This window comes from Streptomyces sp. 7N604, from assembly GCF_052245475.1.
In the GTDB taxonomy this organism is placed as follows: Bacteria; Actinomycetota; Actinomycetes; order Streptomycetales; family Streptomycetaceae; genus Streptomyces.
The window spans coordinates 173,015-230,294 of sequence record NZ_JBQQBX010000009.1; the positions used below are offsets into that span (position 1 = coordinate 173,015).

The 57,280-nt window shown below is 72.2% G+C and carries 44 protein-coding genes and 4 pseudogenes (2 of these 48 cut by a window edge); 25 read left to right on the plus strand and 23 right to left on the minus strand.

The genetic code is table 11. The annotated features are described in order from the left end of the window. Positions 1-1,822, minus strand: the 5' portion of a protein-coding gene (locus ACTWP8_RS12370; protein WP_443322184.1) for a glycoside hydrolase family 3 protein. It extends 38 nt beyond the left edge of the window; the window shows 1,822 of its 1,860 coding nt (coding positions 1-1,822); the start codon lies at positions 1,820-1,822; its stop codon lies beyond the left edge, outside the window. Between the two features lie 389 nt (positions 1,823-2,211). Between ACTWP8_RS12370 and ACTWP8_RS12375 the strand changes: the two genes are divergently transcribed. From ACTWP8_RS12375 to ACTWP8_RS12390, 4 genes are all read left to right on the plus strand, one after another. Next, a complete protein-coding gene (locus tag ACTWP8_RS12375) occupies positions 2,212-4,932 on the plus strand; it encodes an ATP-binding protein (protein ID WP_443322185.1) in 2,721 nt (906 codons plus the stop codon). A 200-nt stretch (positions 4,933-5,132) separates the two neighbouring features. Next, a complete protein-coding gene (locus ACTWP8_RS12380) occupies positions 5,133-6,242 on the plus strand; it encodes a polyprenyl synthetase family protein (protein WP_443322186.1) in 1,110 nt (369 codons plus the stop codon). Beyond that, complete coding sequence (locus ACTWP8_RS12385) at positions 6,239-7,309, plus strand: terpene synthase family protein (protein ID WP_443322187.1); 1,071 nt, start codon at positions 6,239-6,241, stop codon at positions 7,307-7,309. Before ACTWP8_RS12380 ends, ACTWP8_RS12385 begins: the two co-directional genes overlap by 4 nt. Before the next feature lie 26 nt (positions 7,310-7,335). Then, on the plus strand, positions 7,336-8,778 hold the full coding sequence (locus ACTWP8_RS12390) for a cytochrome P450 (protein ID WP_443322188.1): 1,443 nt from the start codon (positions 7,336-7,338) through the stop codon (positions 8,776-8,778). A gap of 218 nt (positions 8,779-8,996) precedes the next feature. Here the strand turns inward: ACTWP8_RS12390 and ACTWP8_RS12395 are convergent, their stop codons facing one another. Further along, the gene (locus tag ACTWP8_RS12395) at positions 8,997-9,410 is read right to left on the minus strand and encodes an ATP-binding protein (RefSeq protein WP_443314703.1); all 414 of its coding nucleotides are present in this window, start codon (positions 9,408-9,410) and stop codon (positions 8,997-8,999) included. Positions 9,411-9,646: 236 nt separating this feature from the next. On the opposite strand from ACTWP8_RS12395, the gene ACTWP8_RS12400 reads away from it, so the two are divergent. Then, positions 9,647-9,919, plus strand: a complete 273-nt coding sequence (locus ACTWP8_RS12400) for a GlsB/YeaQ/YmgE family stress response membrane protein (protein ID WP_443314702.1) — start codon at positions 9,647-9,649, stop codon at positions 9,917-9,919. Positions 9,920-9,947: 28 nt separating this feature from the next. Here ACTWP8_RS12400 and ACTWP8_RS12405 read toward each other — a convergent pair whose 3' ends face one another. The 3 genes from ACTWP8_RS12405 to ACTWP8_RS12415 all read right to left on the minus strand — a co-directional run bounded on the left by ACTWP8_RS12405 (position 9,948) and on the right by ACTWP8_RS12415 (position 14,158). Then, positions 9,948-11,984, minus strand: coding sequence for an NAD-binding protein (locus ACTWP8_RS12405; RefSeq protein ID WP_443322232.1), 2,037 nt, complete (start codon positions 11,982-11,984; stop codon positions 9,948-9,950). Between the two features lie 97 nt (positions 11,985-12,081). Next, complete coding sequence (locus ACTWP8_RS12410; RefSeq protein WP_443322189.1) at positions 12,082-12,801, minus strand: potassium channel family protein; 720 nt, start codon at positions 12,799-12,801, stop codon at positions 12,082-12,084. Continuing rightward, positions 12,794-14,158, minus strand: a complete 1,365-nt coding sequence (locus tag ACTWP8_RS12415) for a TrkH family potassium uptake protein (RefSeq protein WP_443322190.1) — start codon at positions 14,156-14,158, stop codon at positions 12,794-12,796. The genes ACTWP8_RS12410 and ACTWP8_RS12415 overlap by 8 nt, the downstream gene beginning before the upstream one ends. A gap of 182 nt (positions 14,159-14,340) precedes the next feature. On the opposite strand from ACTWP8_RS12415, the gene ACTWP8_RS12420 reads away from it, so the two are divergent. Then, the gene (locus ACTWP8_RS12420) at positions 14,341-14,802 is read left to right on the plus strand and encodes a CBS domain-containing protein (RefSeq protein ID WP_443322191.1); all 462 of its coding nucleotides are present in this window, start codon (positions 14,341-14,343) and stop codon (positions 14,800-14,802) included. A 19-nt stretch (positions 14,803-14,821) separates the two neighbouring features. Beyond that, positions 14,822-16,120 carry an ArsB/NhaD family transporter gene (locus tag ACTWP8_RS12425; RefSeq protein ID WP_443322192.1) on the plus strand — a complete coding sequence of 433 codons (1,299 nt, stop codon included), beginning with the start codon at positions 14,822-14,824 and terminating at the stop codon, positions 16,118-16,120. 27 nt (positions 16,121-16,147) lie between these two features. Here ACTWP8_RS12425 and ACTWP8_RS12430 read toward each other — a convergent pair whose 3' ends face one another. From ACTWP8_RS12430 to ACTWP8_RS12465, 8 genes and pseudogenes are all read right to left on the minus strand, one after another. Then, a complete protein-coding gene (locus ACTWP8_RS12430; protein ID WP_443322193.1) occupies positions 16,148-16,564 on the minus strand; it encodes a TIGR03668 family PPOX class F420-dependent oxidoreductase in 417 nt (138 codons plus the stop codon). Between the two features lie 46 nt (positions 16,565-16,610). After that, positions 16,611-17,489 carry an ABC transporter permease gene (locus ACTWP8_RS12435; protein WP_443322194.1) on the minus strand — a complete coding sequence of 293 codons (879 nt, stop codon included), beginning with the start codon at positions 17,487-17,489 and terminating at the stop codon, positions 16,611-16,613. Next, positions 17,486-20,359, minus strand: coding sequence for an alpha/beta fold hydrolase (locus tag ACTWP8_RS12440; protein ID WP_443322195.1), 2,874 nt, complete (start codon positions 20,357-20,359; stop codon positions 17,486-17,488). The genes ACTWP8_RS12435 and ACTWP8_RS12440 overlap by 4 nt, the downstream gene beginning before the upstream one ends. A 132-nt stretch (positions 20,360-20,491) precedes the next feature. Further along, positions 20,492-21,232 (minus strand): flavodoxin family protein, encoded by a 741-nt coding sequence (locus ACTWP8_RS12445; protein ID WP_443322196.1) that lies wholly within the window; start codon positions 21,230-21,232, stop codon positions 20,492-20,494. A 135-nt stretch (positions 21,233-21,367) separates the two neighbouring features. Continuing rightward, a complete protein-coding gene (mmsA, locus tag ACTWP8_RS12450; RefSeq protein WP_443322197.1) occupies positions 21,368-22,888 on the minus strand; it encodes a CoA-acylating methylmalonate-semialdehyde dehydrogenase in 1,521 nt (506 codons plus the stop codon). A gap of 50 nt (positions 22,889-22,938) precedes the next feature. Further along, the gene (iolD, locus tag ACTWP8_RS12455; protein ID WP_443322198.1) at positions 22,939-24,825 is read right to left on the minus strand and encodes a 3D-(3,5/4)-trihydroxycyclohexane-1,2-dione acylhydrolase (decyclizing); all 1,887 of its coding nucleotides are present in this window, start codon (positions 24,823-24,825) and stop codon (positions 22,939-22,941) included. Further along, positions 24,822-25,712 carry a 5-deoxy-glucuronate isomerase gene (gene iolB, locus ACTWP8_RS12460; protein ID WP_443322199.1) on the minus strand — a complete coding sequence of 297 codons (891 nt, stop codon included), beginning with the start codon at positions 25,710-25,712 and terminating at the stop codon, positions 24,822-24,824. Before iolB ends, iolD begins: the two co-directional genes overlap by 4 nt. 75 nt (positions 25,713-25,787) lie before the next feature. Next, positions 25,788-26,258 (minus strand): annotated as a pseudogene (locus ACTWP8_RS12465) (PfkB family carbohydrate kinase); the annotation flags it as partial. Positions 26,259-26,478: 220 nt separating this feature from the next. On the opposite strand from ACTWP8_RS12465, the gene ACTWP8_RS12470 reads away from it, so the two are divergent. The 4 genes from ACTWP8_RS12470 (at position 26,479) to ACTWP8_RS12485 (ending at position 30,300) form a co-directional block, all read left to right on the plus strand. Further along, on the plus strand, positions 26,479-27,405 hold the full coding sequence (locus ACTWP8_RS12470; protein WP_443322200.1) for a sugar phosphate isomerase/epimerase family protein: 927 nt from the start codon (positions 26,479-26,481) through the stop codon (positions 27,403-27,405). Between the two features lie 95 nt (positions 27,406-27,500). Further along, positions 27,501-28,520, plus strand: coding sequence for a Gfo/Idh/MocA family protein (locus tag ACTWP8_RS12475; protein ID WP_443322201.1), 1,020 nt, complete (start codon positions 27,501-27,503; stop codon positions 28,518-28,520). Positions 28,521-28,781: 261 nt separating this feature from the next. After that, positions 28,782-29,801 (plus strand): Gfo/Idh/MocA family protein, encoded by a 1,020-nt coding sequence (locus ACTWP8_RS12480; RefSeq protein WP_443322202.1) that lies wholly within the window; start codon positions 28,782-28,784, stop codon positions 29,799-29,801. Positions 29,802-30,096: 295 nt separating this feature from the next. After that, positions 30,097-30,300, plus strand: coding sequence for a helix-turn-helix transcriptional regulator (locus ACTWP8_RS12485; RefSeq protein WP_443314687.1), 204 nt, complete (start codon positions 30,097-30,099; stop codon positions 30,298-30,300). 16 nt (positions 30,301-30,316) lie between these two features. Here the strand turns inward: ACTWP8_RS12485 and ACTWP8_RS12490 are convergent, their stop codons facing one another. Further along, positions 30,317-32,767 carry an MMPL family transporter gene (locus tag ACTWP8_RS12490; RefSeq protein WP_443322203.1) on the minus strand — a complete coding sequence of 817 codons (2,451 nt, stop codon included), beginning with the start codon at positions 32,765-32,767 and terminating at the stop codon, positions 30,317-30,319. Between the two features lie 127 nt (positions 32,768-32,894). On the opposite strand from ACTWP8_RS12490, the gene ACTWP8_RS12495 reads away from it, so the two are divergent. Next, positions 32,895-33,713 (plus strand): TetR/AcrR family transcriptional regulator, encoded by an 819-nt coding sequence (locus ACTWP8_RS12495; protein ID WP_443322204.1) that lies wholly within the window; start codon positions 32,895-32,897, stop codon positions 33,711-33,713. A gap of 188 nt (positions 33,714-33,901) precedes the next feature. On the opposite strand, the pseudogene ACTWP8_RS12500 reads toward ACTWP8_RS12495, so the two are convergent. Beyond that, positions 33,902-34,273, minus strand: a pseudogene (locus tag ACTWP8_RS12500) (DedA family protein); the annotation flags it as partial. A gap of 198 nt (positions 34,274-34,471) precedes the next feature. Between ACTWP8_RS12500 and ACTWP8_RS12505 the strand changes: the two are divergent. Both ACTWP8_RS12505 and ACTWP8_RS12510 read left to right on the plus strand, forming a co-directional pair. Further along, entirely contained in the window at positions 34,472-34,711 is a 240-nt protein-coding gene (locus ACTWP8_RS12505) for a heavy-metal-associated domain-containing protein (RefSeq protein WP_443322205.1), read from the plus strand. Positions 34,712-34,719: 8 nt separating this feature from the next. Further along, entirely contained in the window at positions 34,720-37,101 is a 2,382-nt protein-coding gene (locus tag ACTWP8_RS12510; RefSeq protein WP_443322206.1) for a heavy metal translocating P-type ATPase, read from the plus strand. A 561-nt stretch (positions 37,102-37,662) separates the two neighbouring features. Here the strand turns inward: ACTWP8_RS12510 and ACTWP8_RS12515 are convergent. Further along, positions 37,663-38,952, minus strand: a complete 1,290-nt coding sequence (locus ACTWP8_RS12515; RefSeq protein WP_443322207.1) for a citrate synthase — start codon at positions 38,950-38,952, stop codon at positions 37,663-37,665. A gap of 159 nt (positions 38,953-39,111) precedes the next feature. Beyond that, the gene (recD2, locus tag ACTWP8_RS12520) at positions 39,112-41,352 is read right to left on the minus strand and encodes an SF1B family DNA helicase RecD2 (RefSeq protein WP_443322208.1); all 2,241 of its coding nucleotides are present in this window, start codon (positions 41,350-41,352) and stop codon (positions 39,112-39,114) included. Positions 41,353-41,479: 127 nt separating this feature from the next. Between recD2 and rbsK the strand changes: the two genes are divergently transcribed. Then, complete coding sequence (rbsK, locus tag ACTWP8_RS12525) at positions 41,480-42,394, plus strand: ribokinase (protein WP_443322209.1); 915 nt, start codon at positions 41,480-41,482, stop codon at positions 42,392-42,394. A 222-nt stretch (positions 42,395-42,616) separates the two neighbouring features. Beyond that, a complete protein-coding gene (locus tag ACTWP8_RS12530; protein WP_443322210.1) occupies positions 42,617-42,925 on the plus strand; it encodes a DUF937 domain-containing protein in 309 nt (102 codons plus the stop codon). A gap of 55 nt (positions 42,926-42,980) precedes the next feature. On the opposite strand, the gene ACTWP8_RS12535 is transcribed toward ACTWP8_RS12530, so the two are convergent. The 3 genes from ACTWP8_RS12535 to ACTWP8_RS12545 are packed head-to-tail and all read right to left on the minus strand — an operon-like array spanning position 42,981 to position 46,149. Next, positions 42,981-43,826 carry a sugar phosphate isomerase/epimerase family protein gene (locus tag ACTWP8_RS12535; protein ID WP_443322211.1) on the minus strand — a complete coding sequence of 282 codons (846 nt, stop codon included), beginning with the start codon at positions 43,824-43,826 and terminating at the stop codon, positions 42,981-42,983. Further along, a complete protein-coding gene (locus ACTWP8_RS12540; protein WP_443322212.1) occupies positions 43,823-45,001 on the minus strand; it encodes a dihydrodipicolinate synthase family protein in 1,179 nt (392 codons plus the stop codon). The genes ACTWP8_RS12535 and ACTWP8_RS12540 overlap by 4 nt, the downstream gene beginning before the upstream one ends. Further along, positions 44,998-46,149, minus strand: coding sequence for a Gfo/Idh/MocA family protein (locus ACTWP8_RS12545; protein WP_443322213.1), 1,152 nt, complete (start codon positions 46,147-46,149; stop codon positions 44,998-45,000). The genes ACTWP8_RS12540 and ACTWP8_RS12545 overlap by 4 nt, the downstream gene beginning before the upstream one ends. A 717-nt stretch (positions 46,150-46,866) precedes the next feature. On the opposite strand from ACTWP8_RS12545, the gene ACTWP8_RS12550 reads away from it, so the two are divergent. From ACTWP8_RS12550 to ACTWP8_RS12565, 4 genes are all read left to right on the plus strand, one after another. Then, positions 46,867-47,952: a LacI family DNA-binding transcriptional regulator gene (locus ACTWP8_RS12550; protein WP_443322214.1), complete on the plus strand. Its 1,086-nt coding sequence runs from the start codon at positions 46,867-46,869 to the stop codon at positions 47,950-47,952. Between the two features lie 48 nt (positions 47,953-48,000). Next, positions 48,001-48,429: a protein-tyrosine phosphatase family protein gene (locus ACTWP8_RS12555; RefSeq protein ID WP_443322215.1), complete on the plus strand. Its 429-nt coding sequence runs from the start codon at positions 48,001-48,003 to the stop codon at positions 48,427-48,429. A 59-nt stretch (positions 48,430-48,488) separates the two neighbouring features. Continuing rightward, a complete protein-coding gene (locus ACTWP8_RS12560; RefSeq protein WP_443322216.1) occupies positions 48,489-48,773 on the plus strand; it encodes a ribosomal protein L7/L12 in 285 nt (94 codons plus the stop codon). 106 nt (positions 48,774-48,879) lie between these two features. Then, positions 48,880-49,851 (plus strand): bifunctional helix-turn-helix transcriptional regulator/GNAT family N-acetyltransferase, encoded by a 972-nt coding sequence (locus tag ACTWP8_RS12565; protein WP_443322217.1) that lies wholly within the window; start codon positions 48,880-48,882, stop codon positions 49,849-49,851. 54 nt (positions 49,852-49,905) lie between these two features. Here ACTWP8_RS12565 and ACTWP8_RS12570 read toward each other — a convergent pair whose 3' ends face one another. Further along, on the minus strand, positions 49,906-50,553 hold the full coding sequence (locus ACTWP8_RS12570; protein WP_443322218.1) for an NADPH-dependent F420 reductase: 648 nt from the start codon (positions 50,551-50,553) through the stop codon (positions 49,906-49,908). A gap of 70 nt (positions 50,554-50,623) precedes the next feature. Between ACTWP8_RS12570 and ACTWP8_RS12575 the strand changes: the two genes are divergently transcribed. Both ACTWP8_RS12575 and ACTWP8_RS12580 read left to right on the plus strand, forming a co-directional pair. After that, entirely contained in the window at positions 50,624-51,058 is a 435-nt protein-coding gene (locus ACTWP8_RS12575) for a winged helix-turn-helix transcriptional regulator (protein ID WP_443322219.1), read from the plus strand. A gap of 253 nt (positions 51,059-51,311) precedes the next feature. Further along, positions 51,312-51,995, plus strand: a pseudogene (locus ACTWP8_RS12580) (sugar phosphate isomerase/epimerase family protein); the annotation flags it as partial. Here ACTWP8_RS12580 and ACTWP8_RS12585 read toward each other — a convergent pair. Continuing rightward, positions 51,940-52,962: an EamA family transporter gene (locus tag ACTWP8_RS12585; protein WP_443322220.1), complete on the minus strand. Its 1,023-nt coding sequence runs from the start codon at positions 52,960-52,962 to the stop codon at positions 51,940-51,942. The pseudogene ACTWP8_RS12580 and the gene ACTWP8_RS12585 sit on opposite strands and share 56 nt — an antisense overlap. A 100-nt stretch (positions 52,963-53,062) precedes the next feature. Between ACTWP8_RS12585 and ACTWP8_RS12590 the strand changes: the two genes are divergently transcribed. Beyond that, positions 53,063-53,968 (plus strand): LysR family transcriptional regulator, encoded by a 906-nt coding sequence (locus ACTWP8_RS12590; protein ID WP_443322221.1) that lies wholly within the window; start codon positions 53,063-53,065, stop codon positions 53,966-53,968. Between the two features lie 103 nt (positions 53,969-54,071). Further along, positions 54,072-54,329, plus strand: a pseudogene (locus ACTWP8_RS12595) (DJ-1/PfpI family protein); the annotation flags it as partial. 1,409 nt (positions 54,330-55,738) lie between these two features. Here ACTWP8_RS12595 and ACTWP8_RS12600 read toward each other — a convergent pair. After that, positions 55,739-56,668 carry a hypothetical protein gene (locus ACTWP8_RS12600; protein ID WP_443322222.1) on the minus strand — a complete coding sequence of 310 codons (930 nt, stop codon included), beginning with the start codon at positions 56,666-56,668 and terminating at the stop codon, positions 55,739-55,741. Positions 56,669-56,775: 107 nt separating this feature from the next. On the opposite strand from ACTWP8_RS12600, the gene ACTWP8_RS12605 reads away from it, so the two are divergent. Then, positions 56,776-57,280: the 5' portion of a TetR/AcrR family transcriptional regulator gene (locus ACTWP8_RS12605; protein WP_443322223.1), read on the plus strand. It continues 116 nt past the right edge of the window; only the first 505 of its 621 coding nucleotides appear in the window; the start codon lies at positions 56,776-56,778; its stop codon lies off the right edge, out of view.

Consider the following 57,280-nt stretch of genomic DNA (forward strand, 5'->3'; position numbering starts at 1 on the left):
CCTCCTTGCCGTCGCCGTCGTTGATCGGCTGCTGGCTCGCGGTCCGCATCCAGGTCACCGGCAGCTTGCCCGTCGGCCTGTAGTCGCCGAACAGGACGTCCGCGACGCCGTTGCCCTCGGTGCCCGGCAGCCATGCGGCCACCAGCGCGTCCCACGACGGCAGTTCGGAGGCGATGTCCAGCGGGCGCCCGGAGACGAGGACCACGACCACCGGCACGCCCGATGCCTTCAGCCTGGCCAGCGTGTCGAGGTCCTCGCTGTCCAGCCCGAGCCCCTCGGGACGGTCGCCCTTGCCCTCCGCGTAGGGCGTCTCGCCGACGACGGCGATGGCGGCCTTGTAGCTGCCGTCGATGCCGTTGCCGTTGCGGTCGTATGTGACGGCCGTGGCGGGTGACACGGCCGAGCGTATGCCCTCGAGGATCGTGGTTCCCGGTGTGATCGGGCCGCTCTTGCCTTGCCATTCGATGGTCCAGCCACCGCTCTGGTTGCCGATGTCGTCGGCGTTCTTGCCGGCCACGAAGACCTTGTCGGCGGTCTTGGGCAGCGGCAGTACGTCCTTCTCGTTCTTCAGCAGGACCTGCGACTTGCGCACGGCCTCACGGGCAAGCTGTCGGTGCTCCGCGCTGCCGACCGTGCCGGTGTACGAGCGGTCGGTGTACGGATTCTCGAACAGCCCCAGCTCGAACTTCTTCGTCAGGATGCGGCGGTTGGCGTCGTCGATACGGGACATCGGCACACGGCCCGCCTCCACCTCGGACTTGAGCGTCGTGATGAACGTACGCCACTCCTGCGGCACCATGATCATGTCCAGGCCCGCGTTGATCGCGGTGCGCACCTCCTCGGCCGTGAAGCCGGGCCGCCCGTCGATCTGGTCGATGGCGTTCCAGTCCGAGACGACGAAGCCCTTGAAGCCCAGCTCGTTCTTGAGAACGTCGGTGATCAGGTGGCGGTGAGCGTGCAGCTTCAGCCCGTTCCAGCTGCTGTAGGAGATCATCACCGAACCGACGTTCCTGGCCACCGCCTCGCGGAAGGGCGGCAGGTGGGTGGCGCGCAGCTCGGCCTCGCTCACCTCGGTGTCGCCCTGGTCCTTGCCGCCCGTGGTGCCGCCGTCACCGACGTAGTGCTTGGCGGTGGCGAGCACCGAGCCGGGGTCGTTGAGCTCGGCGCCCTGGAGCCCGGTGATGAGCGTGGTCATCGACGTGGCGATCTCGGGCTTCTCGCCGTAGGACTCGTACGTCCGGCCCCAGCGGTCGTTCTGCGCGACGCACAGGCAGGGGGCGAAGTCCCAGTCGATGCCGGTTCCCGAGACCTCCTCGGCCGTGGCCCTGCCGATCTGCTGCACGAGTGCCGGGTCGCGGGTGGCGCCGAGGCCGACGTTGTGCGGGAAGATCGTCGCCCCGTGGACGTTGTTGTGGCCGTGCACCGCGTCGACGCCGTAGATCATGGGGATGCCGAGCGGGGTGGCCATCGAGGCGCGCTGGAAGTCGTCGTACATGTCGGCCCAGGCGGTCGCCGTGTTGGGCGACGGGGCCGAGCCGCCGCCGGACAGCAGTGAGCCGAGACGGTAGTCGGTGAGATCGGCGGCGGTGACTGCGTTCCGCTCGGCCTGTGTCATCTGGCCGATCTTCTCGTCGAGCGACATTCTGCCGAGCAGGTCTTCGACCCGCTCCTGGATGGGCCGGTCCGGGTCCTTGTAGGGCGGCTCGATCGCGGCCGACGCGGACGCGGACATGGACGCGGGGACGGTGACGGCCACGGCCGTCAGCAGCGCGGCCACGGCCGACAGCAGCAACCGACCGCGCCGGCGTGGGGGGTGGGCCATCGCATGAGTAAGAGACCTCCTGGGCGAACGCTTCCGGGCATGGGCACGTCCGTGGGGGCGCAGGACGGAACGCGCGCGACGGGACGCGCGCGGCACCCTAGTGGACCGGGGAACGCGTGGTCTAGACCAGAATCGGAGTCCCACCACCGCCGCGGCCGCCACGCGCCGGCTCGTCGCGCGAAGCGGGGCAGTATAGGGCCGCGGCCACTCCTCAGGATGTATCTGCGCCATGGTCCTCTGTCTGACGGTTAGTCGGGGGATACGCTGAGTCAAGAGCAAAGAGCGATATCGCCGACGTGCATGCTCACCGCGCCGGGAGGAATCGGGTGGTCACGGACCGGTCCGAAACACAGCCAGCCGTAACCCCAAAGATGGACGAGGAGCCGCGCGTGCGGGCCGCGCGGATCGTCCCGAGGACACTTGAGCGAGATGCCGAACTGGTCGTCGCAGCCGCGGCGTTGGATACCGTCAGCGGCCGTTCGGCGACCGGTGCGGTGCCCCCCTCCCCCTCCGCACGCCGCGGCGGCCTGCTGGCCTTCACGGGACCGGCCGGAGCGGGCAAGACGACCCTCCTGGAGGAGGTGCGCGGCCTCGCGGCCGCCCGCGACTGCACAGGGCTCTTCGCCAAGGGCGGCGAGCAGGAGAAGAGCCTCGCCTTCCATGTGGTGCGGCAGTTGTTCCAGCCGCTGCTGGCCTCGTACTCCGAGAGCGAGCGCCGCGAGATGCTCGGCGACTGGTACGGCATCGTAGGCCCGTGTGTCGGCCTGTGCCCCGCCGCGGGGGGCGCGGTGCCGGACCCGGAGGGCGTGCGGGACGGGCTGGACTGGGTGGTGACCCATGTGGCGGTGCGGCGCGGACCATTGGTCCTCGTCGTCGACGACCTTCACTGGGCGGACGCGGAGTCCCTGGCGTGGCTGACGTCCTTCGCCGGGCGGGTGGAGGAACTGCCGGTGCTGCTGGTCGTCGCCTACCGCAGGGACGAACTCCGCGAGAATGCCCGCGCGTTCGGCGACATGGTCGTGCGCAACCGGGTGCGTCCGCTGGACCTGGCGCCGCTGACGCCGGCCGCCGTGGCCGATCTGATGCGCGAGGCGCTGGGCACCGAGGCCGACGACGACTTCTGTCACGAAGCCTGGCTGGTCACCGGCGGCAACCCCTTCGAGACCGTCGAGCTGGTGGCGAAGGTGCGCGACCGCCGCCTGGCCCCCGCGCGGGAGAACGCCTGCGCCCTGCGGGACCTCGCGGCCGAGACCAAGGACGGCGGCCTGGTGGAGCGGCTGGAGCAGCTCGGCTCGGTCGCGGTGCGGCTGGCCTGGGCCGTGGCCGTCCTCGGCTCGGAGGCGACCTTCGGCCTTGCCTCATCCCTGGCGGCGCTGGGACAGGCCGAGGCCGCGGAAGCGGCGGACGTGCTGCGGACCGAGCGCATTCTGACGTACAGCATGAAGCCGGAGTTCGTACATCCGCTGATCGCGACGGCGGTCTACCGCGCCATCCCGCCCGCAATGCGGGTGGCGCTGCACGGCAAGGCCGCCTGGGAGCTCGTCGAGGCGGGCGAGAGCCCGGCCGCGGTGGCCCGCCACCTGCTGGAGACACAGCCGGAAGGCGATGCCTGGGTGGCGGAGCAACTGCTGGAAGCCGCCCGGGAGTACGTGCGCCGCGGCGCTCCCGGCGCCGCCCGCCGCTGCCTGAGCCGCGCCCTGCGCGAGCCTCCGCCCGCGGGTCTTGCGGCCACGGTGCTGTACGAACTGGGTTCCCCGGGGCTGCTGCAGGACCCGGCGGCGACGGTGAACCTCTTGCGGGCCGCGCTGGAGGAGCCTGATCTGTCGCCGGCGCTGCGGCAGAGCATCGTGATCCGTATCATCCGGACGCTCGCGTACTGCGACCGGCTGACCGAGGCGGCGGATGTGGCGATCCGGGAGGCCCGTTCCGCCACGGACTCGCGCGTGCGCCTGCGCATGCTCATGGAGCACTTCATGGCGGCGAGCTTCACCTCCGAAGACCGCGAAGCCCCGGCCCTCTCGCGCCGGCTCGCCCACCTCACGCGGCGGCTGACCGGCAGGAGCCAGACGGAGCGCTATCTGTTCGGGCTGCGCGGGTGGGATGCGATGGTGCGCGGCGAACCGGCGTCGACCGCGCTGGAGTACGCGGAGCGGGCGCTGGGTCCTGAAGGGATGACCTGGACGGACGAGGAGTGGAGCTTCGAGGTGCCGTCGCTGGTGGCGCTCACCTTTCTCTACTGCGACCGCCCGGACCGGGCCGAGGAGCTGTACGCGGGAGCCATCGCGGAGTACGAACGGCAGGGCTGGCGCGGGATGCACCTCGCGCTCGGCTACAGCCTGCTGGGCTTCATCCGCTTCTGGAAGGGCCGACTGACCGACGCCGAGGACTTCGTACGCGCCGGGCTGCGGCTTGCGGACCGGCTGGGGCCCGCGGGCACCCCGGCGCAGTGGTACGCGGTGGCGGGCCTGATCGAGATCCTGATGGCCCGTGGGGACACCGCGGCTGCCCAGGAGCTGGCGGCGGAGCGCCGGTTCGGCAAGCCCTTCCCTTCGGCCGTGACGCTTCCCGACGCCCAGACCGTCCACGGCGAACTGCTGCTGGCGCGCGGCATGCACAAGGAAGCCGCCGAGGAGCTGTCCGAGGTGGGCCGCCGCCTCGACCTGCGCGGTATGCGCAACCCCGCCTGGGTCCCCTGGCTGCCCAACCTGGCGCTCGCCTCCGGGACGACGGACGCCGCGCGGGCGCTGGAGCTGGCGCAGGAGGCGCTGCGCCGCGCCGAGCGGTTCGGTACGGGGACGGCGGTGGGACAGGCGCTGCGCGTGCTCGCCCGGTTGACCGAGGGACCGGAGGACATCGCCCATCTGCAGCGGGCCGTCCGGGTGTTGGAGCTGGCGCCCTCGGGGTACGAGCTCGCGCGCGCTCTGGTCGAGCTCGGTACCGCGCTGTGCCGCGCGGGACGCCTCGCGGAGGCCGCCGAGCCCTTGCACCGGGGCGTCTGCCTGGCCGGGCAGTGCGGGGCCGGAGGTGTCGCGGCGCAGGCACGCGACGAGCTGGTGGCGGCTGGGCTGAGGCCGCGCCGGTTGGAAACGCCGCGGCACGAGTCGCTCTAGCAAGGCGTGCGTCCAGTCGCACGGCGCACGTTGAGCGATGCGCGCCGTGCCGTGCGCCACCTCGTCGATCCTGTCGCGCCAAGGGGCCGGGTCCCCGGTTTCCCCCAGCGCCGTGCGGTGAAGGTTGAGGGCGTAACCACGAAGAGTGTTAAACACATCACTCTCCGCCCCTGCCTCATCTCGCTCCCTAGGAGGGGGCCATGCGCGCTGCTGCGGCAGATGCCGAGCGCCAGTCCCTGACCACCCCCACCGATGCCGTACCGGACCTGACGGAGATCCGGCTGGCGGTCGACACCGTGCTCGCGGAGTTCCTGGCGGCCAAGCGCCGTTCCGCGAGACCACCGCTCCAGGAACTCATCGACACCTTGGACGGCTTCATCTCCATCGGCGGCAAGCGGATCCGGCCGGTGATGTGCGTGTGCGGCTGGCGCGCGGCGGGTGGTGAGGGAACACCCGAGCAAGTGGTGCGGGCCGCTGCGTCGTTGGAGCTCTTCCACACCTTCGCCCTCATCCATGACGACGTCATGGACGACAGCGGCACCCGGCGAGGGCACCCCACCGTCCACCGGTCGCTGACCCACCGCCACCGCAGCCAGGGCCGCCCCGGAAACGCCGACCGGTTCGGTGTGAACGCGGCCGTCCTGCTGGGCGACCTCACACTGGCCTGGTCGGACGAGCTGCTGCACACCAGCGGACTCACGTTCGGCCAACTGCGCGCAGCCCTCCCGGTGGTGGACGCGATGCGCAACGAGGTCATGTACGGCCAGTACCTCGACCTGCTCGGCACCGGCAGGCCGGCCGGGGACGTCGCCCACGCCCTGGAGGTGAACCGCTTCAAGACCGCGAAGTACACCGTCGAGCGACCGCTGCACCTCGGCAGCGCGCTGGCCGGCTGCGACAGCTCCGTCACGGACGCCTGCACCGCGTACGCCCTCCCGGTCGGAGAGGCCTTCCAGCTGCGGGACGACCTCCTGGGAGCCTTCGGCGATCCCGCGGCGACCGGGAAACCCGCCGCCGACGACTTCCGCGAGGGCAAGTACACGGTCCTGATGGCCCTCGCCGTCGCGCAGGCCACTCCCTCCCAACTCCGGCTTCTGCACGCACTGGTGGGCCGCTCCGATCTCACCGGGGAGGAAGCCGACGCCGTACGGGCCGTCCTGGAGGCCACCGGTGCCCGGCTCGCGGTCGAGGGCATGATCGCCCGTCGCTGCCGCCGGGCTCTGGCCGCCCTCGACCGCGCGCCCTTCCCCGAGGCGGCCACCGTGCCCCTGCGCCAACTCGCTCACGCAGCCTCTGCGAGGACCTCATGACCGAATTCTTCCTGCCCGAGATGCCCCGGCTGCTGCCCGTCGCGTACCACCCCCAGGCCGCGCAGATCGAGTTCCGGTCCAACGGCTGGGTGCGCCGCCGGCTCGGCGGCTGCTTCGCCGGCGAGGAGGACCTGCTGTTCTTCCTGCGCCAGCGGAACGGGCTGTACGGACCGCTGACCGTGCCGGACGCCGGTGAGCAGCGGGCCCTCGACGTCGCCGACTGGTACCAGTACGTCACCGTCATCGACAGCTCCGTCTCGGACCGCTCGGCGCTGGGAGCCGACGAGGCCGCTGCCCGCGCGGTGTTCACCGGCATCATGGCCGACTTTCACGGCGAACGCGGCGGCAGCGAGGACTTCCCGTACGGCCTGGCGGGCAAGGACCTGTGGCGGCGGATCAGCCCGGGACTCTCTCCCGCGCAGATCGGGCGGTTCGCCGACGCTCTCGAGGGGTTTCTGCGCGGGTGCGCGACCGAGATCCGTTTCAAGCTGACGGACACGGTGCCGGATTTCCAGACCTGCATGGCCGTGCGCCTGGACAGCTTCGGCTGCGACTTCATCCGGCTCATGACCGAGTACGCGGCGGAGGTCGACATGAGCCCGTACGAGCCGCTGCTCGCCGAGGTGCACACCCACGCCATGCGGCAGATGATCATCGTCAACGATCTGCTGTCGTGGCGCAAGGAGCACGCGCAGGAGGACAAGATGACGCTGGTCCGCGTGCTCATCGAGCGCGAAGGGCTCTGTCTGCAAGAGGCAGTTGACCGGCTCTGTGAGCAGGCGGAGCACCACGAGAGGGCCTATATCGCGGCCCGGGACCAGGTACGGCACGGGCCGTACGGCACCCGCGTGGAGATCCTCGCCTATCTCGACGGCATGAATCACGTCATCGCCGGCAGCCAGGAATTCGAGTACCTCACCCCGCGCTACTTCGGCGACGGCTACGTCTGGGACGGCTCCGCCTCGGGCTGGATCAGCCTCACCGCCCCCGTCACCCGATTCCGTCCACAGCCCGACATGGCACCGGTGCCGGGAGCAGCCGACCGCGCGTGCTGTCACACGTGCTGACACCACCGATGACGAGGAGCAGAAGAGTGGCAGAGAGGTCACGCGAACGGCCGGGCACCGGCCCTACGACCACCGGGCCGACGACGCACGGCCGCACGGCCACCGGCACCCCTGCGCTGTGGACGAAGGGCACCGCTCCCGGCCGGATCCCGGTACTCGCCCATGCGATCCGTCTGCGGCGCCGCCCACTGGAGTTCCTGGCAGCCCTGCCCGTCCACGGGGACCTGGTCAAGGTGCGTCTCGGCTCGCACCGGGCGTACATGGTCTGCCGGCCCGAACTCGTACGCCAGGTACTGCTGGACCCGCGCACCTACGACAAGGGCGGCCCGCTTTTCGACAAGGTCCGACCGCTCGTGGGCAACGGCCTGTTCACCTCGGGCTGGGCGGAGCACCGTATGCAGCGCCGGCTGGTCCAGCCCGCCTTCCACCCCGGCCGGATGGCCTCGTACGCCGCCGTGATGTGCGAGGAGATCGACGCCACGCTCGGGGCGTGGCAGGAAGGCCGGGCCGTCGAGCTCAACGCGGCACTGCATGCCCTCACGGTCCGCGTCACCACGCGAACGCTGTTCTCCACGACGATCGACAGCCGGGCCGTTGAGGAGGTACAGCACTGTCTGCCCGTCATTCTCAGAGGCATCTACAAGCGCATGGTCGCGCCGATCGGGCTGCTGGAGAAGCTGCCCACCCCGGAGAACAGGCGCTTCGACCAGGCGCGCGCGAGGCTGCGCGCGGTCATCGAGGAAACCGTCCAGGGCCGCCGGAGCGCGCGGGCCGACAACGGGGACCTGCTGTCGATCCTGATCGGGACCGACGAGGAGAGCGGCGAGCGCTTCACCGACGAGGAGATCCACGACCAGGTCATGACCCTGCTGATCGCCGGCACGGAAACTACCGCGAGCGTTCTGGCCTGGGCTTTCCACCTGCTGGGTGAGAACGCCGAAGCCGAGCGGCAGTTGCTGGGCGAAGTCGACCGCGTCCTCGGGGGCCGGCTGCCCGCCTTTCCCGACCTGCCCGCCCTCGACTACGCCCGGCGCGTCGTTCTCGAAACCCTTCGCCTCTACCCGCCTGCCTGGCTGCTCAGCCGGATGGTCACCACCGCGACCGTACTCGCGGGACAGTGGCTGGCTCCCGGCACGACCGTCCTGTTCAGCCCGTACGTCCTCGGCCGCGACCCCCGTGTCTTCGCCGACCCCGAGCGCTTCGACCCCGACCGCTGGCTTCCCGAGCGGGCGTCGTCGGTGCCGCGCGGTGCGATGGTCGCCTTCGGCGCGGGCAGCCGCAAATGCGTCGGCGACGCCTTCGGCCTGGCGGAAGCGACCCTCGCGCTGGCCGCTGTCGGTACGCGCTGGCGGCTACGGCCCGCGCCCGGCAAGGCGGTTCGGCCGAAACCGGAAGCTGCCCTGGGCACCGGCCCCCTCCTGATGATCCCGCAGCCTCGGCGTCCCAGCGGCACCTCAGGGGGCACCTAGGAGTATCCGGTGGATCTCTCCCGCCCTCCCCTGGGGACACCTCCCGGGCCGACGACGCGACAACGGGCCTGCAGCTGGAGGAGGCCCGCGCGCCGCGTCGCGTACGTCGCGCGCGTCAGTGCGACTACACCCGAACAGATTCGGTCGAACATCACGAATACTCTGCGTAGTTGAGTGCGGAGCGCGGCGCGAGGGTCTGCGGGCGCAGGCCGCGCCGCTCAGCGCAGGCCCATGACGAGGGTGACGACGGCGCCCACCGCCCCCGCGGCGATTTCCAGACGGTCCGTCAGCTGCCGGGTCAGCCACAGTCCCCGGCCGCCCTCCCCCGCGAGCATCCCGGGCGGGTCGGGTGGAATGACGTCCTCACTGAAGCCGGGGCCGTGGTCGGTGACGCGGCAGTGCAGCGTGCCGTCGCCGCGGTAGAGGAGCAGGCGGCCGGCCCCGCCGCCGTGCTCGACCGCGTTGCACGCCACCTCGTGCACGGCGAGTACGAAGTCGCTCCGGCGCGGCTCGCCGAGACCCGCCCGTGCCGCGCACTCCGCCAGCCGCCGCCGCAGCATGGGTACGTCCTCGCCAACGAAGAGCAGCTCAAGCAACCGCTCCTGCGGAAAGCCCGCCAGATCGGCGCTCATGGCTTCAGTCACCTCGACCTCCGTCAGGGCCAGCCGCGGCGGTGCACAGCAATATGGAAACCGCGATCCGCATATGACGCTACTCGGCGTCATCATCAGACACCACGCGTCACAACTTTTGCGCCGACGCATACACATCTTGAACGGACGAACCACGAAGGCGATCGAAAGCGTCCTCCCGGTGTCCGGACGTGATCACCGGACTGGAACGGCCAACTTCTGGAGAGGACCCGGACATGGACATCGTCAGCTGGATAATCCTCGGCCTGATCGCCGGAGTCATCGCCAAGGTCCTGCTCCCGGGCCGCGACCCCGGCGGCCTCGTGGGCACCACTCTTATCGGGATCGTGGGGGCTTTTCTCGGCGGCTGGTTGTCGGCGCAATTCCTCGACCGGCCCGTGGAAAAGGACTTCTACGATCCGGCGACGTGGGTCGCCGCCATCGCGGGGGCGCTGGTCCTGCTGATCGGCTACCGGATCCTCTTCGGCCACTCACGCGATCGCCGCTGAGCGCCGAGCCGCCTGCGGCGGCCACGCCCTAACGGGCCTCGGGGTCCCGGTCCGAATCCCGCTCCCGCTCCGTGTCCCGGCCCCGGTCCGTGTCCCGGTCCCGGCCCCGGTCCGTGTCCCGGTCCCGGTTCGTGTCCCGGTCCCGGTTCGTGTCCCGGTCCCGGCCCATGCCCCGGTGCCCGCCCGGATCCGAATCCGGACCCGGGTTCCGGTCCGTCGCCCGGGCCGGAACCCCGTCCGGCCCGTCGCCCCGCCCCCGCCCCCGGCCCGCGTCCGCCGCCGATCCGGCAGCGCGCTGCAGCAGGTGACCGAGACCATGCCGGGTCGCCGCGATGACGACGCGGTCCTCGGGGCGCAGTACGTACCCGGGGTGCAGGTCCCACTCCAGTTCCGCCGGGCGCCCCTCCTCGCCGACCCGGAGCGGCAGGGACAGGTCGGGGCTGCGGTCCTCAGGAGCGGCCACGTCGAGCGCCATAACCCGCCACGCGCCGGGCCGGAAGGCCTCGGCCACCGTACGTCCCGCCAGCTCGGGGTGTCCGCCCACCTCCACCGCCGCGAAGAGCAGCACACGGCGCTGGACCGGGATGGCACCCAGGATCTGACGCCCCATCATCGCGCCCGCGAAGGAGGGCCCGGCCAGCGCCGAGACGCTGCGGCTGCGGGTCAGGGCCCCGGGGTAGGAGTCCCGGAGCGTGCGGTAGACGGTCGTGGAGAACTCGTCGTCGTACAGCCGCAGGACGACCCGCAGATCGGGCCGGATCTCGCGCGCGTACAGCACCGCCTCCAGGTTCGTACTGTCGCTGCTGGTCAGGGCGAGCATGACGCGGCTGCGCCGGATCTTGGCGGCCTCGAGGACCCCCTCCTCCGTCACATCCCCGATGACGACGGGCACCCGGCGGCTGCGGGCGAGCGCGACCCCGCGCGCGCCCTGGTCGCGTTCGACGCATACCACCGGGATGTCGAGCTCGCAGAGCCGGTCGAGGACGCGGGTGCCGACCTTGCCCAGGCCCAGCAGGACGACGTGCCCGGACAGGCCACGCGGCGGCCGGCGTACGGCGGAGGCCGCGCGGAAGGCGCCATAGCTCTCCAGGACGACGGCGAACAGCAGCGGCAGCATCAGCATTCCGGCGAACCCGGCGAGGAGCTGGAGGATCTGACGCCCACTGGACTCGTCCACGGCGGGGTCGCCGATCGCGAAGACGTCGAGGAGGGAGAGGTACGTGGCGTGCAGCAGGTCGTAGCCCGTGACCAGCCAGGTCAGGACCGCCAGCAGGGCGACCAGGGCGGTGAGACCGGCGCTCGCGAGGCGCAGCCTGCGGGAGAAGAAGGAGCCCAGCGGCAGGGATCCGATCAGCCGGGGCACGGCCGGCGAGGCCTGTTCCGTGCCGCTGCTGAGCGCTTCGAGCACGACGGCCGGGTGGGCCGAGTGCGTACGGGCCAGCGTCTCGTCGTCCGGGAGGAGCTGCGGCTCGTCGTCGTCGGTGGCGGCCTGCAGGGCGAGGGTGCACAGCGCGCCGCGGCTGTCGCGCTCGCCCGCTGTGCGGTCGGCGGCGCGCAGCATGAGGCCGTCGGCCTGCACGATCTTGGTGGTACCCGTGACGGCGGCCGCGGCGAGCGAGTGCGCGGCGGTGTCCGCGTCGGAGAGCACGGTCGTCGAGGCGTCGATCGCGCGGGCGTCGAGCCCCGGGGCCCGTACAGCGGAGGCCCGCTGCAGGAGCGCTTCGAGGTGCCGGCCCAGCTTGCGGTTGAAGAGGCGTACGACCAGCCGCAGTTCGGGGTTCAGGCGGCGGGCCCGCAGCGCGGCGTGGATGTTGGCCTGGTCGTCGCCGAGGGTGAGCGCGAGCGCTGCCGCGCCCTCCACTCCGGCCTCCAGCAGCGCCCCGTCGTCCGGCTCCGTGGCCTCGACGACCGAGACGGACACCTCGGAGCGGCGGGCGAGCGCGGCGATCTGGGGGCCGTGGCGGTGGCGTACGGACGGCAGGACGACCGTGACCTCCTCCCCGTAGACGGTGGCCAGTTCGGTGACGAGACGGTGCGCGAGCGCGTTGTCACCGCAGACGACCATGTGGCCGGACCGGGGGGCGCGGCGCGGAAACGGCAGCTGGAACGGCAGGGAAGGCACCCGATAGAGGATGCCTGCTCGTCCGACGAGACGTCATGGATCAAGCCAATTCGGCGAAGTTTTCGACCGCCTGGGTCTTTCCGGTGACAACGATCACGTCGCCGGGCCGGACCACGGTCTCGGCGGTCGCGTACGTGAAGTCGGCGCCCGGGCGCTTGATGCCGACGACCGTGATCCCGTATCTGCTGCGCACCCGGCTCTCGCCGAGCGGCACCCCGCCGACCGCGTTCGGGGCGATCGTCTTGATCAGCGCGTAGTCGCTGTCGAACTCGATGAAGTCCAGCATCCGCCCGGTGACCAGGTGGGCGACACGCTCGCCCATCTCGTGCTCGGGCAGGACGACATGGTGGGCGCCCACGCGTTCCAGGATCTCGGCGTGCTGGCGGCTCGCGGCCCTGGACCAGATGTTCGGTACGCCGACATGGGCGAGGTTGGAGGTGACCAGGATGCTGGACTCCAGGTCGGTACCGATGCCGACGACCACGCGGCTGAACTCGGTGATGCCCAGCTGGGTCAGCGCCTGCGGGTCGGTGCAGTCGGCGACCACGGCGTGGGTCAGGTCGCCGCTGAGCTGCTGGATGATCCGGGGGGCGGAGTCGACGCCGAGGACGTCCCAGCCCCGCCGCGTCAGCTCCAGGGCGAGGGAGCTGCCGAACCGGCCGAGGCCGATCACCGCGACCCGGGCCGCCACTTCCGGCTTGCGCATCCCGCGGCTGGCCCGGCGGCGGGCGCGGAACTTGTTCAGGTGCGTGCTAGCCAATGATCGGTCGCTCCTCGGGGAGTTGGTAGCGGCGGGCGCGCTCGCGCAGGGCCAGGGCCGAGGCCAGGGTGATGGGCCCGAGCCGGCCGATGAACATGAGGCCGATCAGGACGACCAGGGCGGGATCCGGCAGGTCCGGGGTGATGCCGGTGGACAGGCCGACCGTGGCGAAGGCCGAGACGGCCTCGAACAGGACGGCTTCGAAGGTCTCGTCCTCGGAGACGGTCAGCAGGACGAGCGTCGCCCCGATGACGCAGCCCACCCCCACGAGCGCGACGGTCAGCGCCTGCCTGAGGGCGGACGGCGCGATCCTGCGGCCCATCACATCCACCGCGGTGTCGCCGCGGGCCTCGGCCAAGATGGCGGCGGCCAGCACGGCGAAGGTGGTGACCTTGATGCCGCCCGCGGTGCCGGCGCTACCGCCTCCGATGAACATCAGGATGCAGGTGCCGAGGAGGGTGGCGGGTTCCAGCGCGGCGACATCGATGGCGTTGAAGCCCGCGGTGCGGCTCATCGCGGAGTAGAAGAAGCCGCTCAGGAGCTTGTGCGGCCACGAAAACGGTCCGATGGTCCCGGGGTTGGACCACTCCAGACCGAGTGTCAGCGCGGTGCCGGCGACCAGCAGCACGGCCGTGGTGGCCACCGTGAGCCGCGTGTGCAGAGACCAGCGGCGGGCCGCCGCGCCGCGGGTGCGCCGGCTGCCCCGCAGCAGCTCCAGCAGGACCGGGAAGCCGATGCCGCCGAGGATGACGGCCGCGGCGACGGGAAGGGTCACCCAGGGGTCGTCGGTATAACCCACGAGATTGTCCGCGTGCAGGCCGAACCCCGCGTTGTTGAAGGCGGATACGGCGTGGAAGAAGCCGCTGAACGCCGCCTCCCCCACCGTCCGCCCGTACCCGAACCGGAAGCGCAGGGCGAGGACCACGCCGAAGGCCAGCTCCACGGCGAGCGTGGTGGCGGCGACGCCGAGGAGCACCCGGCGTACGTCCCCGATGCCCAAGGTCTTCGTCTCCGCCTGCGCCGTGAGCTGCATCCGCAGCTTCAGCCGCCCGGAGACGAGCAGACCGAGCAGCGAGGCGAAGGTCATGATGCCGAAGCCGCCGACCTGAATCAGGCCGAGGATGACGGACTGGCCGAAGCCGCTCCAGTAGGTGCCGGTGTCGACGACCGCGAGGCCGGTGACGCACACTGCGGAGGTGGACGTGAACACGGTGGTCAGGGGGTTCGTGGCCGTGCCGTCCTGAGCGGCGAGCGGCAGGGTGAGCAGCAGGGCACCCGCGACGATCGCCAGGGCGAAGGCGAAGACACCGGCGCGGGCAGGGTGGGCAATCAGCCGGGACCACCGGGGCCGCCGCATCCACGCCGCACCTGTGGCCACCGCACCAACCCTTCTGCCACTCCGGCCGATCTCTCAGCGGTGCGCGTCACCCTACCGGCGCGCTGGGCGTTCTTCGTGGAGACATTCGCCCCGTTATGTTCCTCGTGGACGACGTCCCGGACGAGACGCTCCCGGACGGTCCGGACGGAAGGGAGCCGGCCATGCGCGCACGCGACCTGGCTGTGGAGTACGAGTCGGTGACCGTGGACAGCGACGCGCTCGACGCGGCCCGGCTGATGGCCGAGCACAGGCTGCCGGGGCTGCTCGTACTCGACGCGGTCGGCACGCCCAAGGCGATCCTGCCGGCCTCGCAGCTGGTGAAGGTGCTCGTGCCGCCGTATGTCATCGAGGACCCGAACCTCGCCGCGGTCGTGGACGAGCAGCACGCCGACCGGCTGGCCTCCGCGCTTCAGGGGCGGCGGGTCGGCGACTGCCTGCCGCGCAGCTTCCCCGAGCCGCCGATCGCCGCGCCCGACGACACCGCGCTCGAGGTCGCCGCCCTGATGGCGCGGGCGCGCAGCCCGCTGGTGGCGGTCTGCGAGAGGGACAAGGCGGGACTGCGTCTGCTCGGTGTGATCACCGCCTCCCATCTGCTCAACAGGCTGCTGGCGGTGGCCTCGTGAGGGGGGAGGCGCGAGCGGGGTGAACGACTGGCAGAGCTGGGCAGCGATCGCGATCTTCGCGGGCACGTACACCGTGATCATCGGCGAGTGGGTGCACCGGGTGGCCGCCGCGCTCGCCGGCGCCGGTCTGATGCTGGCGATCCGGGCGACCGACGACTCCTCCGCCTTCTACTCCGAGCGCAGCGGTGTGGACTGGAACGTCGTCTTCCTGCTGCTCGGGATGATGATGATCGTCGGGGTGCTGAAGAAGACCGGCATGTTCGAGTACCTGGCGATCTGGGCGGTGAAGCGCGCCCGCGCCAGGCCCTTCCGGGTGATGGTCATGCTGATCCTCATCACCGCAGTGGCCTCCGCCGTGCTGGACAACGTCACCACGGTCCTGCTGATCGCCCCCGTCACGCTGCTGGTCTGCGAGCGCCTCGGCCTGCCCGTCGTCCCCTTCCTCATCGCCGAGGTCTTCGCCTCGAATATCGGCGGAACCGCCACCCTCGTCGGCGACCCGCCCAACATCATCATCGCCAGCCGCGCCGGCCTGACCTTCAACGACTTCCTGGTCCATCTCGCCCCGCTCAGCGCCGTCCTGACGGTGGTGCTGATCGGCCTGAGCCGCTTCCTCTTCCGCACGTCCTTCGTCTACGACGAGAAGCGGGCGGAGGAGGTCATGGCCCTGGAGGAGCGCGAGGCGATCCGTGACCCGCGGCTGCTGATCCAGGGCCTGGCCGTGCTCACCGTGGTCGTGGCGGGCTTCGTGCTGCACCCCGTGCTGCACTACGAGCCGAGCGTGGTCGCCCTGCTCGGCGCCGGTCTGCTGGTCGCGGTCTCGGCGGCGGAGACGAGCGATGCGCTGAGCGAGGTCGAGTGGCCGACCCTCGCCTTCTTCGCGGGCCTGTTCATCATGGTCGGCGGCCTCATCGAGACCGGTGTGATCTCCGATGTCTCGCAGGCGCTCGCGGACGCGATCGGCGGTCATGAACTCGGCGGCTCGATGCTGCTGTTGTGGGCTTCCGCCGTGTTCTCCGGCATCGTCGACAACATCCCGTACGTGGCCACGATGGCGCCGATCACCAGCGACCTGGTACGGAATGTGGCGGGCGGCGACGATCACGTGCTGTGGTGGGCGCTCGCCCTCGGCGCCGACCTCGGCGGCAACGCCACACCGATCGGCGCATCCGCGAACGTCGTGGTGCTGGGCATCGCCGAGCGCAACCGCACGCCCATCGGCTTCTGGGAGTTCACCCGGTACGGGCTGGTGGTGACAGCCGTGACGGTGGGGCTGTCGGCGGGCTGGATCTGGCTGCGGTACTTCGTGGTGGCGTGACGGCCGCTCAGGAGCGCTCAGGAGCACTCAGGCGTAGGACCAGCCGGACCAGCGGCTCACGGTGATCGTGACGACCGGCCCCTCCGGGGGTCGGTCGTCGTACTGCGGGTACTTGGCGCGCAGCAGCCCCACGGGATGCGCCCGGCCCGCCTCGTCCTCCACGATCTCCGCGGTCCCGTCGGCGCGGGCCCACCACAGGGCGGACCAGTCGTCCGCGTAGTGATCGGCCAGCAGGGCGACGCGCTCGTTCTCCCGGATGTTGCGCAGCCGCCGGAGGTCCTGGCTGCGCTTGGGCTTGTGGTCGACGGCGAAGTGCAGCGCGTCGCCCTCCAGCGCGAAGGTGACGGGCACCAGGTGCGGCTGCCCGCCGCCGCTCACGGTGGCCAGGCGGGCGACCGGCGAAGCCCCGAAGCGCCGCCGCGCCTCGGCCGGATCGAGATTCATGCCCCGACCGTACGGGCGCAGCGTCCCGCCGCCCGGCGAACACGCGTCACGACACCACGTCCTTGGTGCGGAACCCGCGGAAGGCGAGGGCGAAGAGCACCAGCGCGTACGCCACCGAGACCGCCGTGCCCTTGATCATGCCGCCCCACTCCAGCTGCGGCTGGAGCGCGTCGGCCCAGGCGAACTGCCAGTGCGCGGGCAGGAAGTCGCGCCACGAGCCGAGCGCCGTGACCTGGTCGAGGACGTTGCCGACGATGGTCAGGCCCACCGCGCCGCCGACCGCGCCCAGCGGGGCGTCCGTCACCGTCGACAGCCAGAAGGCGAGGGCGGCGGTGATGAGCTGGCTGACGAAGATGTACGCGACGACGACCGCGAGCCGCGGCAGGGCCGTGCCCGGGTCGAGGGCGCCGCCGGTGGGGATCTGCAGGTCGCCCCAGCCGTAGGCCGCCGTGCCCGCAACGAGCGCGACCACCGGCAGCAGGACCATCGCCGCAGCGCTGAAGGCCAGCGCCACCGTGAGCTTGCTGAGCAGCAGCCGGGCGCGCGGCACGGGCGCCGCCAGCAGGTAGCGCAGCGAGGACCAGCTCGCCTCCGAGGCGACCGTGTCGCCGCAGAACAGCGCGACCGGCACCACCAGCAGGAAGCCCGCCGAGACGAAGAGGCAGGTCGCGGCGAAGTTCGCGCCGGAGGAGGTGGCCGTGTCGATCAGCGTCACCTGGCCGCCGTCGCGGTCCGGGTCGCCGCCGATGGCGAAGGCGGCGATCAGTATGAACGGCAGGGCGGCCAGCACCCCGGCGACCACCAGCGTGCGGCGGCGGCGCAGCTGGCGCATCGCCTCCACGCGCAGGGGCAGGGTGTGGCGCGCGCGGTAGCCGGGGGCCGAGTCCGCCTGTGCCGCCCCCGCCACGATGTCCCGTACGGTCATGAGCTGCCTCCTCCGATCAGGGTGAGGAACGCGTCCTCCAGGCGCCGGTGCGGGCCGACCCGCTCCACCGGGATCTCCAACCGGACCAGCTCGACGAGCAGTTCCGGGGTGGTGAGCCCGTCCAGCCGTACGAGCAGGCCCTCGTCACTGCGCACCGCGGAGCCGACGCCCGGCAGCGCCGCGACCTTGTCCACCGCGCCATCGGACGGCGGGCCGCCGGCCACACCCACCAGCAGCGTGTCCCCGCTGCCGGTGATCTCCGCGACCGGACCGGCGCTGACCAGCTGCCCGCGGTCCATCACGACCAGGTGCGTGCAGCTCTGCTCGACCTCGGCGAGGAGATGGCTGGAGACGATGACGGTCCGCCCCGCGGCCGCGTACCGGATCAGCACCTCGCGCATCTCGCGGATCTGCGGCGGGTCCAGGCCGTTGGTCGGCTCGTCGAGGATCAGCAAGTCCGGCAGTCCGAGCATGGCCTGGGCGATGGCCAGCCGCTGCCGCATGCCCTGCGAGTACGTGCGCACGGCGCGCTGCAGGGCGTCGCCGAGCCCGGCGATCTCCAGGGCCTCCTCGAGGTGCGCGTCCTCCGGCGGGCGGCCGGTGGCCTGCCAGTACAGGTCGAGGTTGGCCCGCCCGGACAGGTGCGGCAGGAAGCCCGCGCCCTCGACGAACGCGCCGACCCGCGACAGCACCGGCGCGCCCGGCCTGACGGCGTGTCCGAAGATGTGGATCTCGCCGCCGTCGGGCCGGATGAGGCCCATGAGCATGCGCAGGGTGGTGGTCTTGCCCGCGCCGTTGGGACCGAGCAGGCCCAGCACCTGGCCGCGCTCTACGCGGAAGGACAGCTCGCGCACGGCGTACCGGTCCGCGGACTTGGCGTACCGCTTGCTCAAGTCCGTGATCTGCAGCGGTACGTCCGCGAGCGCCGGGTCGGGGGCCGGGGTCGCGGTGCGGCGGCGGCCGGTGAGCAGCAGGGCAGCCGCGGCGGCCGCGCCCGCGAGCGGCAGGCCCCAGGTCCACCACGGCAGGGCCTCGTAGCCGGTCTGCACGTCCGGCGCGGTGGGCAGGGTCAGCGCGCCGCCGCCCCCGGGTCCGGCCTTCCCGCCCGCCCCGTCCAGAGCGATGGAGGACGTGGCGGGCTCGGCCGGGGACGCGTACGCGAGGTCGGTGGTGGCCAGCACGAGCCGCATCCGGTGCCCGGCCTGGAAGTTGTGGTCGACGGCGGGCAGCCGCAGCTCGAGCTCCCTGCCGTCCTGCGCGCCGGTGACGCGCACGGGCGCCACGAGCTGCGAGGGCAGCACGCTGCCGCCGTCGGGCCCGATGTCGTAGACCTTGGCGAAGAGCACGAGATCGTCCGTGCGGGCCTTGACCTTCACGCGCACGGACGGGGAGCCGGTGACGCGCAGGCCCGAGGGCAGGGGCCGGGATTCGAAACTCGCGAACTGGCCTGGGAAGTCGACGGACACGCCGACCCCGAAGGTGGTCAGCTGGGAGAGGCCGCCCGCGCCCGGCACGGCGGAGATCGCGGGCGGGTTGGCCCCGGCCGGGTTGTGGATCCGCTGCTCGCGGCCGGTCAGCGCGATCGTACGGGGCTGTGCGCCGTCGAGACCCGGGTAGCGGTCGCCGGTCGCGCCGCGCAGCTGGGCGCGGCCGTTGGTGGAGTCGATGCCGCCGGTGCGCGAGACGCGGAAGGCCGGGCCCGTGTCGGTGGCCTCTTCGCCCTTGAGGTAGCGGTCGAACCACGCCGTGACGCGCTCCCGCACCCGGTCGGTCTCCTGGTCACCGCCGTCGTGCCCGCCCGCGAGCCAGTCGACGGCGACGGGCGCGCCGTTGGCCCGGATCCGCTTGGCCATCGCGTCGGCGTGGTCGAGGGGGAAGAGGGAGTCGGTCTGGCCCTGGAGGATCAGCGCGGGCACCTTGATCCGCTCCCCGACGGCGGACGGACTGCGGTCCGCGAGCATCTCGCGCGCCTCGGCGTCCGGCTTCCCCGCGACGGCGACCCGCTCGTACATCTCGCACAGGGCGGTCTCGAACCGCCCGCATCCGGGGGCCGTTGAGCCGGGTCCTTCCGGCCCTTCGGTGCCGGCCTCGGCGGACGCGGCGCCGCCCTGCTGCCCGCCGCCGCCCGCGCCCGCGGGTCCCGCGCCGCCCGGGGCCTGGGCGCCGTCGTCGGAGCCGGGTGGGGTCGGGGCCGAGCCCGTGGTGAAGAAGATGCCGGCCCACAGGCGTTTGAACACCCCGTGTGGGAACAGCGCGTCGGCCAGGTTCCAGTACGTGTTCTGCGGGGCGATGGCGTCGACGCGCTCGTCGTACCCGGCGGCGAGCAGCGAGATCGCGCCGCCGTACGAGGCGCCTGCGACACCCACGCGCGGGTCGCCGCCGCCGTCGAGCCGCACCTCGGGCCGCTTCGCCAGCCAGTCGATCAGCATGCTGACGTCGGCCACCTCGTGGTCCGGGTCGTTGATGCCGATCCGCCCCGTGGACTTCCCGAAGCCGCGCGCCGACCAGGTCAGCACCGCGTATCCCTCGCGGGCCAGCTTCTCGGCCTCGCCGCGCATCCGGTCCTTGCTGCCGCCGAAGCCGTGCCCGAGGAGGACGGCGGGGCGGGGACCTGCGCCGGAGTCCGACGTGAAGAAGGAGGTGTCGATCCGCACCTCCTTCTCGCTGCCCGGCGATTCGGGCGCGGCGAGGATACGGTCCTCGCGTCGCACCGCCGCCTCACCGCCGGAGGCGACGGTCCAGGTGGCGGCCCCGGCGAGGACGGCGAGGACGGCGGCGCCGGCGAGCAGCCGCCGGCGCCGCGGGGGCTTGCCCGGCGCCCGGGGGCGGAGCCGGGGCCTGAGGCGGGGCCGGGGCATGCGGAGTTCCATGCTTCGGATCCTACGGACGCCACGTGACATACCGGCCGCCCCCGGGTCGGAATCCGGCATCTCCCTGAGGAGTAGACACGCCCAGCCGCATACCGCGGACGCGGTAGACGGACGGGTCAACGGGGCAGCGGTTCAGCGGTGCTCGGGGTTCTCGAAGTCGTAGCGGCAGCCCGCGTCCCACTCCGAGCGCTGGTTGCCGTACGCGGGGAAGCCGCCTGCGTCCTTCAGGAGCCCGGCCAGGTGGAGCAGGTTCCAGGTCATGAAGGTGGTGTTGCGGTTGGTGAAGTCGTTCTGCGGACCGCCGGAGTCGGTGTCGAGGTAGGACGGTCCCGGCCCCACCTCGCCGATCCAGCCCGCGTCGGACTGCGGCGGGATGGCGTAGCCCAGGTGCTGCAGGCTGTAGAGCAGGTTCATCGCGCAGTGCTTGACGCCGTCCTCGTTGCCGGTGATCAGGCAGCCGCCGGCGCGGCCGTAGTACGCGTACTGGCCGGCGTCGTTGAGGAGCGACGAGCAGCTGTAGAGGCGCTCGACGACGCGCTTGGTCACCGAGCCGTTGTCGCCCAGCCAGATGGGCCCCGCCAGGACCAGGATGTCGGCGGCCAGCACCCGCTCGTAGAGCTGGGGCCACTCGTCGCTCGCGGCGCCGTGCTCGGTCATGTCCGGCCAGACGCCGGTGGCGATGTCGTGGTCGGCGGCGCGGATCTGGTCCACCCGCACGCCTTCCCGCTCCATGATGCCGCGGCTGATGTCGACCAGGCCCTGGGTGTTGCTGGTCTCGGGCGACGCCTTCAACGTGCAGTTGATGAACAGCGCGCGCAGGTCGTCGTAGCGCCGCGGGGGCCTGGTCCGGCCTGCGTCGGCGGATGCGGTCACGGTCTCCTCCTCGGGTCGGCGCCCCCGCGCTCAGCTCACCACGCGGGGGTTGTGCCCGGGACGCGACACGGCCCGGCTTGCCGCCGGGCCGTGTGACGCGCTGCGACCGTTCGGCCGTCCGTGTCGTCGGTTGCGTCAGTGGTTCTTCGGGAAGCCGAGGTCCACGCCGCCGGCTGAGCCCCGGCCGGAGGCCGAATATTCAGCGGGGTCGGCCCAGCGTGTGGTGACGACCTTGCCGCGGGTGTAGAAGCGCACGCCGTCGTTGCCGTAGATGTGGTGGTCGCCGAAGAGGGAGTCCTTCCAGCCGCCGAAGGAGTGGTAGCCAACGGGGACCGGGATCGGCACGTTCACGCCGACCATGCCCGCCTGGACCTCCAGCTGGAACCGGCGGGCGGCGCCGCCGTCGCGGGTGAAGACGGCGGTGCCGTTGCCGTACGGCGAGGCGTTGATGAGGGCGACGCCCTCCTCGTACGTCTCGGCGCGCAGCACGCACAGCACCGGGCCGAAGATCTCGTCCTTGTAGGCGTCCGCGTCCGCCGAGACCCGGTCGAGCAGCGACAGTCCGATCCAGTGGCCGTCCTCGTAGCCCTCGACGGTGAAGCCGGTGCCGTCGAGCACGACCTCGGCGCCCTGCTCCGCCGCGCCGTGCACGTACGAGGCGACCTTGTCGCGGTGGGCCTTGGTGATCAGCGGGCCCATCTCGGAGGTCGGGTCGTCGCCTGGGCCGATCTTGACCTTCTCGGCGCGGTCGCGGATCTTCCGCACCAGCTCGTCGCCGGTCGCACCGACCGCGACCACGGCCGAGATGGCCATGCAGCGCTCGCCCGCCGAGCCGTACGCGGCGGAGACTGCGGCGTCGGCGGCCGCGTCCAGGTCGGCGTCGGGGAGGACCAGCATGTGGTTCTTCGCGCCGCCGAGCGCCTGGACGCGCTTGCCGTTGGCGGAGGCGGTGGTGTGGATGTAGCGGGCGATCGGGGTGGAGCCGACGAAGGAGACGGCCGCGACGTCCGGGTGCTCGAGCAGCCGGTCGACGGCGACCCTGTCACCGTTGACGACATTCAGCACACCGTCCGGAAGGCCGGCCTCCGCCGCCAGCTCGGCGAGCCGGATCGCGGGCGACGGGTCCTTCTCGCTCGGCTTGAGGACGAAGGTGTTTCCGCAGGCGATGGCGAGCGGGAACATCCACATCGGCACCATGGCGGGGAAGTTGAACGGCGTGATGCCCGCGACGACGCCGAGCGGCTGCCGGATCGCGGCCACGTCCACGCGGCTGGAGACCTGGGTGGACAGCTCGCCCTTGAGCTGGGTCGTGATCCCGCAGGCCAGCTCGACGATCTCCAGGCCGCGGGCGACCTCGCCGAGCGCGTCGGAGTGGACCTTGCCGTGCTCGGCGGTGATCAGCTCGGCGATCTCGTCGCGGTGGGCGTCGAGCAGCGCCCGGTAGCGGAAGAGGACCGCGGTGCGCGCGGCGAGCGAGGAGGTCCCCCAGGTCTCGTACGCGGCCTTGGCGGCGGCCACGGCGGCGTCGACCTCGTCGGCGGAGGCGAGCGCGACCCGGGTGGTCTGCGCGCCCGTCGCCGGGTCGGTCACCGGGCCGTAGGTGCCGGACGCGCCCTCGACGGACTTCCCGCCGATCCAGTGGTCGATGGTCTTCATGAGTGCGAAGCCTTTCTCGAGGGTCTGGGCGCGAAGGGTGGGGGCGCCGGTCAGAGGTGGCGGCGGCGGCCGGCTGCACGACGGTCGTACTCCTCCCGGGCCTTCACGGCTGCCGGGCGGGTGGCGGTCTCGGCTACAGGAACATCCCACCACGCCTGCGCGGCGGGCGCGCCGGACACTGTGTCGGCTGTTTCGGTCTCCACATAGACACATGTGGGGCGATCCGAGGCGCGGGCGGCGGCCAGCGCTTCGCGCAGCTCACGGACGGTCTTCGCGCGGAGCACGGCCATGCCGAGGCTGGCGGCGTTGGCGGCCAGGTCGACGGGCAGCGGGTCGCCGGTGTACGTGCCGTCGTCCGCCCGGAAGCGGTAGGCGGTGCCGAAGCGCTCGCCGCCCGTCGCTTCGGAGAGCCCGCCGATCGATGCGTAGCCGTGGTTCTGGACGAGGACGAGGTTGATGTTGATGCCCTCCTGGACCGCGGTGACGATCTCGGTCGGCATCATCAGATACGTGCCGTCGCCGACCAGGGCCCACACCGGGCGGTCGGGGGCGGCCAGCCGTACGCCGATGGCGGCCGGGATCTCGTAGCCCATGCAGGAGTAGCCGTACTCGAGGTGGTACTGGCGCGGGGACCGGGCCCGCCACAGTTTGTGCAGGTCACCGGGGAGGGAGCCGGCCGCGTTGATGACCACGTCCGCGTCGCCGACCACCGCGTCGAGCGCGCCGAGCAGCTGCGTCTGGCTCGGCCGTACGGTCTCGTCCGCGGCCCCGTACGCGCGGTCGACCTCCTGCTCCCAGCGCTCCTTGCCCGCGCGGTACTCGATCTCGTACAGCTGGTCGACGCGGTGGCCGCTCAGGGCTCCGGCGAGCGCTTCGAGCCCGGCGCGCGCGTCGGCGACCAGCGCGAGCCCGGCCATCTTGTGGGCGTCGAAGGGCGTGACGTTCAGGTTGAGGAACCGCACCGCCGGGTTCGCGAAGAGGGTGCCGGAGGCGGTGGTGAAGTCGGTGTAGCGGGTGCCGACGCCGATGACCAGGTCGGCCGCGCGGGCGAGGTCGTCGGCGACTGCCGTGCCGGTGTGGCCGATGCCGCCGACGTCGGCGGTGTGGTCGTGGCGCAGCGAGCCCTTGCCCGCCTGGGTGGAGGCGACCGGGATGCCGGTCGCGTCGGCCAGCGCCTTCAGGGCGTCCTCGGCCTCGCTGTGGTGGATGCCGCCACCCGCGATGATCAGCGGCCGGGCGGCGGCCCGTACGGCTCCGGCTGCTTCGGCGAGGGCGTCGGGGTCGGGCGCGGGGCGGCGGACGTGCCAGATCCGCTCCGCGAAGAAGTCCTCGGGCCAGTCGAAGGCTTCGGCTTGGACGTCCTGCGGGAGGGCGAGGGTGACGGCGCCGGTGTCGGCCGGGTCGGTGAGGACCCGCATGGCCTGGAGGGCGGCCGGGATCAGTGACTCCGGCCTGACGATCCGGTCGAAGTACGTCGACACCGGGCGCAGACAGTCGTTGACCGAGATGTCCCCCGCGTACGGGGCCTCGAGCTGCTGGAGGACCGGGTCCGCGGGCCGGGTGGCGAAGACGTCGCCGGGCAGCAGCAGGACCGGGAGCCGGTTGACCGTGGCCAGGGCCGCTCCGGTGACGAGGTTGGTGGCGCCGGGGCCGATGGAGGTCGTGACGGCGTGCGCGGACAGCCGGTTGGACTGCCGGGCGTAGCCGACAGCCGCGTGGACCATGGCCTGTTCGTTGCGTCCCTGGAGGTACGGCATGCGCTCACCGCCGGTTTCCAGCAGCGCCTGGCCGAGGCCCGCGACATTGCCGTGGCCGAAGATGCCCCAGCAGGCGCCGATCAGCCGGTGCCGCCGGCCGTCCCGCTCGGCGTACTGCCGGGACAGAAACTCCACCAGCGCCTGGGCGACGGTGAGCCGGCGGGTCGGGCGGGTGGTCATTGGGGGCCTCCAGCTGGGGCTTCGTAGAGCGGCAGGCGCGGGTCGACGGGCTGTTCGGGCCAGGTGGAGCGGATCCAGGTGTGGTCGGGGTGGTCGCAGATCAGCCACGCCCGCTCAGCGCCGGGGCCCGCCATGACGTTGAGGTAGTACATGCCGTGTCCCGGCGCGGCGATGGACGGGCCGTGCCAGCCGTCGGGGATGAGCACGGCGTCGCCGGTGCGGACCTCGGCGAGGACGTCGGTGCCGCCGGTCCTGGACGGCGAGACCCGGTGGTAGCCGAGCCCTTCGGTGTCGTGCGCCGGGGCGATCTCGAAGTAGTAGATCTCCTCCAGCTCCGACTCCTCGCCCGGGCGGTCCTCGTCGTGCTTGTGCGGCGGATACGAGGACCAGTTGCCGCCGGGGGTCAAAACCTCCACCGCGATCAGCCTGTCCGCCTCGAAAGCCCCTGCCGCGCCGAAGTTGTTGACCTGGCGGGAGCAGTTCCCTGCGCCGCGCAGCTCGACCGGCACATGTGATGCGGGGCCGTAGCGCGCGGGCAGGCGGCGCTCGCAGCGGGCCCCGGCGAGCGCGAAGCGGCCGCCGCCGCGCGAGGCAATGGACACCTGGGTGTCGCGCGGCACGTACGCGAAGTCCGTCACGCCCGCGAAGACGCTCTCGCGGCCGTGAAGCCGGAAGGCCTCGCCCTCGGTGGCCACCGTGCAGGCGCCGGACAGCGGCAGCACGATCCACTCGCTGTCCTCGGTGCCGAAGGTGTGCCAGCCGCCGGGCGGCAGCTCCAGGACGCGCAGGCCGGAGTAGCCCCAGCCCGCCTTCTTCGGATCGATGTCCACGGCGTACGGGCCGTCGGCCGCGCTCCCGGCCGGGAGGTGGAAGCTGGTGGAAGTCATGGGTTCAAGTCTCCTGCGGTGTGCGGTGTCGGGCACGGCCCCTGTGCGGTGTCAGGCACGGGCCAGGAGGTCCCCGACCTCGGCCGCGGTGCCGTCGCGGTGCACGGCGAGGACGCCCTTGGGGCCCTGCTTGACGACGGCGAGCTGCACGCCCGCGTCGAGCAGCGCCTCGGCCGCGAGGCGGGGTTCGCGCTCGCCGGTGGCGACCTCGCACTCGTCGAGGTTGCCGACGGCGACGGTGGCGTGCGCGAGGGCTTCGGCGTAGTACGGGCGGGCGGCGCCTTGGCATCCTGCCTGCCCTCGGACATACGGCGCTCGGTGGCCGAACGGGTCGTCACCCGTGCGGCTGATGACGGCGGCGCGGCGGCCGAGCCGGGCGGCGGCGACGGCGACATTGGTGGGAGAGCCGCCGAGGAACTTCCCGAACGTCTCGACCTGGGCCAGTGGCACGCCGGTCCGGAGCGGGTCGACATCGACCCCGATCCGGCCCATCGTGAGCAGGTCATACGGGCTGTTGGGGTCGTCCGGCTCGTACGGCTCAGGCATGTGCGCCCCTTTGTTCGCTTCGTTCGCTCGGCTTTGGTCCGCTCGGCCGGGCCGGCCCGGTGACAGGTGTAGCCCTGACCGTCGTGCACCGTCAATACTTTGTCCTTACATCCGGACCTGGCGGAGGCACCAGGGTCCACCCAAAGACAGAATTGACGTTACGTCCTTATGTCAGGACGAAGTCTTGACACTCGCCGGAGCGGGGTGAAGGCTACGCGGCATGACAGCCAGCCAGCCCCTGTCCCCCGCTCCTGCACTCGACCGGATCCGGGTCGGCTCCGCACCCGACTCCTGGGGAGTGTGGTTCCCCGACGACCCGCAGCAAGTCCCCTGGCAGCGCTTCCTCGACGAGGTCGCGCAGGCCGGCTACTCCTGGATCGAGCTCGGCCCGTACGGCTACCTCCCCACCGACCCCGCCAGGCTCGCCGACGAGACCGGCCGCCGCGGTCTCACGGTCTCGGCGGGCACGGTCTTCACCGCGCTGCACCGCGGTCCCGCCGTCTGGGAGTCCACCTGGGAGCACGTCGCCCAGGTGGCCGAACTGACCCGCGCCATGGGCGCCCGGCACCTCGTCGTCATCCCGGCCTTCTGGCGCGACGACAGGACCGCCGAGCAGCTGGAGAGCCCCGTGCTCACCGCCGAGCAGTGGCGCGACCTGGCCACCGGCATGGAGCGCCTCGGCCGCGAGGTGCGCGAGCGGTACGGGCTCGGCATCGTCGTCCACCCGCACGCCGACACCCACATCGACGGCGAGGAGAACGTCGCCCGCTTCCTGGACGCGACCGACCCCGACGTCGTCAACCTCTGCCTGGACACCGGTCACTACGCCTACTGCGGCGGCGACAGCGTCAAGCTCATCGAGACCTACGGCGAGCGGATCGGCTATCTGCACCTCAAGCAGGTCGACCCGGAGATCCTCGCCGATGTCGTCGAGAACGGGGTGCCCTTCGGCCCCGCGGTCCGGCGGGGGGTGATGTGCGAGCCGCCGAACGGCGTACCGGAGCTGGAGCCCGTACTGGCCGCGGCGCAGGGTCTGGGTGTCGACCTGTTCGCGATCGTCGAGCAGGACATGTACCCCTGCCCGCCGGACCAGCCGTACCCGATCGCCGAGCGCACCCGCCGCTTCCTCCGCAGCTGCGGCGCGTAGGCCCCGTTCCCTTCCCCGCCCCTGCCCCGCTCGCCCGCTGGGCCCCGGCCCACAGCCCGAACACGAACGCCAGCAACGACTCCTCGAGGGACACCATGACGAAGCACGGAACACTCGGCGTAGCCGTGATCGGCACCGGGAGGATGGGCGCCGACCACGTCCGCCGGATCAACGCCGTCACCAGCGGCGCCCGGGTCGCCGCGGTCGTCGACATCGACGCCGAGCGGGCGAAGCAGCTCGCCGACGGGATCGACGGATGTACGGCCTACACCGACCCGGCCGGCGCCATGGCCTCCCCCGACGTCGATGCGGTCCTCATCGCCTCGCCGGGCCCCGTCCACGAGGCCGCCCTGCTCCAGGCCTTCGAGCGCGATCTGCCGGTGCTGTGCGAGAAGCCGCTCACCCCCGACGCCGCCTCCGCCCTGCGCGTGCTGGAGGCGGAGCAGAAGCTGGGGCACCGGCGCGTGCAGGTCGGTTTCATGCGGCGCTACGACGCCGAGTACCTGAAGCTCAAAGCGCTGCTGGACAGCGGGCAGTTCGGCCGGCCCCTGCTGCTGCACTGCCGGCACCGCAACGCCTCGACCCCGCCCGGCTTCACCAGCCAGATGATGATCAACGACTCGGTGGTGCATGAGATCGACACCACCCGCTGGCTGCTGGAGCAGGAGATCACGGCGGTGACCGTGCTGCGTCCGCGTCCGTCGAGCGCTGCCCCGGACGGCCTGGCCGACCCCCAGTTCGTCCTCTTCGAGACGGCCGGCGGCGCGGTCGTGGACGTGGAGATCTTCGTCAACTGCGGCTGGGGCTACCAGGTGCAGTGCGAGGCGGTGTGCGAATCCGGCAGCGCGCGGGTCGGCGACGGGCACGCCATGGTCACCAACGCGGCGGGCCGCTGGGGCGGCGAGATCGACGCGGACTTCGTCTCCCGCTTCGAGGACGCCTACGACCGCGAGGTTCAGCAGTGGGTGGACGCGACGCGACGCGGCGAGGTGGAGGGTCCCACCGCCTGGGACGGCTATGCGGCCGCCGCGGTCTGCGAGGCGGGCGTACGGGCCCAGGCCACCGGCGAGCGTACGTCCACGAACCTGATCGAGCGCCCCGCGCTCTACCGCTGAGTCGGCGGGTCCGGCTGGAGCGGCAGGGCCGACAGGGCCGACTGGGCAGACAGGGCCGGCTGGGCAGACAGGCCGCCGTCACCCGGGCTGATCCCCCGCCACCCCGCGTAAGGTCCCGCTGCTCGAACTGCCACGACTGGTGACCGAGCTGGGCTGCGAGTGGACGGAGCTCTCGCCGCGCCGCGAGGACTCCACCCGGCCATCCCGACACCCGCCACCCCGTTGACCGACGAATATCTCAACCGCCACTGGAGCTGACCTATGCGTATCGGATTCCTCGGCGCGGGCCGCATCGGCGCCTTCCACGCCGAAGCCCTGCAGGCCACGCCCGGTGTCGACAGCGTGCTGATCGGGGACGTGGACAGCGGCCGGGCCACCGAGCTCGCCGACCGGATCGGCGCGCGGGCGGCGGAGTCGGTGGACGCCGTCTTCGCCGCGGGCGTCGACGCCGTGGCGATCGCCACCGCCACGGCCTCCCACGCCGAACTGATCATCCGCGCCGCCCGCGCAGGTCTGCCCGCCTACTGCGAGAAGCCGGTCGCCCTCGACCTGGCCGGGACGGTCCGCGCCCTCCGGGAGGTCGAATCGGCCGGGACCATGCTGCACATGGGCTTCCAGCGGCGGTTCGACGCCGGGTACCGGGCGGCCAAGGAGACCGTACGGGCCGGGCGGCTCGGCAGGCTGCACACCATCCGGGCCATCACCTCCGACCCCGTCCCGCCGCCACCCTCGTTCCTCCCCCTCTCCGGCGGGCTCATCCGGGACTGCCTGGTGCACGACTTCGACGTCGTACGGTGGCTGACGGGCCGTGAGGTCGTCGAGGTGTTCGCCACCGGCGCCAACGGCGGGGCCGCGTTCTTCCGCGAGGCCGGAGACGTGGACACCGCGGCGGCGCTGCTCACCCTGGACGACAGCACCCTCGTCACCGCCACCGCCACCCGCTACAACGGCGCAGGCTACGACGTACGCATGGAACTCTCCGGCGAGCGCGACCAGCTCGTCGTCGGGCTCGACGCCCGTACGCCCTTCACCTCCGCGGAACCCGGGGGCCCCGAGCCCCCCGCCCGCCCCTGGACCGGTTTCCTGGAGCGCTTCGCTCCGGCCTACCGGGCTGAACTCGCGGCCTTCGTACAGGCAGCGAGCGGTGAGGCCCCGAACCCCTGCTCCGGCCAGGACGCCCTGCACGCGCTGCTGGTCGCCGAGGCCTGCGAGCTGTCACGGGCCGAGCGCCGGCCGGTCCGGCTGACGGAGATGAGCGAGCTGATCGCCGATCTTCACTGATCTTCGGTCTTCGCTGATCCCCGACCCTCGCTGGCCTTCGGTATTCGCCGGCGGTCGGTCTTTCGTCGGTTTCGGCCCGCCGATGACCTGTTGACTCCTCCCCCCTTTGGTCCGGCCTTTGCCACAGTTGTCACGATTGCGCGTGTTTCGCGTCACAGCCGGTCAACAGCCCCTCCCCTGTGCTCGAACCGTGTCGTTGACGGGACACAGGCTGACTGGCCACGAGCGGTTATGTCGCAGCTCCCCCGCCGGCTCCCTCCGGGCCGCGCTGCGACTGCCGCGAGGAGGTGCTCAGATGACCGATCGCCGGCTGTGGTCGTACAAGGAGATCGCCGCACACATCCGCGTACAGACCAACACCGTCCGCTCCTACCGGAAGCACGGGCTGCTGCCGCCCCCCGACCACGTGGAGGGCGGCAAGCCCTACTGGTTCGCCGACACGATCCGCGCCTGGGTCGCCAGACGGCCGGGAAACCGGGGGCGGTACAGCCGCGAGTAGCGGCCGCCAGCCCGCACTACGGACGTCCCGCGCCCACCGGATTCCGCTCCGGCGAGTCCTCGGGCGGGGACCCGGAGCCTGACCCGGTCCCGGAGCCTGACCCGGTCCCGGAGCCGGAGCCGGCCCCAGAGCCGGAGCCGGGCCCGGAGTCGGAGCCGGGCCCGGAGTCGGAGCCGGAGTCGGAGCCGGGCCCGGACCCGGACCCGGAGCCGGCGCGAGGGCCTTCGCCATCTCCCGCCGGGCTCTCGCCCTCGCTGAGGCCTATTCGGGCGTGCAGCCGGCGCAGCGGTCCCGGCGCCCACCAGGTGGCCCGCCCGGTGAGCCGCATGACCGCCGGGACCAGCAGACTCCGCACCACCATGGCGTCCATGACCACGGCCAGGGCGATCCCCAGGCCGAGCATCTTGGTGTTGGTCACCCGCGAGGTGCCGATGGCCACCATGACGACGGCGAGGATGACGGCGGCTGCGGTGATGAGCCCACCGGTCCGCTGGAGGCCGAAGACCACCGCGCCTTGGTGGTCGCCGGTCCTGTCGTACTCCTCCTTGATCCGGGACAGCAGGAACACGCCGTAGTCCATGGACAGTCCGAAGGCGACGCAGAACATCAGCACCGGCAGGGTGGTCTCGATGTCCCCGGTGGAGGTGAAGCTCAGCAGCCCCGACAGATGGCCGTCCTGGAAGACCCAGACCACGGCGCCGAACATCGCGGTGAGGCTGAGAGCGTTGAGCACCACGGCCTGAAGGGGTATCAGCACGCTCCCGGTGAGCAGGAACACCAGCAGCAGGGTGACCACGGTGATGATGGCAACGGCCCACGGAAGCCGGTCGGCTATGGCGTCCTTGGAGTCGACCAGGACGGCGGCGGTGCCGGTGACCGAGGTCTCGAGCGGCGAGTCCACCGCCCGGATGTCCCGCACGAGCTGCTGGCTCGCGGCGTCCACGGCCTCGCCCTTGGGCAGCACGCTGATCTGGGCCGCGCCGCCCGCGCGCCGGGCCGCCTCGGCAGGCCCCGGCTCCTGGGCGCGCTCCCCGCGGACGTACTGGCCGGTCGGCCCGTCCACTCGCAGTACGCCCGGCAGTCCGGAGACCCGGCTGCTGTAGCGGCCCAGTTCCGCGGCGGACGGGCCGGACGGGCCGCCCTCGGCGAGGACCTCCACCGCGCCGCCCGGACTGCCCGGGAAGCCGTCCCGGATGTGCTGCTGCACGACATGGGACTCGGCTGTCGCGGGCAGCTGCCGATCGTCGGCGGTGCCGAACTTCACCCCCAGGAAGGGCAGTCCGAGCAGCACGAGACCGGCCGCGGTGGCGACCGCGAAGAACGGCGCCCGCCGCATCACCAGCCGGGCGGTGCGCGCCCACCCCGCCCCGCTCTCCCGGCCCCGGCCGCCCGCCTCCTGCGCAGGCCGTCCCCGCCGCAGCAGCCTGCGCAGGTCCAGCGCGTTCACCCGATGACCGAGCAGCACCAGCGCCGCGGGCAGCACGACGAGTGCGGCGGCCGCGGCCAGCAGCACGACGGCGATCCCGGCGTACGCGAAGGAGCGCAGGAAGTACTGCGGGAAGACCAGCATCGCGGCGAGCGAGACGGCGACGGTGAGCGCGGAGAACAGCACCGTGCGCCCCGCGGTCCGCAGCGTCGCGGCCACGGCCGGCAGCGGCCCGGCCCCGCCCGCGAGCTCCTCGCGGAACCTGCGGACGATGAACAGGGCGTAGTCGATGGCGAGTCCGAGGCCGAGCGCCGTGGTGAGGTTCTGCGCGAAGACCGAGACGTCGGTGAACTCGGTGATGCCGCGCAGTACCGCGTTGGTGCCCAGGATCGCCACGATGCCGACGGCCAGCGGCAGCAGGGCGGCGATGGCGCTGCCGAAGACCATGACGAGCAGGACGAGGGTGACGGGCAGGGCTATCGCCTCGGCCCGCAGCAGGTCCTCCTGGATGGTGGTCTGCAGCTCGTGACGCACCGCGACCGGTCCGCCGAGCGAGACCTCCACCGGGCCGTGCTGCCCCCGGTACTCGGATCCTATGCGGTCGAGCACGTCCGCCGCCGCGTTCTCGTCTCCCCCGATCCGGGCCGTGATCATCGCCTCGCGGCCGTCCTCGGCCCGCAGCGCCGACGAGCGCGTCTGCCAGTACGAGGTGACGCCGGTGACGGACTTCTCCTTGCCGAGCCGCCCCGCGAGCCGGGCCGCCTCGGCCGCCACCGCCGGGTCGTCCACCCGCGCCCGGCCGCTGTCGACGAGGAGTATGAGATTGGGCTGGGAGGCCGGGAACTCCCGCTCCAGCGCCTTGGTCGCATACGAGGACTGGGAGTCCGGCGCCTCCCAGCCGCCGCTTCCCATCCGGTCGGCGACCCCACTTCCCCCGACCACGGCCAGGGCCGTGAACAGCAGGGCGAGCAGCAGCGAGAGCCTTGGCCGGGCGGTGACCGCCCGGGTCCACCCCCCGGCCTCTCGGTTGACATCACGCATGGCGCAGGTGTCCCCTTCCCCCTGATAGCCAATAGACTGGCAAACACGAGCGCCCGCTCGCGTTCACACAAGAATGCGAGCGACCACTCGCGTTTGTCAACCAAACACTGAGAGCTGGGGATTGCGCGTGAGGAAGGCCGGCGCGGCCGAGAACGGGACGAGCAGCACCTCCGCCGCCGACGGAACAGCGAAGCCACGCCGCAGGCAGGCCCGCGGCGAGCGCCGCATGGCGCAGCTGCTCGAGGCCGCGGCCAGCGTGTTCTGCAAGGTCGGCTACACCGCCGCCAGCACCAACGCCATCGCCCGCGAGGCCGGCGTCTCGCCCGGCACGCTCTACCAGTTCTTCCCCAACAAGGAGGCCATCGCCGTAGAGCTCGGTGAGCGCTTCACCCACGAGATGCGCGAAGCGCACAGCCAGGTCTTCACCGAGGCCAACGCCGCACTGCCGCTGCCCGAGATGCTGGACGCGATCCTCGACCCGCTCATCGAGTTCAACTGCCAGAACCCCGCGTTCCTCGCCCTCATCAGGAGCTCCGACATCCCCGGCAGGATCGTCGAGGATCACGACGCGCTGCACGAGTCACTGCTCGCCCGCGTCGACGACATGATCTCCCTCTACGTCCCCGAACTGCCGGCCGACCAGCGGGCCCGTACCGCCGCGATGGCGTTCGCGCTGTTCAAGGCGGGCCTGGAACTCGTCCTCGCCCACGAGGGCGCCGAGCGGGACGCGTACGTCGCGGAGCTCAAGGCATCCCTCTACCGCTACCTCGCACCCGTCCTCGGCACCGAGGGCTCGGAGGCAGGCGAGGAATACGGGCCCGCCGAGGGCTCATCAGCCGCCGGGTCTGCCGGGGGACCCGAGGCCGCCGGGTCTGCCGGGAGCGCCGAGGCCGCCTGGTCTGCCGGGGCCCCCGGCGCCACCGGTGCCGCCTCCCCGAAGCCCTGACCCGCGGCCGGACTCCGCCGCCCGCGCGCGGCCGCCTGAATCATCCCGCCGGCCCCGGCCACCACCGCCGAGACCCCGATGCCGATGGCCGCGGCGTACAGCGGCTCGCCCGCCGCCGCGCTGCCGAGATAGCCGAGCCCCACCGAGTACGTCGCCCAGATCGCCTCGGCGATGCCCGCGCCGATCAGATAGCGCCGCGCCGGGTAGCGCACCACGCCTGCCGCGAGACCACCGACCAGACGCCCGCTGGGCAGGAAGCGTACGGCGGCCACGAAGGGCACGCCGTGCCGCTCGATCCGCAGAGCCAGCCACTCCAGCAGGGCCCGGCGCCTGCGATTGCGTCCCATCCAGCCCTGCACGGGGCTGCTGAACCGCCGCCCCGTGGCGTGCATGAGCAGATCGCCGAGGAGCGCGCTGCCCGCGACCACGAGCAGCACGAGCGCGAGGTCCAGACTGCCGCGCGAGGCGAGGACGCCCGCGGCCACCAGGAGTCCGGAGTTGGGCAGGAGCGGCGGGGCAGTCGTGAGCGCCAACAGACCGTAGATCCACAGCACTTCCATGAGGGGCCGCCCCTCGCCGAGGAGCCGCACCACCTGCGCCACGCCCGTTGGACGAAGCCGACAGATGCGGGCTGGATACGACAAAGCCTACCCGCGGTCGCCGTGCGGCCCGCCCGAAACACATACCCCCTAGGGGTACAGTGGGACGCCGAAGCGCGATACACCCTCTACAACCTGCAAGCGCAAGGAGAGCTTCCCATGAGCACCGAGAGCACGACCGGGCCCGTCACCGCCACCTATCGGGTCAAGGGCATGACATGCGGCCACTGCGAGGGAGCCGTGACCGAAGAGATCTCCGCCGTCGAGGGGGTGGCGTCCGTCAGGGCCGTCGCCACCACCGGGCTGGTCACCGTGGTCTCCGCGGCCCCGCTGGCCGATGAGGCCGTACGCGCCGCCGTCGACGAGGCCGGTTACGAGTTCGCCGGTCCGGCCTCCTAGGAACCGCCATGACCAGTACGGTTCCGGCTCCTTCGCCATCCCCCTCGCCCGCGGCGACTGCGGGCGACTCAGGCCCGGACGCCTCGCGGATCGAGCTCACCATCGGCGGCATGACCTGCGCGTCCTGCGCCGCGCGCGTCGAGAAGAAGCTCAACCGCATGGAGGGCGTCACCGCCACGGTCAACTTCGCCACCGAGAAGGCCGTGGTGTCGTACGGGGCCGGGCTCGAAGTCGCCGACCTCATCGCCACCGTGGAGAGGACCGGCTACACGGCCGTCCCGCCCCCGCCGCCCGAGCCGGAACCGTCCACTCCGCCCGCCGCCGGTGCGCACGCGGACGGCGCGCGCCCCCCAGCCGACGACGAGGGTGAGGCCGGAGCCCTGAGGCAGCGGCTCCTGGTCACGCTGCTGCTGGCCGCGCCCGTGGTCCTCATGGCCATGGTGCCCACCCTGCAGTTCGACAACTGGCAGTGGCTGTCCCTGACCCTGGCCGCGCCGGTCGTGGTGTGGGGCGGGCTGCCCTTCCACCGGGCCGCCTGGACGGGCGCGCGGCACGGCGCGGCCATCATGGACACCCTCGTCTCCCTCGGCACGCTGACCGCCTTCGGATGGTCCCTGTGGGCGCTGTTCTTCGGCCACGCCGGGATGCCCGGCATGCGGCACGGCTTCGACCTCACCGTCTCCCGTACGGACGGGTCGTCGACGATCTACCTCGAGGTCGCGGCCGGAGTGACCGCCTTCATCCTGCTCGGCCGCTACCTGGAGGCGAAGTCCAAGCGCAGGGCGGGCGCAGCGCTGCGCGCCCTGCTGGAACTCGGCGCCAAGGACGTGTCGGTGCTCCGCCCCGGCGGCCACGAGGAGCGGATCCCCGTCGCACGGCTGGCGGTCGGCGACCGGTTCGTCGTACGCCCCGGCGAGAAGATCGCCACGGACGGTCGCGTGATCGAGGGCGAATCGGCCGTGGACGCCTCGATGCTGACCGGCGAGTCGGTGCCGCTGGACGTGTCCGCGGGCGACGGCGTGACCGGCGGCACGGTCGGCGTCTCGGGGCGCCTGGTCGTCGAGGCCACCCGGGTCGGGGCGGACACGCAACTGGCGCGCATGGCCGCGCTCGTCGAGGACGCCCAGAGCGGCAAGGCGCAGGTGCAGCGGCTCGCCGACCGGATCTCGGGGATCTTCGTGCCCACCGTGCTGCTCGTCGCGCTGGCCACGCTGGCGTTCTGGCTGCTGGCCACCGATGACATGACCGCGGCCTTCACCGCCGCCGTGGCGGTGCTGATCATCGCCTGCCCGTGCGCCCTCGGCCTGGCCACGCCGACCGCGCTCATGGTCGGTACGGGCCGGGGCGCGCAACTCGGGATCCTCATCAAGGGCCCGGAGGTCCTGGAGTCCACGCGCCGCGCGGACACCGTCGTGCTGGACAAGACCGGCACCGTGACCACCGGGAGGATGACCCTGCAGGGCGTCCTCACGGCCGGTGGAGACGACGGGACTGACGGGGCCGCGGGACAGGACGAGGCCGCGGTACGGGACGAGGCCGGGGTACGCGAACTGCTGCGGCTCGCGGGCTCCCTCGAGCACGCCTCCGAGCACCCGGTCGCCCGCGCGATCGCCGCGGCCGCCCTCGAGCGCGTGGGACCGCTGCCCACGCCGCAGAGCTTCGAGAACGTCGCCGGTCTCGGCGTCCAGGGCGTCGTCGACGGCCGGAAGGTGCTCGTCGGCCGCCGGAGACTCCTCGAGGAGAGGTCGGTCGAGCTGCCGGAGCGGCTGGCCGCCGCCATGACCGAGGCCGAGGCGGAGGGGCGTACGGCCGTGGCCGTCGCCTGGGACGGCAGCGCCCGGGGCGTGCTCACCGTCGCCGACGCCGTCAAGGAGTCGAGCGCCGAGGCGGTGGCCGAGCTGCGCCGGCTCGGCCTGACTCCCGTGCTGCTGACCGGCGACAACCGGCCCGTCGCCGAGTCGGTGGCCCGCGCGGTGGGCATCGGCGAGGTCATGGCCGAGGTGCTGCCTGAGGAGAAGGTCGACGCCGTGCGGCGGCTGCAGAGCGAGGGCCGGGTCGTCGCCATGGTCGGCGACGGCGTCAACGACGCGGCGGCGCTGGCGGCCGCGGACCTGGGCCTGGCCATGGGCACGGGCACGGACGCGGCGATCGAGGCCGGCGACCTGACGCTCGTACGGGGTGATCTTCGGGTGGCGGCGGACGCGATCCGGCTCTCCCGCAGGACGCTGACGACGATCAAGGGCAATCTCTTCTGGGCATTCGGCTACAACGTCGCCGCACTGCCGCTGGCCGCCGCCGGGCTTCTCAACCCCATGATCGCCGGGGCCGCGATGGCCTTCTCGTCGGTCTTCGTCGTGACCAACAGCCTCAGGCTCCGAAATTTCAGATGAGTCGGGCACCTTCACAGGGCCCCGAGACTTTTACATAATCCCCACATGGGTCACAGCACTCTTACGCAGGGGCCTCGATCTTCAGATCGGGGCTCTTGCCCGTATTGGTGCACTTATGGCAAGAGACCCAGATCACAGAGTTGGCAACGTAACCATCTTGGGGGGTCGCGAGTCTAACCATTGCGATGCCACACTCCCGGCGGGGTGAGGCATCAGCAAGACCGGGTTCGTCTTGGGGGACGGACTGGGTTTGTGCGTGGCCGGGGCACGTGCGCGGGGAGCTTTGAGCGGCCCTCCCGACCGTACGGGTCCCGGCAGTCGCACGGGCGTACCCGTGAACTGTATGGCCAGCAGACGCCCGGCCGGATCCCGTGGGGGGAATCCGAACCGGGAAAGGGAAGCGCCCCGCTGATCGACCCGTGGGGGGATCGATCGGGCGGGGCGCTTTCCGCCGTTCCGCGTCAGTCTTCCGCGAGTTGCGCGAGTTCCGCGTCTTCCGCGAGGGGTCCGCTCAGCGGGCGGTCCGGATCCAGCGAGTGGTCCGGATCCGGAGCGGTGACCTCAGCGCTTCTCGACCGGGATGAAGTCGCGCTCGACGATGCCGGTGTAGATCTGGCGCGGGCGGCCGATGCGGGAGCCCGGCTCCTTGATCATCTCGTGCCACTGGGCGATCCAGCCGGGGAGCCGGCCGAGCGCGAAGAGCACGGTGAACATCTCGGTCGGGAAGCCCATGGCCCGGTAGATCAGACCGGTGTAGAAGTCCACGTTCGGGTAGAGCTTGCGGGAGACGAAGTAGTCGTCGGCGAGCGCGTGCTCCTCGAGCTTGAGGGCGATGTCGAGCAGCTCGTCGGACTTGCCGAGCGCCGAGAGGACGTCGTGCGCCGCCGCCTTGATGATCTTCGCCCGGGGGTCGAAGTTCTTGTAGACGCGGTGTCCGAAGCCCATCAGCTTCACGCCGTCTTCCTTGTCCTTCACCTTGCGGATGAAGGTGTCGACGTCGCCGCCGGAGTTGCGGATGCCCTCGAGCATCTCGAGCACCGACTGGTTGGCGCCGCCGTGCAGCGGCCCCCACAGGGCGCTGATGCCCGCGGAGATCGAGGCGAACATGTTCGCCTGCGAGGAGCCCACCAGGCGCACCGTCGAGGTCGAGCAGTTCTGCTCGTGATCGGCGTGCAGGATGAGCAGCTTGTCCAGGGCGCTGACCACGACCGGGTCGAGGTCGTACTCGGCGGCCGGCACGGAGAACGTCATGCGCAGGAAGTTCTCGACGTAGCCGAGGTCGTTGCGCGGATAGACGAACGGGTGGCCGACCGACTTCTTGTACGCGTATGCCGCGATGGTCGGCAGCTTGGCGAGCAGCCGGACGGTCGACAGGTCGCGCTGCTGCTCGTCGAACGGATTGTGGCTGTCCTGGTAGAACGTCGACAGGGCGCTGACCACGGAGGACAGCATGGCCATCGGGTGCGCGTCGCGTGGGAAGCCGTCGTAGAACCGCTTGACGTCCTCGTGCAGCAGCGTGTGGATGGTGATCTGCTCGCGGAAGCTCGCCAGCTCGTCGACGGTGGGCAGCTCGCCGTTGATCAGCAGGTACGCGACCTCGAGGAAGGTGCTGCGCTCGGCCAGCTGCTCGATCGGGTAACCGCGGTAGCGCAGGATGCCCTGCTCCCCGTCGAGGTACGTGATGGCCGATTTGTACGCGGCGGTGTTGCCGTAACCGCTGTCCAGGGTCACCAGACCGGTCTGACCTCGGAGCTTTCCGATGTCGAAGCCCTTGTCACCGACGGTGCTCTCGACCACCGGGTAGGTGTACTCGTCGTCCCCGTACCGCAGTACTACAGAGTTGTCGCTCACGTCTTCCCTCACCGACGTTGTGCCTCTTTTTCGAGGTGCCCTGACTATCTCCAGCTTCCCCCATTTGGCACGGGGCCGTGCACTCGGGGTCGGCCGCAAGGCCCACGGATGGCACGCAGTGCCGCGCGTGCGGCCCCATCCTGCTCCTCTTCGCCTCTTTTAGGAAACGCGTGTGACCCGGGTACCCATCCCGGCGGCCCCGCTGAGCCGGTGATCCAGGGCCGTGCAGCGCCTGCCCGCCGAGACCGTGCGCACCGCCTGCCCCAGCGCCCTGCGCGATCCAACCAGCACGACCAGGCGTTTCGCCCGCGTCACCGCCGTATAGAGCAAGTTGCGCTGAAGCATCATCCAGGCACCGGTGGTGACGGGGATCACCACGGCCGGATATTCGCTGCCCTGCGACCGGTGAATCGTCACGGCGTACGCATGGGCGAGCTCGTCCAGTTCGTCGAAGTCGTACGGCACCTCCTCGTCCTCGTCGGTCAGGACGGTCAGCCGCTGGTCCACGGTGTTCAGGGAGGTCACGACGCCGACGGTGCCGTTGAAGACGCCGTTGGCCCCCTTCTCGTAGTTGTTCCGGATCTGGGTGACCTTGTCGCCGACGCGGAAGACGCGGCCGCCGAAGCGGCGCTCCGGCAGGTCGGGGCGGGCGGGTGTGACGGCCTCCTGGAGCAGCCCGTTGAGCGTCCCGGCCCCGGCGGGCCCGCGGTGCATGGGGGTGAGGACCTGCACGTCCCGGCGCGGGTCGAGACCGAACTTCGCCGGGATGCGGCGGGCCACCACATCGACCGTCAGCCGCCCCGCCTCCTCCGTGTCGTCCTCGGCGAACAGGAAGAAGTCCGGCAGTCCGTGAGTGATGGGCGGCGCCCCGGAGTTGATGCGGTGAGCGTTCGTCACCACGCCCGACTGCTGGGCCTGGCGGAAGATCCGGGTCAGCCGGACGGCGGGCACCGGGCTGTCCGGCGCCAGCAGGTCCCGCAGCACCTCCCCCGCGCCCACGGACGGGAGTTGGTCCACATCCCCCACCATCAGCAGATGCGCCCCCGGCGGCACGGCCTTCACCAGTTTGTTCGCCAGCAGCAGGTCCAGCATCGAGGCCTCGTCGACCACCACCAGGTCGGCGTCCAGCGGCCGGTCCTTGTCGTAGGCCGCGTCGCCGCCGGGCCTGAGCTCCAGCAGCCGGTGGACGGTGGAGGCCTCGGCTCCGGTCAGCTCGGACAGCCGCTTGGCCGCCCGGCCGGTCGGGGCCGCCAGGACCACCCTGGCCTTCTTGGCCCGCGCGAGCTCGACCACGGACCGTACGGTGAACGACTTGCCGCAGCCCGGGCCGCCCGTCAGCACCGCGACCTTCCTGCTCAGGGCCAGCTTGACGGCCTCCTGCTGCTCCGGCGCCAGGTCCGCGCCCGTACGGTCCGCCAGCCACGCCAGGGCCTTGTCCCAGTCCACTCCCCGGAAGGCGGGCAGCCGGTCCTCCTCGGTGCGCAGCAACCGCAGCAGCTGCCCCGCGAGGGAGATCTCGGCGCGATGGAACGGGACCAGATAGACCGCGGTGACCGGCTCTCCGTGCTCCCCTCCGGGGACGGTCTCGCGGACCACGCCCTCATCCTCCGCGGCCAGTTCACCCAGGCAGTCGATGACGAGCCCGGTGTCGACCTGGAGCAGCTTCACCGCGTCCGCGATGAGCTGCTCCTCGGGCAGATAGCAGTGGCCCTGGTCGGCCGACTGCGAAAGGGCGTACTGCAGGCCCGCCTTGACCCGGTCGGGGCTGTCGTGCGGGATGCCGACGGCCTGCGCGATGCGGTCGGCGGTCAGGAAGCCGATCCCCCAGACGTCGGCCGCCAGCCGGTACGGCTCGTTCTTCACCACTGAGATCGAGGCGTCGCCGTAACTCTTGTAGATCCGGACGGCGATGGAGGTGGAGACGCCGACGCCCTGGAGGAAGACCATCACCTCCTTGATGGCCCGCTGCTCCTCCCAGGCCGCGCCGATCAGCTTCGTACGCTTCGGGCCCAGGCCCGGGACCTCGATGAGCCGCTTGGGCTCCTCCTCGATGACGTCGAGCGTGTCGATGCCGAAGTGTTCGACGATCCGCTCGGCGATCCGCGGCCCGATGCCCTTGATCAGTCCGGAGCCGAGATAGCGCCGGATTCCCTGGACCGTGGCGGGCAGCACCGTCGTGTAGTTCTCGACCGTGAACTGGCGGCCGTACTGCGGGTGGGAGCCCCAGCGGCCCTCCATGCGCAGCGACTCGCCCGGCTGCGCGCCGAGCAGCGAGCCGACCACGGTCAGCAGGTCGCCGCCGCCCCGGCCCGTGTCGACCCGGGCGACCGTGTAGCCGTTCTCCTCATTGGCATAGGTGATCCGCTCCAGGACCCCTTCGACCACGGCAAGCTGCACCATGCCCCGACGTTATCGCCGCAGACCGACAGCGCGGTCGGCCTGTGGATAACCTGCCCCGCGGATCAGACGAATCCGGCGGGCAGGCGGCGGATCAAGCGGGCAGGCGATCAGAGAGAGGGCTCAGCGCATGGACACATACGACCTGCTGGTCGTGGGCTCGGCCAACGCCGACCTGGTGATCGGTGTCGACCGCCGCCCCGCGGCCGGCGAAACCGTCCTCGGCTCGGACCTGGCCGTCCACCCGGGCGGCAAGGGCGCCAACCAGGCCGTCGCCGCCGCCCGCCTCGGCGCCCGTACGGCGCTCCTCGCGCGCGTGGGCGACGACGCCCACGGCCGTCTGCTGCTGGAGTCGCTGCGCGCGGCGGGCGTCGGCACGGCGGCCGTGCTGACCGGCGGGGCCCCCACCGGCGTCGCCCTCATCACGGTGGATCCCGCCGGTGACAACAGCATCGTGGTCTCCCCCGGCGCCAACGCCCGCCTCACGCCCGGCGACGTGACGGACGCGGGTGCGCTGCTCGCCGCCGCCCGCGTGGTCTCCCTCCAGCTGGAGATCCCGCCGGCGACGGTGGCGGCGGCCGTACGGGCGGCCGTGGCGGCGGGCACCCGGGTGGTCCTCAACCCCTCGCCGCCCGCACCGCTGCCCGCCGCAGTCCTGGCCGCCTGCGACCCCCTGGTGGCCAACGAACACGAGGCCCGCTTCCTGTTGCGCGGCCACCCGGCCGCCGCCGCGTCCGAGCCCGAGGCCTGGGCGTCCGCGCTGCTGGAGCGCGGGCCCCGCTCCGTGGTCGTGACCCTGGGCGCCGGGGGAGCACTCGTGGCCGGCCGCGACGGGGAGGCCCTGCGGGTGCCGAGCCCGCCGGTGGAGGCCGTGGACACCACGGGCGCGGGCGACGCCTTCACCGGGGCGCTGGCCTGGCGGCTCGCGGCCGGTGACGACCTGGAGGAAGCCGTACGGTTCGCCGTACGGGTCGGGGCCGCGGCGGTGACGCGGGCCGGGGCGCAGGAGTCCTTCCCCGCGGCGGAGGAGGTCCCCGCACCGTGAGCGGACGCCGGGCGGGCACAACCGAGGGGGCCCGGCCCCCTGGCCGGGCCCCCTCGCGGGTCCCCCCACCCCAAGCCTCCCGGAATCCCCCCTCGGGCCCTCCACAGGAAGCTTGACGCCCTGTACGACCCGCGAAGGTCCGGAAGGGTTGCACGGATTCCGGCAGTTACTGTTCCGTTACTCGACGTGCCGACGTCACACCCGCGCCGTAGCGTTTGACCCATGAGGGACGAATCTCTGCTGAGGGATGTGCTGGCCGAGCTCGGCGACGACCGCATCCAGGAGCTCGCGGGGGAGCTCGGCACCGACGCCGACGGTGCCCGCGGGGTCGTCGAGGCCACCGTCTCCGTCGTCCCCGGCACGATCGGCGAGGGCACGCTGGCCGGTGTCCTCGACCGGATCACCGCCCCCACCGCCGAGGCCGTGGCAGCGCGGACCGGGCTGCCGCTCGACTCCGTCACCCGGGCGCTCGAGCTCCTGCTCCCGGTCGTGCTGTCGGTCGTCGCCGAGCGCCGCCGGGCCCGTAACTGATCGACAGAAACCCGGCGCCCTTGGCCGCCTCGCCCCCGGCCGCCGCGCCCTCCGGCTAGAGCACGTGCGTCACGTAGCGCTCCGCGATCTCCGCCAGCACCTCGGCCCCGTCGCGCGCCCAGAGCCCCGGGCTGAAGATCTCGACCTCGGCCGGCCCGCCGTAGCCCGCCGCCTCGACCCGCTCCCGGAACCAGCGCAGATCCACGCAGCCGTCCCCCAGCTGCCCGCGCCCCAGCAGCACGCCCTCCGGCAGCGGCGTCACCCAGTCGGCGAGCTGGAAAGCCGCGATACGGCCGCCGCGTCCCGCGCGTTCGATCTGCGCGGCCACCGTGTCGTCCCACCACAGGTGATAGGTATCCACGACCACGCCCACCTGACCCGCGGGAAAGCGCTCGGCCAGGTCGAGCGCCTGCGCGAGGGTCGAGACCACGCAGCGGTCCGCGGCGTACATCGGGTGCAGCGGCTCGATCGCCAGCCGTACGCCCCGCTCGGCGGCGTAGGGCGCCAACTCCACCAGCGCGTCCGCGATCCGCTCCCGGGCCCCCGCCAGGTCGCGGCTCCCCTCCGGGAGCCCGCCCGAGACCAGGACCAGCGTCTCCGTGCCGAGCACCGCGGCCTCGTCGACGGCCGCCCGGTTGTCCTCGAGCGCGGCCGCCCGCCCGGCCGGGTCGGCCGCGGTGAAGAAGCCGCCGCGGCACAGGCTCGTGACCGCCAGGCCCGCGTCCCGTACGAGCCGGGCCGCGCGCCCCGGCCCGTACTCCTGGACCGGCGCGCGCCACAGCCCGACGCCCGGCACGCCCGCGTGGGCGCATCCTTCGACGAGTTCGGGCAGGGACCACTGCCTGATGGTCTCCTGATTGAGGCTCAGCCTCGCCAGACCACCCGCCTTCACCGGAGTCACTGAAGCACCCCCTGGAGGCCGAGCAGGGACTTCATCCGGGCCTCGGCCAGCGCCGGGTCGGGGAACAGGCCGAGCCCGTCGGCCAGTTCGTACGCCCGCGCCAGGTGGGGCAGCGACCGGGCGGACTGGAGGCCGCCCACCATCGTGAAGTGCGACTGGTGCCCCGACAGCCAGGCCAGCAGGACGACACCTGTCTTATAGAAGCGGGTCGGGGCCTGGAAGAGGTGCCGGGACAGCTCGACCGTGGGGTCGAGGAGCTCGCGGAAGCCCTGGGTGTCGCCGGTGTCGAGGACGCGTACGGCCTCGGCGGCCAGCGGGCCGATCGGGTCGAAGATGCCGAGCAGGGCGTGGCTGAAACCGTGCTCGTCGCCCTCGATCAGCTCGGGGTAGTGGAAGTCGTCGCCGGTGTAGCAGCGCACGCCGTCCGGGAGGCGGCGGCGAAGGCGGGTCTCCCGCCGGGCGTCGAGCAGGGAGACCTTGACGCCGTCCACCTTGTCGGGGTGCGCGGCGATGACCTCCAGGAGGGCAGCGGCCGCGGCGTCGAGGTCCTCGCTGCCCCAGTAGCCGGTGAGGGCCGGGTCGAACGTCGGGCCGAGCCAGTGGAGGATCACGGGCGCGGCGGCCTGGCGCAGCAGATGGCCGTAGACCTCGAGGTAGTCCTCGGGGCCCCGGGCGGTGGCGGCGAGCGCGCGGGAAGCCATCAGGATGGCCTGCGCACCGGCGTCCTCGATGAGCGCGAGCTGCTCCTCGTACGCCGCCCGTACCTCGGCCAGGCCCGCGGCGGGTGCGGCGAGTTGGTCGGTCCCGGCCCCGCAGGCGATACGGCCGCCGACGGCCCTCGCCTCGGCCGCCGAGCGGCGGATCAACTCGGCGGCGGCGGCCCAGTCCAGGCCCATGCCGCGCTGGGCGGTGTCCATCGCCTCGGCGACACCGAGCCCGTGGGACCACAGGTGGTGGCGGAAGGCGAACGTGGCGTCCCAGTCGAGGGCGGCGGGCCCGTCGGGTGTGGTGTCGGCGAGGGGGTCGGCGACGACGTGCGCGGCGGAGAAGACCGTACGGGAGGCCGGTGCGCTCTGCGGGCGGGCGGCCGGGACGGCACGGGCGTACGGTGCGGGCTCGCGCCGCGGTTCGTAGATGCGCAACGCGCCGCGGGCGCCGGGGAGTCGGATCGTCACGGCTTCAGCTCCGGTACGTCCAGGCGGCGCCCCTCCGCCGCGGATCTGAGGCCGAGCTCCGCGAGTTGCACCCCGCGGGCGCCCGCGAGCAGGTCCTGGCTCCACGGCTCGTCGAGCGCCACGTGCCGCAGGAACAGCTCCCACTGCGCTTTGAAGGCGTTGTCGAAGTCGGCGTTGTCGGGGACCTCCTGCCACTGCTCGCGGAAGCGCTCGGCGGCCGGGAGGTCGGGGTTCCAGACGGGCTTGGGGGTCGTGCAGCGGTGCTGTACGCGGCAGTTGCGGAGACCGGCGACCGCGGAGCCCTCCGTGCCGTCGACCTGGAACTCCACCAGCTCGTCGCGGTTGACCCGGACCGTCCAGGAGGAGTTGATCTGGGCGACCGCCCCGCCGTCGAGCTGGAATATCGCGTACGCCGCGTCGTCGGCCGTCGCGTCGTAGAGCCTGCCCTCCTCGTCCCGGCGGGCCGGGATGTGGGTGGTGACGTGCGCCTGCACGGTCCTTATGGCGCCGACCAGGCCGTGCAGGACGTACTCCCAGTGCGGGAACATGTCCCTGACGATGCCGCCGCCGTCCTCGGCCCGGTAATTCCAGGAGGGCCGCTGGGCCTCCTGCCAGCCGCCTTCGAAGACCCAGTAGCCGAACTCGCCGCGCACCGACAGGATCCGGCCGAAGAAGCCGCCGTCGATCAGCCGCTTCAGCTTGAGCGGGCCGGGGAGGAAGAGCTTGTCCTGGACGACGCCGTGCTTGATCCCGGCGCGTTCGGCGAGCCGGGCGAGCTCGAGCGCGCCGTCGAGGCCGGTGGCCGTCGGCTTCTCGCAGTAGACGTGCTTGCCCGCGGCGATCGCTCTCTTCACTGCCGTCTCGCGGGCGGAGGTGACCTGGGCGTCGAAGTAGATGTCGATGGCCGGGTCGGCGAGCACGGCGTCGAGGTCGGTGGTCCAGTGCTCCAGGCAGTGGCGCTCTGCGAGGTCTTTGAGGACGTGCGCGCGGCGCCCGATGAGAACCGGCTCGGGCCACAGCACGACGCCGCCGCCCAGATCCAGGCCGCCCTGCTCGCGGATGGCGAGGATCGAGCGTACGAGGTGCTGCCGGTGGCCCATCCGACCGGTCACGCCGTTCATGGCGATCCGCACGGTCTTACGTCTCACGTGGGTGCTCCCCCTCTGGTGTGGCGGGCGTGCGCGGAGGTCGGGCGTCGGGCAGCGCACGGCACAGCAAGCGCTTTCCATCGGAAAGCTAGCCTGCGGAGCTGTTGCGCTTCAAGAGGAGGGGGTGCGCGGGCAGTTGTCCCAAGGGGTGGCCGACTGAGCCTCACCGAGCCCTCCGGCGGAACCCGACCCGCTCCGGCCGTGGGCCCCGGCAGGGACCCGGCGGCCGCGGCCCGGGCGGGTCCTATCAACGACACGAACTCCCCATCGTCACGGCCGTTGTGAGCGCAACAAATGTGGAGGTGTCCCTTTCGATTTCGTCGCTGCCCGCCCGCAGCACCGAGACCCCCATGTACCGCGGTACCTCCGGTCTCGTCGCCGGCCAGCACCTGGAAAGCGCTGACAGCCGGGCGACAGCGGCGCGCGGGCTCATGGGGATCGAGAGGCGGGTGGGCCCAGCGGTCCGGGTGCGGGTATGGGTGGGCCAGGGGCATGGGATACGTTGCTTCGACGGCGATGGAAAGCGCTTGTTCAGGAGAAGCTCCAGAGACGACTCACATGTCTGGACAAGGGGGCGTGCAGTAGGAAGCGCAACCCCTCCACCACTTGTCACACGAAGTGAGAGCATGTGTCCGGGCAGTCGAAGCGCTTGAAAACAGGGGGCCTTCGCGCACGACCGTCCGCACCACTCACGGCACTCACCAGGCGGAGGAAGAGATGGCAGTGACCCTGGCGGATGTGGCGGCCCGCGCCCAGGTCTCGTCGGCCACGGTCTCCCGCGTGCTCAGTGGCAACTACCCCGTCTCGGAGGCGACCAGGGCCCGCGTGCTGCGGGCGGTCGACGAGCTGGACTACGTGCTGAACGGCCCCGCGAGCGCGCTCGCCGCCGCCACATCCGACCTGGTCGGCATCCTCGTCAACGACATCGCCGACCCCTTCTTCGGCATCATCGCCGGCGCCGTCCAGTCCGAGATCGGCGGCGGGCGGCCCAACGGCAGGGGCGGCGAGAAGCTGGCCGTGGTGTGCAACACCGGCGGCTCGCCCAAGCGCGAACTCACCTATCTCACCCTGCTCCAGCGGCAGCGCGCCGCCGCGGTCGTGCTGACCGGCGGCGCGGTCGAGGACCCGGAGCACGCCGCGGCCGTGACGGCGAAGCTCGGCCGGCTCTCGGCGGCGGGGACGCGGGTCGTCCTCTGCGGCCGCCCGCCGCTGACGACTGCCCCCGGCGCCGACGGCGAGGCGCCGCCCGCCGCCGTCACGCTCGCCTTCGACAACCAGGGCGGCGCCCAGCGCCTGACCGAGCACCTGCTCGCGCTGGGCCACCGCCGGATCGGCTACATCGCGGGCCCCGCCAACCGCACCACGACGCGGTACCGCCTCGAGGGCCACCTCGCCGCCCTCGCCGCGGCCGGGCTCGCCGAGGGCGCGGACCGGCTGACCGTTCACGGCTTGTACGACCGCGCCTCCGGCTACGACGCGGCCCTCGAACTCCTGCGCCGCAGCCCGGACCTGACCGCGATCGCGGCCGCCAACGACTCGATCGCGCTGGGCGTCTGCGCGGCCCTGCGCGACCGCGGCCTGCGCATACCGGAGGACGTCTCGGTCACCGGCTTCGACGACCTGCCCTTCAGCGTGGACGCGGTACCCGCGCTCACGACCGTACGGCTGCCGCTGCACGAGGCGGGGGCCAGGGCGGGACGGCTGGCGATGGGCCGCGAGACCCCGCCGCCGGGGGGCGTGGCGACGATCCGCGCCGACCTGATGGCCCGCGCGTCCACGGCTCCGCCGCCGTCGGCCGCATAGTGCTGTGACCGCGTAGCACCCCCTTTGAGCAGAGGCTACGCTCGCGCCGTGACCGCGACATGGGAGCCCACGACGCCGGGTGTGCTGCGTCTGCCGTCGGGCCGGCTCATCCGCGGCCGGGGACTGCGACACCCGCTCCCGCAGGGCCCGCAGCCCGCCTTCGCGCTCTATCTGCTGGGCCGTCGGCCACCGCCCGTAACCTGGGAAAACCGATGGCTTCGTTGGCCCGACTTCTGGCTCCCCTCCGACCGCCCCGCAGCCGCCGACGCGCTGCGCGAGGCATGGGTACGTGCTGAAGCCGAGCGCGTAGAGATCGCCTGCTCCGGGGGACACGGACGCACCGGCACTGCGCTGGCCTGCCTCGCTGTGCTCGACGGGGTGCCCAGCCACCAGGCGGTCGCCTACGTCCGGGAGCACTACGCTCCACGCGCCGTTGAGACACCCTGGCAGCGCCGTTTCGTCTCCCGCTTCCCGTAGCGGCTGTCCAACGCGCCCCGCGGGAGCGGCTGTTCCGCGGTGACTAGGATCTGCGGACCATGGACATAGCGGTGTACCTCCTCATCCCCCTCGTCGGACTGCTGGGCGCTGCCCTGGAGCGCAAGCTCGACCGGATCGACCGCAGAATCGCCCGCGTGGAGCGCGACGTTGATCTGGTCCTCGGCCACCTGGGCATCCGCGAGGCCGACCCCGCACTGGACCGGGTCGGTGCGCTGGTCCAGGAGGGGAAGAAGATCGAAGCCATCAAGGTCTACCGCGAGGTCACGGGTGCCGGCCTGAAGGAGGCCAAGGACGCGGTCGACCGCATGCCGGGCCCACGCTGATCCTGCGGCCGGGCTGCCCCGGAACCCCGGGGTCACCACCCCCTTCCCCAAATGCTTGACCGAGAGCAACTATTGGGTCGACCAGTCCGTGAAGGGGGGTGCCCGTATGAGCCCGATCAACGATCTCGACTCCGCCGTGGCAGAAGTCCGCGAGTTCAACCGCGTCTACACCCGGCTCATCGGCGCTCTCGACTATCCGGAGAAGCTGCGCACCCCTTACTCCCTGAGCGAGGCCCGGGTCCTCTACGAGCTCGCCCGGAGCGGCCTCACGCGCGTCCAGCGCCTGCGCGAGGAACTGGGTCTCGCACCCTCGCATCTGAGCCGGATGCTCGGCCGCTTCGAGGAGCAGGGGCTGATCGCCCGGGAACGGTACGCGGAGGACGCGCGCCACCAGCAGGTCCGGCTCACGGAGTCCGGGCGGGCTGCGGCTGCTGAGCTGGACGAACGGTCCAGGGAGGCCGTCGCCGAGCTGTTGCTCGGCTGCAACGGCACGCAGGTCCGGGAGCTGACCCGGGCCCTGCGCACCGTGCGCTCCACGCTCACCGAGCCGGCGGCCGGCAGGGGGGAGGTGCGGCTGCGGGAGCCGGGGCCCGGGGATCTCGGGTGGATCGTGCAGGCGCATGGCGCGCTGTACGCCGCCGAGTACGGGTGGGACGTACGGTTCGAGGCGCTCGTGGCCCGCATCGTCGCCGACTTCGCCGAGGACCACGACCCGCTGCTGGAGCGGGTGTGGATCGCCGAGCTGGGCGGAAGGGCGGTCGGCTCCGTCATGTGCGTACGGGACGCGGCGCCCGGCGCCGCCCGGCTGCGGCTGCTGCTCGTGGACCCCGCCGCGCGCGGATACGGGATCGGGGACCGGCTCGTCCGGGCCTGCATCCGCTTCGCCCGCGAGGCGGGGTACCGCGAGCTGGTCCTGTGGACCAACGACGTCCTCACCGCGGCCCGGAAGATCTACGTCCGGGCGGGCTTCCAGCTCATCGCCGAGAAGCCGCACCACAGCTACGGCGCCGATCTCGTGGGCCAGGACTGGCGCCTGGACCTCCACGAACCGGACCCCAAGGGCCCCGCTCACTCGTAGCCGTGGTCACTCGTCGCCCCGATGACGTGCCGCCCTGATCACTTACCGCCGTGATCACATGTCCCGGTAGCGCTTGGCCTCCGCGAGCTGCTGCCGGAGTTCCGGTGCGGTGAGGCGCTTGACGTAGCCCGGGGTGTCGCGCTGGATGCGCCAGCCCTCCGCGAGCGGACCGATGTCGACCGGGTCGAAGCCGAACGAGTCGATCAGGTCGGCGACCACCTTGCGCGCCTCCGGATCGTCGCCAGCGACGATCAGAGCGCGCCGCTTGTCCGCGCCGGCCGGCTGGGCGTCGGCCGTCAGGTCGGCGGCCATGATGTGGTTGAACCCCTTGACGACGCGGGACTCCGGCAGGTGTGCCTGGAGCAGCTCCGCCGTCGTGGTGGACTCGTCGTCGAGCTCGGGGATCTGCCCGTCGCGCTGCGGGTAGTAGTTGTTGGCGTCGATCACGACCTTGCCGGCGAGCGGCTCGACCGGGACCTGGGCGTAGTTCTTGAGCGGGATGGCAACGAGGACGATCTCGCCCGCCTCCGCGGCCTCCCGCGCCGTCGCTCCGGTGAGCTTGTCGCCGAGTTCGGCGAACAGCTGCCGCGGCAGCGTCTCCGGGCCCCGGGAGTTGCTGATGACGACGTCGTGGCCTTGTGCGACGGCGAGCCGCGCGATCTGGCTGCCGATGTTGCCCGCGCCGATGATGCCAATCTTCATCTTCTGCCTCCTTGGTCCCAAGCCAAGCACTTTCCGACAGAAAGCACAACGCGAGAGTTAGCGCTAACTAATGGATAGCACTGTGGAAGCGTATGCTCAGCGCATGAATGACCCCGAGTTCGACGTCTTCGAGCGCGCATGTCCCTCGCGCTCCACGCTCGAGCACGTCACCGGCCGCTGGGGGAGCCTCACCCTCGGCGCCCTCAGCGAGTCCCCGTGCCGCTTCAACGAGCTGCGCCGCCGCGTCGACGGCGTCAGCGAGAAGATGCTGTCCCAGACCCTCCATGCGCTCGAGCGCGACGGACTCGTGCACCGCGACGCGCAGCCGACCAATCCGCCGCGCGTCGACTACAGCCTCACCCCGCTCGGGCGCAGGACCGCCGAGCGGCTGCTCGGACTGATCGAGCTCGTCGAGTCGCACATGCCGGAAGTACTGGCGGCCCAGCGGCGTTACGACGCCGAGCGGGCCCGGAGCACCGAGCGGGCCGAGAGCGGCAAGCGCTGACCTCGGGCGGCGCGGGCGACGGGCCTCGAGCTGCCGGTGAGCTCCCGGTGAGCTCCCGGACCCCGCCCCGCCCCGGCCCGCCGTGGCCTGTTCAAGCCGCCCGGATGCGCGGGGGGCGGCCGCCCGGCAGGGTTGACCGTAGGGTGGGCGCTGCATACGTCCGCTGGCATCCGTCCGCCCGTAGCAACTGCTTGCCGGAGCCCACCCAGGAGCAGCCGTGAAACTCGCCTTCTCGACCCTCGGAGTGCCCGGTATGCCGGTCGCGGACGTCGTGCGGCTGGCCTCCGGCAGCGGCTTCCACGGGGTGGAGTTGCGGGCCCACCCCGAGGAGCCCGTGCACCCGGGCATCGGGCTCTCGGAACGCGTCGATGTCGTCGAGCAGTTCAAGGCGGCCGGGGTGGAGATCCTCACCGTCGCGGGCTACGCGCGCGTGGCCGCGCCCGGCGACGACGAGCCCGTGATCGACGAGCTCTCCGAACTGGTCGCGCTCGCCCGCGACCTGGGCGCCCCGTACGTCCGGGTCTTCCCCGGCGGCGGTGACCAGCCCGTGGAGGAGGCGGACGCGATCGCCGCCCGCCGCCTCGCGGCGGCGGCCCCGCACGCCGCCGACCTCGGCGTCCGGCTCCTGCTCGAGACCCATGACTCGCACTGCCGCGGCGTGGACGCGGCCCGCATCCTGGGCCTGGTGGGCCACCGCAGCGTCGGCGCGATCTGGGACGTGATGCACCCCTGGCGCGGCGGCGAGGAACCGGCCGCCACCTTCGCCGTACTGGCCCCGCACCTCGGCTATGTGCAGGTCAAGGACATCGCCACCGCGGACGACACGGCCCCGCTGCCGCTCGGCGCGGGCGTGCTGCCGCTGGCCGAGACCATCGAGCTGCTCAGCCGCGCGGGCTGGGACGGCTGGCTGTGCTGGGAGTACGAGAAGCGCTGGTACCCGCAGGCGGCGGAGCTTCCGCCGCTGCTGGAACCGGCCCGCGACCATCTGTCGTGGCTGCTCGCCCAGTCCGCCTGAGCCCAGAGCGCGTGAGCCCGCTCCGCCCGAAGGTCCCCGTCCCCGCGAAAGACGTGACGGCGACCCCGCCGACCAGCAGCGCCGCCGCACACCACCGCAGTGGGCTGATCCCCTCCCCGAGCAGCAGCGCCGCCGAGGACATCCCGAAGACCGGCACCAGCAGCGAGTAGGGCGCGACCGACGACGCGGGATACGTACGGAGCAGAAACCCCCACGCCCCGAAGCCGAAGACGGTGGTGACCCAGGCGACGTACACGATGGTCCCCGCGCCGCTCCAGTCGAGCGAGCGCAGCGCCTCCAGGTCGGCGTCCGGGCCTTCCAGGAGCAGGGAGAGGCCGAGCAGCGGGAGTACGGGGACGAGGCTGACCCAGACCATGAAGGCGAGGGCGTCGGGCGGGGCGGCCATGCGGGTGAGGACGTTGGACACGCCCCAGAAGAACGCGGCCGCGACGAGCAGCACGAAGCCGAGCATCGGGCCCGACGTGCCCTCGTCGACAGCGGCGACCGCGATGCCCGCGAGCGCCACCCCCATGCCCAGCACGCGCGTACGGCCCGGCCGTTCGCCCAGCACCACGGCCGCGACGACCGCCGTGAACACCGCCTGGATCTGCAGCACGAGCGAGGAGAGCCCGGCGGGCATGCCCAGGTGCATGCCGGTGAAGAGCAGCCCGAACTTGACGACGCCGAGCACCACACCGACCGCGACGAGCCAGCGCCACGCGACCGGCGGCCGCCGTACGAAGAGGACGGCGGGCAGCGCGGCCACCAGGAAGCGCAGCGCGGAGAACAGCAGGGGCGGGAAGTGGTCGAGCCCGATCTCGATGACGACGAAGTTCACTCCCCAGACGGCGGCGACGAGGACGGCCAGGGCGATGTGTGCAGGACGCATGGACCGAGGATGGCCGCCGGTGACTGTGAAGCACCAGCGCGGAACTCTTCATGATTGGATGCAGTAATGCTGAAGTGAGCGGGGAGAAGGAGGGGGACCGATGCTGGATCTGTCCCGGCTGCGGGCGCTGCACGCGGTGTCCGTGCACGGCTCGGTGGGCGCCGCGGCGGTCGCCCTCGGCTACACGCCCTCGGCCGTGTCCCAGCAGATCGCGAAACTGGAGCGGGAGACCCGTACGACGCTGCTCGAGCGGCAGGGCCGCGGGGTCGTCCTGACCGACGCGGCCCAGCAGTTGGCCGCCACCGCCGAGCAGTTGCTGGCCATCGTGGAGCGGGCCGAGACGACGCTGGAGGAGCGCCGGGGGCAGCCCTCGGGACGGCTGCTGGTGGCGGCGTTCGCCACGGCGGCGCGCGGTCTGCTGCCCGGTGTGCTGGCCGAACTCGCCGAGTGCCACCCATCGTTGGACACCCGACTCACGGAGATTGACCCGCACATGACACCGGGGCTCGTGGCCCAGGGCGTGATCGACCTGGCCGTGACGCACGACTGGGACATCTCGCCGCTGCCCGCGCCCGAGGGGGTCGAGCGGGCGGTGATCGGTGACGACCCGTCGGACGTGGTCGTACCGGCAGGGCACCCGCTGGCGCGGCGCGCGAAGCTCACGCGTGAGGACCTGGCGGGGCAGCGGTGGATCTGCCAGCCGCCGGGCTCGGTGTGCCACGACTGGCTCGTACGGACGCTGCGCGCCTCCGGGCACGAGCCGGATCTCGCGTACCAGGTGGCCGAGTACTCGACGCAGCTCGCGCTGGTGGCCGCCGGTCTCGGCATCGCGCTGGTGCCGCGCCTCGGCCGCGACCGCCTGCCGGACGGCGCGGTCGCGCTGCCCCTGGACCCTACGCCGGTCCGCCGCCTCTACGCGATGTGGCGTCCGGGCGCGGCCCGCCGCCCGGCCATCAGGGAAGCGGTCCGCGTCCTTCGCGACCACTATCCGCGGCTCGCGGCCTGAGCGGGTACGCCGATCCATCGCGATCCACGCAGCTCACAGCGGTGCGGAGCGGCTGGCGGGAATCCGTTGAACACTGGCAGCAGCGCCACTGCCGCCGTCGCGCGAAGGCCGCTGCGCCACGACGCACCACCACGGCCTGGACCTGCTGGAGCCACCGGGGTGACCGCCGTGGACGCGCGCGTTGTCGACGACGGGGACCTGGTGACCGGGGGCGGGCGTCACATCCGGCCTGGATCTCGGCCTGTACCTGCTGGAGCGGGAACTCGGCCCTCGTTTCGCGCACGCCGTCGAGCAGCTCTTCGCTCACGAACGCCGTGGCACCACCTGGCGCAGCGCCGGACTCGAGCCGGCCGGATTCTGACCCGCCGACTTCTGACCGGCCGGCTTCTGACCTGCGTCGCACCGCGCCGGAGGCGTGGTCGCCAACTCCCCGCCCGGTGCGGGATGTCACGGGGGCCGGCCCCCAGCGCGTCCGCGCAGAGCTGTGCGAACCAGCGCAGCCCGGGTACGGCCGGCAGCCAGCCCAGCACGGCCCACCCGAGGTGCAGATGGCCGAGCATGCGCCCGAGCGCGGCGACGCCCTCGGCCGTGACGGCCCCGTCATCCGTCTCGTACGTCATGCGGCGCAGCGGCCGCGGATGGTGTTCGGCCGGGACGAGTTCCAGCGCGACCGGGCGCCGCCGGGCGACCCAGCGGCCGAACTGGCTGCACGGACCGCAGCTTTCCGCCACGTACAGGCGGGCCGGTGCGGTGCCCGGCCAGGGCCGCAGGCGGGGCAGCCAGGGCCGCACCCCGGCGCGGTAGGCGGTCCACCGCTCCCCGTACGCGGCGCGCAGCCCGGCGCTCTCGTGCCAGTCGGCGAGCCCGGCGCCATAGGCGAAGGCGGCGGCCGCGGCGGCGAGAAGCCGCCAGTCGAGGGCGATCAGGCCGAGCAGCGCGTGGCTGAGCACGATCGACAGTTGCATCGGGTTGCGCACGTACGCGTACGGGCCGCTGGTGACCAGCCGGGCCGGCGGGTCGTACGGGACGGGTGTGCCGCCGCCGCGCTGCACGAACTCCCGCACAGCGACAGCGCCCAGCAGCAGCGGCACCGCCAGGAGCTGGACCGTGACCGCCGCTCCGGCGCGGCCGCCGGGCAGCTCCGGGCGGACGAGGGCGAGCGGCAGCGCGAACATCAGGGCGCCACTGAGCAGCATCTGCATCCCCGCCCGTACGGCGAGCCGCTGCGCCCGCAGCGTCCAGCGGGCGAGCAGCAGCCCCGGCACGAGGACGGCGGCGACGGCGACCGCCTCGCCCGCGAGCCAGCCGCCGCCGAGCCGTACGACGGGCTCGGCGAGCGGCATCGCGGCCAGGTCGAACCACGCGAGGCCCGCGGCGACGAGTGGCAGCGGAAGCCGGTCGGCGCCCGCGAGCACGGGCAGGGCACCCCACAGCAGCGCCCAACCGATCAGCAGGTCGACCGGCAGCCCGGCGGCCGTCCCGCCCTCGGCGGCGAAGGACCACCAACCCACGTGTACCGCAAGGAGGTTGACGGCGGGCAGCCAGACCGCGTTCCAGGCAGTGGCCAGAATCGCGGCGGCCACCGCACGGCGGCCGGGCGGCCGGAGGCCGACGGCCACAGCGGTCGCGACGAGCGGCCCGAACAGGCACGCGCCGCGGACGAGCGCGACCCCCGCTTCGGCCCCGGCCCCGCTCATGACCGGCCCTTCCCCGCTGCCAGGCGCCCCGGCTCTCCGGAGCTGACAGGGTGGGCATGGCCGGTTGACGGGATCACCGCGCGGCTCCCGCGGAGAAGGTGTCCGCCAGATACGCCGCGGCCTGCTCCATGCCGTACCTCTGCAGCGGACCGAAGTACCAGCCCGGGTCATACGTGCGGCGGTAGCGCAGCGTCCAGGTGACCTCCGTGCGCCCCCCGGCCGCGGGCCGCCAGGTCACCTCCGCCGAGCCGAGGTCGAGCCAGCGTGCCAGCGTGGTGTCCCGCTCGATGTCGAAGACGACGCGGCCCGGCGCCCGTTCGGCCACGACCAGCCGCATCATGCGCGGCGTCGGACGCGCCGCGATCCCGAGGGACTTGCGCGGGGTGAAGGTGATGCTGCGGTGGTCGCCGACGTCGAGCCCGGAGCCCTCGGCCTTCCGCGGCCGCGGGAACGGGACCCCGCGCAGGAAGACCGGCTCCGGCGGGGCGAAGCGGGGCGGCGCGGCGAGCGCCACCTCGTACGACGCGGGGCTCGCGGCGACCGAACGGGTCACGGACGCGGCCCCGTCCCGCGGGAGTTCGTACGCTCCCGTCCCCTCCAGTACGAGCACGGCGAGCAGCGGCAGCGCCGCGAAGGCGTGCGCGCGGTTGTCCCTGCGCCCGGCGTAGTCGACGATCAGGCCGATGCCCACGGCCACCAGGTAGAACAGCGGGGCCGCCATGACGAGGCAGACGACCCCTTCGTCGAGCAGCGGCCCGGCGAGCGCGAGCCCGACCGTGACCCCGGCGAGGGCAGTGCCGGTCGCGCTCTTGGGCCGGGCCGTGACGACGACGGCCAGGGCGATGAAGGCCGGCAGGCCGACGTAGAAGAGGGCCGTCTGCTCCAGGCGCCCCGCGTGCAGAACCTTGTAGAGCAGCATCGCCGCGAACAGCACCAGCAGCACACTGCCCAGCAGCCACCGCTCCCGCGATATCCCCGGCCGCCCGCTGTCGTCCTCGTCCATGGATCCCCCCTGCCTTCCCGTTGGTTGATCGGTCTTCATCAGTTTTCATCGATCGGTTTAATCACTCGATTAAACCGTATGATGAAGGCTCGACGGGAGGATGGTCAATGACGGCGGACACCAAGGACCGGCTGATCGAGGCGGCGACAGCGGTCCTGAAGACCCACGGCTACGGCGGCACCAGCGCCCGTACGATCGCCAAGGAGGCGGGGGTCAACTCGGCGCTGGTCTTCTACCACTTCGGCGGGGTCGACCCCTTGCTGCTCGCCGCCCTGGACCAGTCGTCGGCCCAGCGGATGGCCCGGCACAGCGCCACGGTCGCCGGGGTGAAGAGCCTGGAGGAGCTGGCCGAGGCCGCCACCCGCATCTACCGCGACGACCTCGAAGGCGGCCACATCACGCTCTTCTCCGAGCTCGTCGCGGCCGCTGTCGCCAAGCCCGAGCTGCGCGAGCCGGTGTCGCAGCGGGCCGAGCCCTGGCTGGCGTTCATCGAGGAGACGCTGGAGCGGGTGATCGGCGGCACCGCGCTCGCCCGGCTGACCCCGCCCCGCGACCTGGCCAACGCGGCGATCACCTTCTACCTCGGGGTGAACCTCTTCACGGTGCTGGACG

Coding starts and splice junctions, on each gene's coding strand:
- ACTWP8_RS12380 (WP_443322186.1), top strand. CDS start 5,133: ATGCGCGCTGCTGCGGCAGATGCCGAGCGCCAGTCCCTGACCACCCCC.
- ACTWP8_RS12385 (WP_443322187.1), top strand. CDS start 6,239: ATGACCGAATTCTTCCTGCCCGAGATGCCCCGGCTGCTGCCCGTCGCG.
- ACTWP8_RS12395 (WP_443314703.1), bottom strand. CDS start 9,410: ATGAGCGCCGATCTGGCGGGCTTTCCGCAGGAGCGGTTGCTTGAGCTG.
- ACTWP8_RS12400 (WP_443314702.1), top strand. CDS start 9,647: ATGGACATCGTCAGCTGGATAATCCTCGGCCTGATCGCCGGAGTCATC.
- ACTWP8_RS12405 (WP_443322232.1), bottom strand. CDS start 11,984: ATGGTCGTCTGCGGTGACAACGCGCTCGCGCACCGTCTCGTCACCGAA.
- ACTWP8_RS12415 (WP_443322190.1), bottom strand. CDS start 14,158: ATGCGGCGGCCCCGGTGGTCCCGGCTGATTGCCCACCCTGCCCGCGCC.
- ACTWP8_RS12420 (WP_443322191.1), top strand. CDS start 14,341: ATGCGCGCACGCGACCTGGCTGTGGAGTACGAGTCGGTGACCGTGGAC.
- ACTWP8_RS12430 (WP_443322193.1), bottom strand. CDS start 16,564: ATGAATCTCGATCCGGCCGAGGCGCGGCGGCGCTTCGGGGCTTCGCCG.
- ACTWP8_RS12435 (WP_443322194.1), bottom strand. CDS start 17,489: ATGACCGTACGGGACATCGTGGCGGGGGCGGCACAGGCGGACTCGGCC.
- ACTWP8_RS12440 (WP_443322195.1), bottom strand. CDS start 20,359: ATGGAACTCCGCATGCCCCGGCCCCGCCTCAGGCCCCGGCTCCGCCCC.
- mmsA (WP_443322197.1), bottom strand. CDS start 22,888: ATGAAGACCATCGACCACTGGATCGGCGGGAAGTCCGTCGAGGGCGCG.
- iolD (WP_443322198.1), bottom strand. CDS start 24,825: ATGACCACCCGCCCGACCCGCCGGCTCACCGTCGCCCAGGCGCTGGTG.
- iolB (WP_443322199.1), bottom strand. CDS start 25,712: ATGACTTCCACCAGCTTCCACCTCCCGGCCGGGAGCGCGGCCGACGGC.
- ACTWP8_RS12470 (WP_443322200.1), top strand. CDS start 26,479: ATGACAGCCAGCCAGCCCCTGTCCCCCGCTCCTGCACTCGACCGGATC.
- ACTWP8_RS12475 (WP_443322201.1), top strand. CDS start 27,501: ATGACGAAGCACGGAACACTCGGCGTAGCCGTGATCGGCACCGGGAGG.
- ACTWP8_RS12480 (WP_443322202.1), top strand. CDS start 28,782: ATGCGTATCGGATTCCTCGGCGCGGGCCGCATCGGCGCCTTCCACGCC.
- ACTWP8_RS12485 (WP_443314687.1), top strand. CDS start 30,097: ATGACCGATCGCCGGCTGTGGTCGTACAAGGAGATCGCCGCACACATC.
- ACTWP8_RS12490 (WP_443322203.1), bottom strand. CDS start 32,767: ATGCGTGATGTCAACCGAGAGGCCGGGGGGTGGACCCGGGCGGTCACC.
- ACTWP8_RS12505 (WP_443322205.1), top strand. CDS start 34,472: ATGAGCACCGAGAGCACGACCGGGCCCGTCACCGCCACCTATCGGGTC.
- ACTWP8_RS12510 (WP_443322206.1), top strand. CDS start 34,720: ATGACCAGTACGGTTCCGGCTCCTTCGCCATCCCCCTCGCCCGCGGCG.
- recD2 (WP_443322208.1), bottom strand. CDS start 41,352: ATGGTGCAGCTTGCCGTGGTCGAAGGGGTCCTGGAGCGGATCACCTAT.
- rbsK (WP_443322209.1), top strand. CDS start 41,480: ATGGACACATACGACCTGCTGGTCGTGGGCTCGGCCAACGCCGACCTG.
- ACTWP8_RS12530 (WP_443322210.1), top strand. CDS start 42,617: ATGAGGGACGAATCTCTGCTGAGGGATGTGCTGGCCGAGCTCGGCGAC.
- ACTWP8_RS12550 (WP_443322214.1), top strand. CDS start 46,867: ATGGCAGTGACCCTGGCGGATGTGGCGGCCCGCGCCCAGGTCTCGTCG.
- ACTWP8_RS12560 (WP_443322216.1), top strand. CDS start 48,489: ATGGACATAGCGGTGTACCTCCTCATCCCCCTCGTCGGACTGCTGGGC.
- ACTWP8_RS12565 (WP_443322217.1), top strand. CDS start 48,880: ATGAGCCCGATCAACGATCTCGACTCCGCCGTGGCAGAAGTCCGCGAG.
- ACTWP8_RS12570 (WP_443322218.1), bottom strand. CDS start 50,553: ATGAAGATTGGCATCATCGGCGCGGGCAACATCGGCAGCCAGATCGCG.
- ACTWP8_RS12575 (WP_443322219.1), top strand. CDS start 50,624: ATGGATAGCACTGTGGAAGCGTATGCTCAGCGCATGAATGACCCCGAG.
- ACTWP8_RS12585 (WP_443322220.1), bottom strand. CDS start 52,962: ATGCGTCCTGCACACATCGCCCTGGCCGTCCTCGTCGCCGCCGTCTGG.
- ACTWP8_RS12590 (WP_443322221.1), top strand. CDS start 53,063: ATGCTGGATCTGTCCCGGCTGCGGGCGCTGCACGCGGTGTCCGTGCAC.
- ACTWP8_RS12600 (WP_443322222.1), bottom strand. CDS start 56,668: ATGGACGAGGACGACAGCGGGCGGCCGGGGATATCGCGGGAGCGGTGG.